Genomic DNA, 57,671 nt, shown 5'->3' with positions numbered 1-57,671 from the left:
CCACTGGACTCGCCGTACTGCTGATGGGAACAATGTTCCCCATTATGCTGGGATTAGGGCTTTCCGCTGCCTCTGCTGCCGGGGTAATTGCCACCTCGCTTGGTGTGGCGTACACCCCAACGGCAATCGATGCTATCAGGGGATCGAAAGCGGTCAATATGGATGTGGTGGAATACGTTGTCTACCACCAGGGACCGGCAGCTCTGGCTACCGTTTTGGTCGTGGGAGTCTGCCATTTTTTCTGGCAGCGCTATTGCGACCGTAAAGCGGGGACCTTACCACGGGAAATCGGTAGCACTGAAGTGACTGACTCAGGGAAAGCGCCTGCTTTTTATGCGCTGCTTCCCATGCTTCCGATACTGATGGCAGTGGGATCCTCCGAAATGTTCGTCAGCGGTATTAACCTGAATATCATTACCATTGTGCTTATTTCAATGGCTATTTGTATGTTGATTGAATGGCTACGGGTGCGAGATTTAAAGGCGGTGTGCGAAGGGTTTAGCCATTTTCTGAAAGGAATGGGTACTGCCTTTACCGGTGTAGTAGGACTACTGGTAGCGGCGGGTGTTTTTGCTCATGGTATTAAAGTCATAGGTGCGATTGATCAATTAATCCTGATGGCCGAACATGTGGGATTACCGCCATTCGCCATGGCGGTGGTGTTTGCGCTGGTGACGCTTGCGGCGGCTATCATTATGGGATCGGGTAACGCGCCATTTCTGGCATTCGTTGAGCTTATCCCGCAAATCGCTGCCAGTATGGGGGCGAACGCTGTTGCCATGATTCTGCCGATGCAGCAGGCATCGCATATGGGACGGGCCATTTCACCGGTATCTGGCGTGGTGATCGCCGTTTCCAGCGGGGCAAAAATAACCCCATTCGATGTGGTTAAACGCACCGCCGTACCGTTGATTGTCGGCTTTGTTACCCATACGCTAATCATCGGTATTTTCTACTAACAATTGCAGGCACAGACAAACCTCTGGTTCATTGAATCTGGAGGTTTTCTGGTTTGATACGTTAGTGTATTGATTACGGGGGATAATTATTAGTTTTCATCTTTATCGAGCTATTCTTATTATTTGTGGTCAATCTTGTTAACTATAAATGGTTAATAAAAATAATGTGTTTCATGGCTCTTTTTTTACATTGAGATAAATTAATCTGGATCATATTATGCTGATTTTAGTTGTAGTAGGTTTTTAAATTGAGTAGTAACAAATTAAATACAATAATGATTTTTTCTGGGTGGGTTTTAAGTGGTAAAAAATTTAGGAAAAGTGAGTAAATCGAGGCATCATTATCAGGATGAGCTGGAAGCGTTTACCTGGAGCGCGTTAGTGGCAATTGGTATCGCAATACAGGATCACAAGATCCACTCTAAAATGTCAGAGCATATTTTTATTATGCATTGGTTGGCTATCGCAAAAAAAAGAAAACTCTTCTCACGAAGTGTTGCCAATGAGCTTCAATGGTTAATTGATGAAGGCAAGAAAAAAAACATTAATGCACAACTAAAATTTAAAATTGAATACTTGTACGCCACCTCAAGTGGTGATGTGACAATGCAAAATGATTATTTTAAATTCACCCACACGATTGAAATATTGAGAAATAATGGATGGCAGAACTTTCTACTCACACCAGAGAAGTGGCGTAACCTGCATGATAAGATTAAAGTGAGAAAGGGTAACTTTATTTTCATGGATGATACCCGACTCCAGGAGTGCTTTGGTGCTCAGGGCGAGATAGTCAAGCCTTTCTGTATCCGGGTGTATGGTGATGTTGAGTTTGCAAAATTAACCTTCATCAAACACCACCTGCCGGTAGAGTTTGTGAAGGATATTTCAAATGAATTTCATCACTTCCAGTTTCTTACTGATAAGTAATGATTAGTACAAGTTATGAACAGAGAATTGTTAAAGCAAAAGTTAGAGATCGCGACCGAATGGATTAGGTTGTCTGATGCCGCTGACAATTTATCTATAACTTTTCGGGGCATTCTCGAGATTGGCGAAAGTTCTTCTGCGCCAGATGACAGCACGCCGCTACTTCGGTTAGAAAATGAAATGGCGACAATTGCTGTTGATTCAATGTCATGGGTAAGGGTGCCGGCAGATCTTCAGGAAAAAGTTACCGTCTATATTCTCTGACGTTTGGCTGCTGCTTTGTTCGTTTTATGCCGGTCAGATACGGCTATCGTGCCCATTCTCAGTGGCGCATGATGTTTAATATAACTGTTTTTTTTCATCCATAAATAATATTAATGTTGGTTTTTTTATAGTGTGATTGTTCCCGGTAATAAAACGGCGATTTGCCGCCATGTATACGACGGTGTACGTAATTTATTATGCTATGTTGAGCCGGGAAACTTTCTCATAATTAACCATTTTTAGGTTAAGGTATTACGTGGCGTGTCGATAACAATTTAGTCAGAGATGATTGTCTAATTGTTATGGAGATGTTCAAATGTTAAAGAATATGAAGGTTAAAACCAGTCTGTTATTATTGCTTTTGGTATTTACCTTTATGCAGTTCCTTTCTAATGGGTTTGAGTTAGTCGATCTCAAAGGAAATCAAAAAAGTACCCTTCTACTGCATAATATAGTAAAGGAACAGGATTCGCTGCATAACGTCGTTGGGGCTGTTTATAAAGTAAGAAGCGTTCTTGATAATATTCAACTGCAAGATATGGCTGCTACCCAACAAACATTGCGACAGGTGCAGGATGAGATCGCTTATGCCAGAAAGCAGTTCGCTATTTTTTGGGATATACCTGGACTGACAGCGGATGATCCCCAGATTGGTAAAATCGTCAGAACTGCTTTTGAGCAACAAATGAATGCTGAACAAAAGTATGTTGATAAATTAAATGAGGCTATTTCTAACGGTAGTCTTGTCGGTACACAAGCAAATGCCAACACTGAGTTGCTGGCTTTGCGAAAAAAGTTTGATAAGGAGATTGAGAACTACTACAAATCAACCATGTTGGTCGGTAAAAATATCGTAGAGCAGACACACGTTCAGTTTAATGCCTCAATACTTAAAATATCCTTACTGCTGGCCGTTACAGTTCTTATCTTTATTCTCTGTAATATCTGGATAAACCGAACAATCATTCGGCCATTAAATATCGTTTCTGAGCATTTTTCACGGATTGGTAAAGGCGATCTGAGTCATCCCGTTAAGGTGCCGGGTAACAATGAAATTGGCTTACTGTGTTTAAATTTACAACACATGCAAAACGGCCTGCGGGAGACTGTCAGTACAATTCGCGATGGCGTTGAGTCTATTAATATCGGAATGCAGGAAATTGCTTCGGGTAATTCAGACTTATCAACCCGAACGGAGCAACAGGCTGCGGCAGTGGTTGAAACGGCGGCCAGTATGGAACAGATTTCCGTAACAACCAAAAATAACACCGATAAATCACATCAGGCTTCTGCCATGACGAGTGAAAGCACGGAAATGGCATTGCGTGGCGAGCGCTTAATGAGCGACATGGTTGAGAAAATTCACCTGATCAGCCGCAACGCGCAAAGCGTGAATGAAATCTCTCATGTGATTGATAGTATTGCTTTCCAGACCAACATTCTCGCTTTAAACGCCGCGGTAGAAGCGGCGCGCGCTGGCGAATCCGGGCGTGGATTTGCCGTTGTAGCGAGTGAAGTCAGAACCCTTGCCCAACGTAGCGCCTCCTCAGCGAAAGAAATTAGCGAACTGGTTGCCAAAGCGGCAATCAGCGTCAAGGAAGGGGTGGAGATAGCTGAAAGCAGTGGGGCTATGATGGCGGACATTGCTAAGGCAATACGCAATATCAATATACTCATGGAAGATATATCCGGCGCATCGGGGGAACAGAGTAGCGGCATTGAGCAGATCCGCGTTGCTGTCACGCAAATGGAGCAAGTCACTCAACAAAACGCGTCTCTGGTTGAGGAAATCGCCGCCACGACAGGCAGTGTGGAAGAGCAGTCGGCAATGCTTTCCCAGGCCGTGGCTGTGTTTCAGGTTGATGAAAAGCCGCAGGAGGGTACGCAGGACAAGCAGTAGAACATGCCATCTCATCAGCTGTAAATTCAGTCTGATGAGATGGCTGGCTGTCAGGAAAAGCGCCTTAATCATATTGATAATAATTCTCATTATTATTGTTGTGTTGCGCAGGGAATGGTAATGTTGCTCCTGGCCATAAACTGTTAATCCCATTTTCTGTGCAGAAGACAGCATGAACAACACCACTCTGAATGCGTCCAGACGCGTAGCCCGTACTTTTTCCGTCAGCGAGTTTATGGATTTTGGTGAACGTTACGGGATCGACTATCGCTTTCCCCAACTGGCACAAAAGCCGGACTTGCCGTCTGCTAGCCCTGTGCTGCAAGGTGAAATTGAGGAGATGACGCTCCCCTGCGGGATGTGCGTGACGCACTCTGATGTACAGGTATTGCAACCCTACGAAACCACCTCCCGCCACAGCAGTCCCCTGTATATGTTGGTGGTACTGGAAGGCTGTGTGGTCCTCTCGCTTAACGGTCAGGAACACGTGGTGCGTTCCGGCATGGCGTTTAGCTCACGCCTGAGCGAGCACCAGACGATGCGCGCCCGCCATCATGCCGACTGCAAACTGCGAACCTTATCTCTCGGTCTGTATCCCGACGGCGCGTGGCGCACGGGGCTACTCGAATCGTTGATGCGTGAGTGGGAAAGATGCCAAACGCCGACGCTTATCTGGCAGGTGCCGGGATTTTTACTCAGTGGCCTGGAGTATGCGCAGCAGATCACGCTCAGCAATGTTTCTCGCCAGTTGATGTTGGAAGGGCTGATATTGCAACTGTTCGGCCATGGCCTCAGCGTGTGCCAGGTCGAGAGCGGCAAACGCCTCGCCGCCAGCGGTGAACAGCAGCGGCTGGAAGTCGTTCGTCACCTGTTGGAACAGAATCCTGAGAATGACCACACGCTCAATGAACTGGCGCAACGCGCGGCAATGAGTCCCAGTAGTCTGCGTAGCAAGTTTCGCGCAGCCTATGGCTGTTCGGTCTTTGATTACCTGCGCGATTGCCGCCTGGAACGCGCTCGCGGTTATTTACTGGAAGGATACAGCGTACAGCAGGCAGCCTGGATGTCGGGATACCAGCACGCCACCAACTTCTCTACCGCCTTTCGTCGTCGTTACGGTTTTTCGCCAGGCGATATGCTCAAGCTTTGCTAATCCATTTTTGCGTTTTGCGCACGTTGCTGGCAGACAATTTGGCACTGCGCATAGGTAATCTGGCATCCGGCATAGCTATCTCCGTCAGCAAAAAGGTAATAATTCTCACTTACAATTAGAAATGCCTTTGGAGATACTCATGTTCGCGAAGACTCGGTTGGCGCTGCTGGTAGGATGGGTGACCGGCAGCGCGGCTTTTCCTCTGCTGGCGCAGGAAACAACAAAAAACGATACGGTCGTTGTCACCTCGCAAATGCAGAGCGGGGCTACTAAGCTTGCCACGCCGGATATTGAAACCCCGCAATCGGTATCCATCATTACCCGCGAACAGTTTGAAGAGCAGGGCGCAACCAGCGTGCGTCAGGCCGTTAGCTATACGCCGGGGGTATACAGCAACCAGATTGGCGCCTCCAACCGCTTTGACTACATTGTGCTGCGCGGCTTCTCCGATGGCAGCCTGGACAACGTCTATCTCGATGGTCTGAAGATGATGGGCGACACCAACTCACACAGCTCGCTGGTGGTCGATCCGTGGTTTCTTGAAGATATCGAAGTGGTGCGCGGCCCGGCTTCCGTGCTGTATGGCCGTTCCTCTCCGGGCGGTATTGTGGCGCTGACGTCGCGTAAGCCGTCGTTTGACGCGGGTGGGGAAGTGAAGCTGTTTGCCGGCAACAATAACCAGCGCGGGGCGGCGTTTGACGTCACCGGGGCGCTGGATGATAACGATCGTGTGGCGGCGCGCCTGAGCGGGATGACGCGTTACGCGGACTCACAGTTTGGCCCATTGAAAGAAGAGCGTTACGCGCTGATGCCCAGTCTGACCTGGCGGATCACCGACCAGACGCGTCTGGATCTGATGGCCTATCTGCATCGCGACCCGGAAGGCGGTAGCCACTCCGGTCTGCCTTATGACGGCACCGTTGTTCCGCATTACGGGCAAAAGATCTCCAACACCTTTTACGAAGGTGAGGATGATTACGACAAATACGATCGCCGTGAAAACATGGTGGGCTACAATATTGAGCACATGTTTGATAGCGGCTGGTCGGTGCGGCAAAAGCTGCGCTATCTGCATACCGACGTTGAACTGAACCAGGTGTATGCGGCGGGCTGGTTGAACGAAACCGAGCTTAATCGCGGCTATTCCGGCTCTGATGAAAAAATGTCGGCGATTACGCTGGATAACCAGCTCGACGGCAGCTTTGATACCTGGCAGGTCAACCATCGTCTGCTGGTGGGCATTGATTATCAGGATCGCAGCAACAATACCACCGGCTACTACGGCGCATTCCCGCCGATCGACGCTTTTAACCCGGTGTATGGCGCGAAGCCGGATTATATCGACATGTATGCGCGTGAGAAGCACAAGCTGCGCCAGACGGGCTATTATTTGCAGGATCAGATGTCATGGGATCGTTGGCGTATTACGCTCGGCGGTCGCTACGATCAAGTCAGCGTGTCTAATATTGATAAGATCAACGATATCCGCAGCGATCTGGATAAAAACAACTTTAGTACTCGCGCCGCATTGCTCTACTTGTTCGATAATGGCTTTGCGCCGTACGTGAGTTATTCCACCGCCTTTACGCCAACCAGCTTTGCCGATGAGAACGGCAATCTGCTGGATCCGATGAAAGGCAAGCAGTGGGAAGCGGGGCTGAAATATGAGCCGGAAGGACTTAACAGTCAGTTCAGCGCGTCGGTGTTCCGCATTAATCAAACCAATATCGCCACCAAAGAAGAGCCGACCGATCCGTACCGCTCGATTGGGGAAATTGAATCTGAAGGGGTGGAGCTGGAGGCGATTAGTCAACTTACGGACAGCTTCCGTCTGCAGGCGGCATATACCTACACCGACATCCGCTACAAGAAAAGCAGTCCGGAGGAGCAGGGCAAGCGTGCCGTGTATGCACCACGGAATCAGGCCAGCACCTGGCTGAGCTACGATGTGAAAAGCGGCCTGCTGGATGGTCTGACGCTCGGCTCGGGCGTGCGATATGTCAATGGGATCACCAGCGATCGTCTGAATACGCATACCCTGCCATCCTATACGTTGGTGGATATGGCAATTGGCTACGATTTAACGAATATCGGTATTAAAGGACTGAGTGCCCAGTTGAACGTCAACAACCTGACCGATAAACGCTACGTTGCGGCCTGTAATTCGCTCTCATACTGCTACTTCGGCGCTGAGCGCAGCATTGTCGGCAGCGTATCCTGGAAATTCTGATGCTTTAGCCGGATGCGGCGTTGACGCCTTATCCGGCCTACAACAGAGTGCAAATTGTATGCCTGATAAGCGCATCAGGCATAGTGGATTGCGGCTATTGCGTAAAACCGTTTTGCATACAAATCTGCGCGCTGGTTCTCAGAGTGAAGGCGACTTTGTCTGGGTACTGGCTGTAATAGTTATGCTCTTCTTCCAGCCCTTTCGCCTGCGCCAGACGTACCGTTTCCAGCGAGCAGGTACGGTAGATCAGATCTTTATTCATATTGATCTGCTTCTCGCGCTGTTTGTCCGCAGACAGCGCCAGCCATTTCTCTGACAGCGAGTAATCGTAGACCACCCGATTTCCTTTCGCCTGCACGTTCTCAATGGTAATGAATTCGTCGATTTTCAGTCTCGGTTGCCCACGCATTTTTTTCTTATCTTCTGCGGCGGCATATTGGGCCAAGGTATTAATATCCATGCTGGCTATCTTCTGTTTATAAGTCTCGACATAGGCGGCGGGTTGCTGATAATGCTGAGCGTAAGCGTTTCTTAATTCCCCGTCGCTCATCGTACAACCCGCCAGAAACAGAGGTAATAGCAGTGCCAGTTTTATTTTAGTCATAATGCTGTCCCGTTTATTATTGGATGCAGTCGCCCATAACATAATAAAAAATGAATGATCACAGGTGATAGTTAAGGTTGTATAAACCGGGGCGCGAAGGCACAAGTTCAATAGTCTTAAAATGGCGGAACCGGCGGGAAACCCTGCCAGAATTGGCAGGGTTATTAAAAATTAATGGCCGATCATTTTCGCCTTCGGGATCAGCTGGAAATACATGTGATCGGGCACCGGCGTATCCCAGACATTGGCATAAACCGCATAGCCAATGGTAGCAAAAAGGATACCCAGCACCAGGATAGTCATGACAACGCCTGACAATGCCGTTTGCCGCCATAACGATTTGCCGTTTCCTTGTTCCCCCGCAGGGGTGTGCAGTGAAAAGCTCAGCGTAGAGGCCACCGGGCAGGATTCAACGCAGGTCATACAGCCAGTACATTCCACGGTACGCACCTGAATCAGTCGATCAACCGGGATAGTAGACGGGCAGTTTTTCGCACATTTCCCGCAGTCAATGCAACTGTCCGGATTACGCCGGATTTTAAACGGCGAGAGCAGTGAAAACAGGCCAAGCAGTGCGCCATAAGGGCACAGATAACGGCACCAGGCATTGCGAATAAACAGGCTCAGAACGCTAATAACTACCACGAAAATAAGCGTGGCGGAGCCGATATGACGAAAAAAATCGAGCATCTTCACGTCAATGATCATGCCGTAGGCCGACATCAGAAAGTACTGGATTCCCTGGGCGGGCATCGACAGAGCGATATACAGGAAGAAACCCAACAGCAGATACTTCAGACTGAGCAGTGGGATGTCCAGCCAGCGCGGCAGCGTGAAATTGCGACCCAATACTTTTTTTCCCAGAGTACCAAGCAGTTCGGAAAGCGTACCAACCGGGCATAGCCACGAACAGAAGGCTTTTTTTAACAACAAGCTAATCAGGATAAACGCAACTAACAGCAGCATGGAGGCGGCATGGATGGGCGGGAGAAAACCGGTCTCCAGCGTGTAGCGTATATTCATCAAACCCGCGATCGGCAGCCACCCCTCAATACCGCCGGGTCTTGGAATATAAACGCTGGTACCGGCAGTTTCAAAATAGCGGACCCAATAATAAAACGTCACGCCAATATAGATATTGCTGGCCAGCAGGAGAAACTGGGTGGCTTTTCGCCAGGTGCTGGCGTTACGCCAGTCATTCCACGGCAGTTTGCCTCCGGTCGTGCCTGGGCGGCGCTGCCAGCGTGTTCTCTTTTTCCCGTTCATGGTTTTACACTATCCCTCATATTTCCCCTCCCGCATTCAGAAGGCGTCATCACCGGGATATGCTAGCGCTATTCAGATTTGGTGTATTTGATTTGCATCTTATTAAGCGGCTGTTATTTTTATGGCACGTATATGCCTGAATAAAAATAACAGCCCGATACTTATCGCAGGTCAGATAAATACCCTTAACGGGGTATTTATTTCTCCGTGGGAAAATAGGTTATTCCTGAAATATCTCTACGCGGTCACGGCCATTACTTTTCGCCAGGTACAGTGCCCGATCGGCTTTATCAACCAACTGCTTGTAGTCAGGATGGTAGTCATATTCGGCGATGCCAATGCTGACGGTGACAGAAAACACTTCTGTTGCTGAGGCCGCCATACGCATCTCGGCAATTTTCATGCGTAGCGTTTCGAGAATAATACTGGCCTGAGACTGATCTGACTCGACAAGCAGAATCATAAATTCTTCACCGCCGTAGCGGAAAACGTAATCGCTGCTGCGAATATGATCATAAATAACCGCCGCGACGTTTTTGAGCGTCATATCACCGGTGTTATGCCCATAGTTGTCGTTAATTTGCTTAAAGTAGTCGATATCCAGCATCGCCAGGGTAAAGGGCTTCCGGGTATGTAACGCCAGCGAGATCTCACGCCGCATAATGGTCGGGATAAAGCGTCGGTTAAGCAATTGAGTCAATGAGTCTTTACCATTTTCCTGCTTCACCAGCGCGTCGAACATTGAGGCGAGCAGGAAATGGATTTTTGCCGAGAGCTGGCGTACATCCTGCAACAAGCTCATCCGTTCAGGTTCTGTCGCCTGATGCTGATGCGACAGCGTGGTTGTCAGGCGGTTGTCGATTTCCGCAATCAGCGACTCCATTTCTTTCAGCAGATTGCTGTTGCCCAGAATGTATTTTCCCTTGTGTGCGAACCACATACCAAAATCAGAATTCGCCAAAAGGACCAGCTCACCGAAAGGCATTCCGGTGGCGATGTTATAGATAAACTGGTTTTCCCAGTCGGTAAATGAACGTATTTGCCGCTCGCGTTCGACGTTGACGTCATCGTAAATGGTCTGCAGGCGATACTGTTCCTGGGTATGCAGTGAGTTTTGATAGCTGGGGGAATAGGAGACGGTCATGGCCTCCAGGGCGGTATCCATTGCCAGACTGCTGAAACAGATGGCATCGCTCAGCAGGGCGGGCGAGTATTCCGCTTTCTTTTTCAGGACCCGATACAATTCATCTTTCAGCTTGCGTGCGCCGCGATTAACCAGATCGATAGGCAGCCCGATGCGGGCATGCACCACGCCAATTTTGCGCTGTTTTGCCAGCAGTTGTGAGAGATCTTCGTTCGCGCTACCAAGTACGCTGCGTAGCCAGTCAAACATACTGCCGCTGAGGCGGGTGCTGACCTGTTCTGTATTGAGGAACAATGCGCTCTCCGCATGGGAGAGCATATAGTCATAAAAAACGCTCACTAAATGGCGGATCTCTTCGTCGCTTAATGATGTCAGGATCGTATGAACTTCAGGGGATGTTTGACGTAACAACGCCTGCCATTCTGTAAGGAGTAATGTGTCGTTTACCGGAGCAACCTGTTCCATCTCACTGCCACTCAAAATGCGATTTAAAAATTCAGGCGGTATTACGGACAATTACGTCACAATGGTCAAGTTAAACTCGCTTAACGATGGCTGACACCTTCATAAATCAGCCTGAGCGCGAAGACGCCGATAATGGCGCCTATCACCCGGCTGGCAACCCTCTGGATTCGACCATACGCACGGCGTACAGCGGGCAAAGAAAACGCCTGACTGAGAAAAATCCGCCAGATAACGGAAGACAACACAATACCTGCCCAGGCCATGAGCCTCGCCCACGTAGGCGTTTCTGCGCTGAGGGTGACGGAGAAGATACTAATAAAAAACAGAACGGTTTGCGGATTAGACAAATCTGTTAATAACCCGCGGCGGAAAAATACATACCAGGGGGCGGAAATCGGCTGCTGTAACGTTGGCATTTGCGGTGTAGCCTGATGGCGAACACTGTTCCAGGCAAACCACAGCAAATAGGCGCCGCCGACAATTTTAATCAGTGAAAATATCTCTTCACATTGGGTAATGAGCGTCGCCATGCCAAAGAGCCCGAGGCCGGAGTAGAACGCATCGCCTAAGGCCACACCCAGACCGGTCATCACCCCTGCGCGTCGTCCTGACGCCAGACTGGTTTGCACCACCACGAACAGGTTCGCGCCAGGATTAAAAAAGGTTAAAACAAACAGGCTGATGGTGAGTACGACGGCGTGTAAAGGTTCCATAGACAACGATTCCATTAGTGAGAGCGGGCCAGGGGCATGCTTAGACTGCTAACACTATAATTTTAGCGCGCTCGTCATTCTGCGTATTTACTCACACTGTATTGTGAAATGAGCTCAAATTTGCAAATAGCGTCTACGCCTGGTTTCTGCAACCCAGCTGCGCCGGATAATGCTGCGGCGTGGGATCTTCTGTTATACACGATGCGCAAAATATCTTTATATTTCCGCCAGCTCTGGATCTTTTTAGCGGCCTGAACTACTTATTAATCATCCTTGACTCGCATGGCGAATGTTCAGGGGGCGATGATGGCATATATAACAAAACCTGGAGCTTTTATATGAAAACTGGAATTAAAGTACTTATTGGTGCGTTAGCTTTTGTTGTGTCCAACGCGTATGCCGCGGAATTTATGACAAAACTTGAGTTTGAAAAGGTTGAGTCGCAGTACACAAAAATCGGTGATATTTCAACGAGTAACGAAGTTTCTGTTGCAGACGCTAAAGAAGAACTGCTGAAGAAAGCCGAAGAGAAAGGTGCCGATGTGGTGGTATTAACCTCCGGCCAAACGGACAATAAAATCCACGGTACAGCCAATATTTACAAGAAAAAATAATGCGCAGTACTGAAAGATAACATACCCGCCAGTCATTGCACTGGCGGGTTTTCTTTTAGCCTACGCCAGAATGTAGTTCTGCTGATACCGAGATATTGCGCCGCCGCGGTTTTATCGCCATTGAATTGCGCCAGCACCTGCTGCGGCGTCAGTGATGAAGTGACCTGCGGCGGGGCAGCAACCGCGGCCAGTTCAGGTAACAGCTGCTGTAGAAATTGTTCGTTCAGCTCCGGCTGTGGTTCGACGCTTAAAAACAGCGCCAGACGCTCCATCATATTGCGCAACTCGCGGATATTTCCCGGCCAGCCATAATTGAGCAACGTATGCTGGCTCAGGGCTAATCCCTTACGCACCGCGTCAGAAAACGGCGCGTCCAGTTCCGCCAGCGACTGTTTTAAAAAGCCTTCCGCCAGCGGCAGAATATCGGGCAGCCGCTCGCGTAGCGGCGGCAGTTTGAGGCGCAGAATGCTCAGGCGGTAAAACAGATCGGTACGAAATTCTCCCTGTTTCATCTCTTGTTCCAGGTTGCAGTGCGTGGCGCTAATCACCCGTACATCGACAGGAATCGGCTGATGTCCCCCGACCCGGGTGACCTCTTTTTCTTCCAGCACGCGCAATAACCGGGTTTGTAACGGTAGCGGCATTTCGCCTATCTCATCAAGAAACAGCGTCCCGCCGTGGGCAATTTCGAACAGGCCCGCGCGTCCTCCCCGGCGGGAGCCGGTAAACGCGCCATCTTCATAGCCGAACAGCTCCGCTTCCAGCAATGATTCGGTGATTGCTCCGCAGTTGACGGCAACAAACGGTGGCGAAGGTTTTCCGCGCCGATTCTCCTGACGCGTAAAATACTCACGATGAATAGCCTGCGCCGCCAGCTCTTTACCTGTGCCGGTTTCCCCCTGAATCAGCACCGGCGCACGCGAACGGGCGTAGAGCATAATGGTGTGCCGCACCTGTTCCATTTGCGCAGAGTGACCGCGCATATCTCCCAGCGCATAGCGGGTGCGCAGCGTGTCGCCGGAGGCGTATTGCCCGTTTCTGCGCAGCGTCAGACGGGTCATATCCAGTGCGTCGACAAACGCCTGGCGCACGGTGGCCGCCGAATAGATAAAAATGCCGGTCATACCCGCTTCTTCCGCCAGGTCGGTAATCAACCCCGCGCCGACCACCGCCTGGGTACCGTTGGCCTTCAGCTCATTGATTTGTCCACGGGCATCTTCTTCGGTGATATAGCTGCGCTGTTCGAGCTGCAAATTGAAGGTCTTTTGAAAGGCGATTAGCGCGGGGATGGTTTCCTGATAGGTAATGACGCCAATCGACGAGGTCAGTTTTCCCGCTTTCGCCAGCGCCTGTAGTACGTCAAACCCGCTGGGTTTAATCAGGATCACTGGGATCGATAAACGGCTTTTCAGATACGCGCCGTTGGAGCCTGCCGCAATGATGGCATCGCAACGCTCAGTGGCCAGCTTCTTACGGATATAAGCCACCGCTTTTTCGAAACCCAGCTGAATAGGGGTGATGGTCGCCAGGTGGTCGAACTCCAGACTGATGTCGCGAAACAGTTCGAACAGGCGCGTGACCGAAACCGTCCAGATAACTGGTTTGTCGTCGTTCACCCGCGGCGGAAGATGCGTATCAGCCATAAGTAACCCAAAAAGTAAGGAACCGAGTATAAGGGTTTAGTTGTGTTTCATAAATGTTGCAATGAAACGTTCAAGTCGGTTTCATGAAACGATAGCTGACACGCTTTTGTGCAATAAAAATACAGGTTCTAAATATAATCATCTGTTTTAAAAAGTAAAAATGGAATTTGAATAAAAGTTTTGGTCTTTGGCATACCCCTTGCTTTAGGTAAATCAACGAATGATAACAAGTTGATAACAAGAGGACGGGATATGTCTCTACACTCTCCAGGGCTGGCGTTTCGCGCCGCGCTCAGCAAAGAAAACCCATTACAAATCGTCGGCACCATCAACGCCAATCACGCTCTGCTGGCTCAGCGTGCCGGGTATCAGGCGATTTATCTCTCTGGCGGCGGCGTTGCGGCGGGGTCGTTGGGTCTGCCGGATCTCGGTATTTCTACCCTTGATGATGTACTGACCGATATTCGTCGTATCACTGATGTTTGCCCGCTGCCATTGCTGGTGGATGCGGATATTGGTTTTGGATCGTCGGCGTTCAACGTGGCGCGTACCGTGAAGTCGATGATTAAAGCCGGTGCCGCCGCGCTGCATATTGAAGATCAGATCGGCGCCAAGCGTTGCGGGCATCGTCCGAACAAGGCGATCGTCTCAAAAGAAGAGATGGTCGACAGGATCCGCGCCGCCGTGGATGCGCGTACCGATCCCAACTTTGTGATTATGGCGCGCACCGATGCGTTGGCGGTGGAGGGGTTAGAAGCGGCCATCGATCGTGCCCAGGCATACGTTGAAGCGGGGGCCGACATGCTGTTCCCGGAAGCCATTACCGAGCTGGCGATGTACCGCCAGTTTGCCGATGCGGTGCAGGTACCGATCCTCGCTAACATTACCGAATTTGGCGCCACGCCGCTGTTTACTACCGATGAACTGCGTAGCGCGAACGTCGCCATGGCCCTGTATCCGCTGTCTGCCTTCCGCGCCATGAACCGTGCTGCTGAACGGGTCTACAACGTGCTGCGCCAGGAAGGTACGCAAAAGAGCGTGATCGACATTATGCAGACGCGCAACGAACTGTACGAAAGCATCAATTACTACCAGTTCGAAGAGAAACTCGACGCGCTGTACACAAAAAAGTAACCGTCGTAGGCCGGATAAGGCGAAGCCGCCATCCGGCAATAAATTTGTACCCTACATATTATAAAAATGACGAGGACAACATGAGCGACACAACAATCCTGCAAAACAACACGCATGTCATTAAACCTAAAAAATCGGTTGCGCTGTCAGGCATCGCCGCCGGAAATACCGCGTTATGCACCGTGGGTAAAAGCGGTAACGACCTGCATTATCGCGGCTACGATATTCTCGACTTGGCGCAACAGTGCGAATTTGAAGAAGTCGCGCACCTGCTGATCCACGGGAAATTACCTACCCGCGACGAACTCACCGCCTATAAAAGCAAACTCAAAGCGCTGCGCGGCTTACCCGCAAACGTGCGTACCGTGCTGGAAGCGCTGCCTGCCGCATCCCACCCGATGGATGTGATGCGCACCGGCGTCTCCGCGCTGGGGTGTACATTGCCGGAAAAAGAGGGGCATACCGTTTCCGGCGCGCGCGATATTGCAGACAAGCTGCTGGCGTCCCTCAGCTCGATCCTCTTGTACTGGTATCACTACAGCCATAACGGCGAGCGCATTCAGCCGGAAACGGACGATGATTCCATTGGCGGTCACTTCCTGCATCTGCTGCATGGCGAAAAACCGTCGCAAAGCTGGGAAAAGGCGATGCATATTTCGCTGGTGCTGTATGCCGAGCACGAATTTAACGCATCCACTTTCACCAGTCGTGTGATTGCGGGAACCGGCTCCGATATGTATTCCGCGATTATCGGCGCGATTGGCGCGCTGCGTGGGCCGAAACATGGCGGGGCGAATGAAGTGTCGCTGGAGATCCAGCAGCGTTATGAAACGCCGGATGAAGCCGAAGCGGATATCCGCAAACGCGTGGAAAACAAAGAAGTGGTGATTGGCTTTGGTCATCCGGTTTACACCATTGCCGACCCGCGTCATCAGGTGATTAAACGCGTGGCGAAGCAGCTTTCTCAGGAAGGCGGTTCGCTGAAAATGTACAACATCGCCGACCGTCTGGAAGAGGTGATGTGGGAAACGAAAAAGATGTTCCCCAACCTCGACTGGTTCTCGGCGGTCTCCTACAACATGATGGGCGTCCCGACCGAAATGTTCACTCCGCTGTTTGTTATCGCCCGCGTTACCGGCTGGGCGGCGCACATCATCGAACAGCGCCAGGACAACAAAATTATCCGTCCTTCCGCCAACTACACCGGCCCGGAAGATCGCGTATTTGTGCCGATCGAAAAGCGTTGCTAATTAAAACCTCTAAATATAAAAACAGGAGTTGTACCCTATGTCCGCACATATTTCGAACGTTCGCCCAGACTTTGACCGTGAAATCGTTGATATCGTTGATTACGTTATGAATTACGAGATCACCTCAAAGGTGGCGTACGACACCGCGCATTATTGCCTGCTCGACACCCTTGGCTGTGGTCTGGAAGCGCTGGAATATCCGGCCTGTAAAAAACTGTTAGGACCGGTGGTGCCGGGGACCGTAGTGCCGAACGGCGTTCGCGTACCGGGCACCCAGTTCCAGCTTGACCCGGTGCAGGCGGCGTTTAACATCGGCGCGATGATCCGCTGGCTGGACTTCAACGACACCTGGCTGGCCGCGGAATGGGGCCATCCTTCCGATAACCTCGGCGGTATTTTGGCGACGGCTGACTGGCTGTCACGCAACGCGGTGGCGGCGGGGAAAGCGCCGTTGACCATGAAAAAAGTGCTGACCGGGATGATCAAAGCCCATGAAATTCAGGGCTGTATCGCGCTGGAAAACTCCTTTAACCGCGTTGGTTTGGATCACGTTCTGTTGGTAAAAGTCGCCTCCACGGCGGTGGTCGCGGAGATGCTTGGGCTGAGCCGGGATGAAATCCTCAACGCCGTTTCGCTGGCGTGGGTCGACGGCCAGTCGCTGCGTACCTATCGTCATGCGCCAAATACCGGCACGCGTAAATCCTGGGCGGCAGGCGATGCGACCTCCCGCGCAGTACGTCTGGCGTTGATGGCAAAAACGGGCGAGATGGGATATCCGTCCGCGCTGACGGCGAAAACCTGGGGCTTTTATGACGTCTCCTTCAAAGGGGAATCGTTCCGCTTCCAGCGTCCGTACGGCTCTTACGTGATGGAAAACGTGCTGTTTAAAATCTCCTTCCCGGCCGAGTTCCACTCGCAGACCGCGGTAGAAGCGGCAATGACGCTGTATGAACAACTGCAGGCCGCGGGTAAAACGGCGGCTGATATCGAAAAAGTGACCATTCGCACCCACGAAGCCTGTATCCGCATCATCGATAAAAAAGGCCCGTTGGATAACCCGGCGGATCGCGATCACTGCATCCAGTATATGGTCGCCATTCCGCTGCTGTTTGGGCGTTTAACCGCGGCAGATTACGAAGACGGCGTGGCGCAGGACAAACGTATTGATGCCCTGCGCGAGAAGATCACCTGCTTCGAAGATCCGGCCTTTACTGCCGATTATCACGACCCGGAAAAACGTGCCATTGCTAACGCCATCACTCTCGAGTTCACCGATGGTTCACGTTTTGAAGAAGTGGTGGTGGAGTACCCAATCGGTCATGCGCGCCGTCGTCACGACGGTATGCCGAAGCTGGTCGAGAAGTTCAAAATCAACCTGGCGCGTCAGTTCCCGACCCGTCAGCAGCAGCGCATTCTGGATGTCTCCCTGGACAGAGCCCGCCTGGAGCAGATGCCGGTCAATGAGTATATGGACCTTTATGTAATCTAAACCTGCGTGCGGCAAGGCGTAAGTTCAACAGGAGAGCATTATGTCTTATAGCGAGTTTTATCAACGTTCGATTACGCAACCGGAGTCATTCTGGGCCGAGCAGGCCCAGCGTATTGACTGGCAGCAGCCGTATACGCAGGTGCTGGATCACAGCAACCCGCCGTTTGCCCGCTGGTTTTGCGGCGGCAAGACCAATTTGTGTCATAACGCCATCGACCGCTGGGTGGAGAAACAGCCTGAGGCGCTGGCGCTGATTGCGGTGTCATCGGAAACCGAAGAAGAGCGTACCTTTACCTTTCGTCAGCTGTACGACGAAGTGAATGTGGCGGCGGCAATGTTGCTGTCTCTGGGCGTACAGCGCGGCGACAGGGTATTGGTTTATATGCCGATGATCGCCGAGGCGCACATTACGCTGCTGGCCTGCGCGCGCATTGGGGCGATCCATTCGGTGGTGTTCGGTGGCTTTGCCTCGCACAGCGTGGCGGCACGCATCGACGACGCCCAACCGGTGATTATCGTTTCGGCGGATGCCGGCGCGCGCGGGGGCAAGATCCTGCCGTATAAAAAGCTGCTCGATGATGCAATCAGTCAGGCGCAGCACCAGCCGCGTCATGTGGTATTGGTCGATCGTGGTTTGGCGAAAATGGCGCGGGTAGAGGGGCGCGACCTCGACTTTGCCGCGCTGCGCCAACAGCATCTTGGCGCGCGGGTGCCGGTGACGTGGCTGGAATCGAATGAAACCTCCTGCATTCTCTATACCTCCGGGACAACCGGTAAACCGAAGGGCGTCCAGCGCGACGTTGGCGGCTATGCGGTCGCGCTGGCAACCACGATGGACACCATTTTCGGCGGTAAAGCGGGCGGCGTGTTCTTCTGCGCGTCGGACATCGGCTGGGTGGTTGGGCATTCGTATATCGTGTATGCCCCGCTGCTGGCGGGGATGGCGACGGTGGTGTACGAAGGGCTGCCAACGTACCCGGACTGCGGCGTGTGGTGGAAGATTGTTGAGAAGTATCAGGTTAGCCGGATGTTCTCCGCGCCAACGGCGATACGCGTACTGAAGAAATTCCCGACCGCGCAGATCCGCAATCACGATCTCTCCTCGCTGGAGGTGCTGTATCTGGCCGGGGAACCGCTGGACGAACCGACCGCCAGTTGGGTAACGGAAACGCTGGGCGTCCCGGTTATCGACAACTACTGGCAGACCGAATCCGGCTGGCCAATTATGGCGATCGCGCGTGGGCTGGACGACAGGCCTTCGCGGTTGGGCAGCCCTGGCGTGCCGATGTACGGCTATAACGTGCAGTTGCTCAATGAGGTGACCGGTGAACCCTGTGCAGCGAATGAGAAGGGGATGCTGGTCATTGAAGGGCCGCTGCCGCCAGGGTGTATTCAGACCATCTGGGGCGATGACGCGCGGTTCGTAAATACCTACTGGTCGCTGTTTTCTCGTCAGGTATACGCCACTTTTGACTGGGGCATTCGCGATGCCGACGGCTACTACTTCATCCTCGGCCGTACGGATGACGTTATTAACGTTGCCGGACACCGACTGGGTACGCGTGAGATAGAGGAGAGTATTTCCAGCTATCCAAACGTCGCAGAAGTGGCGGTGGTCGGCGTGAAAGATGCTTTGAAAGGGCAGGTGGCGGTTGCATTTGTTATTCCGAAACAGAGCGACAGCCTTGAAGATCGCGACATCGCGCATTCGGAAGAGAAGGCGATTATGGCGCTGGTGGACAGTCAGATTGGTAACTTTGGCCGTCCGGCACACGTCTGGTTTGTGTCACAGTTGCCAAAAACGCGCTCCGGTAAAATGCTCAGGCGGACGATTCAGGCAATCTGTGAAGGCCGCGATCCCGGCGATCTGACGACCATTGACGATCCGGCGTCGCTGCAGCAAATTCGCCAGGCGATCGAGGAGTAGCCGTTATTAATTGGCCCGGTGGCGCGATGCTTACCGGGCCTGGTTTCTAATCGACTTTCTTATACGGTCCGTGATAGTAATCAAACGGCGCATAGACCGTATCTGCCACAAAAGACAGTGGTACATCGATAAATAACAGCGCTAAATCGAAATAGTTATAATCATAAGCGCCTGGATTTTTTAGTTTATCAATGTCGTGGTGCGTACCCACATAATAGGTATTCGAATCCTCGCCTTCCGTGCGTGCATTAATGCTGCCACATCCTGAAAGTAATGCGCTGACCAACAACGTCACTACCGCAACCGTCTTTCTGCTCATCCTGTGACCTGGGTTTTACCGTCTCGTTTACCATAGCAGGTTAAAAGCGGCTTTTTGTCCGCAGAACTTAAACCCCCAGGTCAGGACTCATAGAGTGAGGATTGCACGTTGTAGGCCGGATAAACCACGTGAGTGGTGCATCCGGCAAAGAGGCTTTTACAGCGCGACGCTTTCGCGACGACGCAGCAGGAAAAATAAGGGCAGGTCATAACCTGCCCATTATTATTATGTTTAACCCCAGATAACCTGGTAGTGATAACGTCCGGCACTCAGCAAAAACTCCGGAGACACGGAAGGACTCCATGAATCATCGCCGCCGACACCCATATGGAAGCCATCAATATTGAGCCAGGTACCCGCCTCCGGTTGCAGCAGATGACGGTGGCTGGTTTCCATTAGTTGCTGTTGGCTAAAGCGGCTGATGTTGAACAGGAAGTCGCCACGCCATTGATGCGTGCCGTAGTGCAGTTCGCGCGTGCCGCAGCGCAGACCGTTTTCGCTCGGGAAAACATACGGGGTGTACATCTCATCGAGTGACAGATCCCAACGGTCAAAACAGGCGGCGCTCAGGCGATCCGGGTAGTTCTCATGTGGACCGAGACCTAACCAATTCACTCGCTCGGCGACCTGCGACAGCTGGCAGCTCAGGCCAATACGCGCCGGATGCGGCGTGCCGCTGGCGACGTCGACATCCACCGTTATCTGCATCTCGCCATGACCGTCGATACGATACGATTTACGGCTGATAAACAGTGTTTCATCCTGATACTGCCAGGCATGCGCGGTGGTGATCAGTACTGCGTTGCTGAGCGCGTCGGCAGCACAGTGCAGTAACGTTGCTGCAACCTGATAATGACCGGCGGCCTTCCAGCGTTCAACCCAGGCATTCGGGTCAATGCGGGTTGACTCGCTGACGCCGATATCGTTGTCCAGCGGCGCGCGGGTGAACTGGTCGGTCAGTGGGGATAACAACTGGGCGGTATCATCAAGCCAGTATTGTGTCAGCAGGCCAGACCGACGGTCGAATTGCCAACGCTTGTTGTCGTTCTCAGCAGTAAAGCTGTTTTCGCTAACGTTGAGCTGTGGTGCGTTGCGGACAGTTGGCTGCCGCACCATGCTGAGTTTCTCTTCCAGCTTCCACTGCTGCCAGGCGCTGATATGTCCGGCGTCTGACCAGGCGGTGGCGCGAGGCTGTTCCACGCGCACCGTCAGCCACAGTTGGCCTGCGGTTTCCGGCATCGGGCAATTTGGCAGGGTAATCACCTGGCGGCCCTGCGGGGCAATATCCAGAACGATTTGTCCGGCGGCCAGCAGGTTGCCGTCCTGGGCAATCGACCAGTGCAGAACTTCGTTATCGCTGCGGCGGAACAGATATTCGCTGGTCACTTCAATCTGGCGTTCAGCGCCCGGCAGTAACGTAAACTGGAAAAACTGCTGTTCATGTTTGGCCTCGTATAACGCCGGATGCGGGGTGCGATCGGCGAACACCAGTCCGTTCATGCAGAACTGACGATCGTTAGGCGTGTCGCCAAAGTCGCCACCGTAGGCTGACCATGCCTTACCGTTCTCATCATATTTAATCAGCGACTGATCCACCCAGTCCCAGACAAACCCGCCCTGCAGGCGCGGATACTGACGAAATGCCTGCCAGTATTTGGCGAAGCCGCCGAAACTATTGCCCATCGCATGGGCATATTCACAGAGAATGAGTGGACGCTGCTCACCGGGCATCGACAGCCACTTTTTAATCGACCATTTAGGTACCGCCGGGAAGGGCTGATCCTGATCGACGCGGGCGTACATCGGGCAAATAATGTCGGTCGCCGCGGTATTCGCGCCGCCGCCTTCGTACTGTACCGGGCGTGACGGGTCTTCTGATTTTATCCAGCGATACAGCGCGTCGTGATTGACGCCATGACCGGATTCATTGCCCAGCGACCAGATGATAATGCTCGGATGGTTGCGATCGCGCAGCACCATGCGCGTCACGCGCTGGCTCATGGCAGGCAACCATGTGGGATCGTCGCTCAGGCGATTCATTGGCACCATGCCGTGGGTTTCGATATTGGCTTCGTCGACCACGTACAGGCCGTAGCGATCGCACAAGGTGTACCACAACGGATGGTTCGGGTAATGGGAGCAACGCACGGCGTTAAAGTTGTTCTGCTTCATCAGCAGAATATCCTGCACCATCGTCGCCTCATCCATCACCTGACCGTTGACCGGATGGTGCTCATGACGGTTGGTGCCGCGAATCAATAGCGGTTTACCGTTTAACAGTAGCAGGCCGTTTTTGATATCAATCTGACGAAAGCCGACGTCACAGGCTTCTGCTTCAATCAGCACCCCATCCGCGGTATGTAACTGCACAACGGCACGGTACAGATTGGGCGTTTCGGCACTCCACAGCGCTGGCTTTTCGACGTTCAACCGCAGGGTAACCCGGTCATGATAAGCGCCGCGCTCATCAATAATCTCGCTGCCGAGTGGGGAGGTCGTTTCGTCAGTGAGCGTTTCACCTCCCCACAATTGCAGGGAAACGCGTAAATCTTCGCTCGCGTTGCCTGCCACTTTGACTTCCGCTTCCAGCACGGCGCGGCTGAAGTCATCGTTAAAACGGGTGTTAATGCGCAGGTCGCTGATTTGCGTGGTGGGCTTATGCAGCAAAGATACGTCGCGAAAGATCCCGCTCATGCGCCACATATCCTGGTCTTCCAGATAGCTGCCGTCGCTCCATCGCAGCACCATCACGGCCAGGCGGTTTTCGCCGCGCAGCAGATAATCGCTCAGATCGAATTCAGAGGGCAGACGGCTGTCCTGACCGTAGCCGACCCAGCGACCGTTGCACCACAGATGAAAGGCGGAATTGACGCCGTCAAAAATAATGCGCGTCTGACCTTCATCTAACCACGCGTCTTCGATATTAAATGTGAGCGAGTAACATCCCGTTGGGTTCTGTGCCGGAACGTACGGCGGATTAACCGGAATCGGGTAGGTGACGTTGGTATAAATTGGCGCGTCGTAACCGTCCATCTGCCAGTTAGAGGGGACGTTGATAGTGTCAGCCTGTGGCAGATCGCTTGTCAGCCAGCTTTCCGGCACAGCCTCCGGCGCGGGAAACCACGCGAATTGCCACTGGCCATTCAGCGAACGTAACTGGGCTGAGCGCTGATTAGTTCGCGCATCATCTGCTGAGCGCCAGCTACAGAAAGGTGGGTGCGCCTCCAGGCGGTTGAGCTGCGTGACACCGGGATTTTCCCAGTCGCGGCGGGCCAGAACAGCGGAGAGTGAATCTGGGTTCAGGTTCATAACGGTATCCTGTTTGAATTTGTTATTCGCTCACAATTTCAATCAAAATACGGATAAGCGTTCCCAACTGTAAAGGATGGGGCGTGTAATGAGTGAACTGACTCACACAATTGTTATGCGTTCACATTTTAGGTGTGAGCTGAGAGACTTGCCTCGCCAACTGGATGAGTGAATCCGCCAGCGCCTGGGGAGAGGTGGTTTGCGTATCGGGAGGCAGAACCGTTTTGCGCTTAACCAGAGTTACGGGCAGCAGTTGGTTGCCCACAGTTGATTCGCCATGGGGAAGTTGCAGCAGCCTGTCGACGCTGGTTTCGCCTAATAACGGAAAATCCTGCCTGATGGTAGTCAGCGGTGGAATGTAGCAGGCGCTGTCTTCGGTGTCATCGTAGCCGATCACCGAGATATCCATCGCCACCCGCAGGCCGAACTCGCTGATTGCCCGCATCGCGCCCAGCGCCATTTGATCGTTAGCAACCAGCATAGCGGTGGGGAGATTACCGCTATTGAGCATATGCAGTGTTTGTTGAAAACCGGACATGGCGCTCCAGTCGCCTTCCAGCTCCGCGACGGGTTGCAACTGATAGTACGCCAGATATTTATGCCATCCCGCATGGCGAAGCCTTGCCGAAACCGAAGTGCGCGGCCCGCTCAGCAGGGCGATACGCTGATGTCTGTGCTGTACCAGATGTTCAACGCCAAGGCGTGCGCCGTCATCATGGGAGAAAATCACGCTGTTAATTGGCGTCTGGTCAGAGACATCGAGAAACAGCACCGGCACCGTACCGCAGGCGGCAGCTACGGCAATGGCGTCTTCTTCATCCAGCGGATAGTTAATGATAAGCCCGGTTACGCGTTGGGAAAGCAGGTTGTGGACCGCGGCTTTGCATGCTTCAACGCCGCTGCGCTCGACCATGGCGATCACCACGCTGGCACCGGACTGATCGGCGCGGGATTTTATGGCGGCAACGATTTGTGAAGGGGCGTGCAGGGCAAGGTTCGCCGTCACGACGCCAATCAGCGACGTCTGTTTACCTGCCAGCTGCTGTGCGACGCGGTTAGGGATGTAGTTGAGTTCCGCCATCGCGGCCTCAACTTTCTGTCGGGTTTTTGCAGAAACGTGGCTGGCCTGATTTACGACGCGCGAGACGGTCTGGTAAGAGACTCCTGCATGGTCTGCCACATCGTATAGCGTTACCGGTTTCACGTTTATCACCCCTGTCATGATGTTTTCTACGCGCTATGATGCCACAGCGGGACGGTTTTGGGGGATTTGCGCATTGGTTCTGCGAGGCACATTCCAGGGGGGCGTCTCTGGCGCCGGAGGATTTATCGTCGTGATTATTAACAGAATAAAAAAGTGAGGACATGGTGAGCGACGTTGCGGCAAATAACATTCTGTCCATCTACAGGCGTCATGCGGATGCCTTTGCCAGCCAGCGCTCTCGTGCACTGTTTGAAAAAAGCTGGCTGGACAAATTCATCTCGGTTATGGGCGGGCAGGGCAGCATTGTGGATATTGGCTGCGGGAACGGTCAGCCGATTGCCGGGTATTTTATCCAGCAAGGTTTTCAGCTCACAGGGATTGATGGTTCCGCAGCGATGTTGGCGCGGGCCCGGCAATCCTTTCCCGCGCAGCGCTGGCTGGAGCAGGATATGCGTGAACTGGCACTCGACGAAACCTTTGCCGGCCTGATTGCGTGGGACAGTTTTTTCCATTTAACCCAGCAAGACCAACGAAAGATGTTCCCAATTTTTGACCGGCTTAGCCATCCCGGCAGCGCGCTGATGTTTACCAGCGGTACCGGGAATGGCATTGCTATGGGGCAATTTGAAGGCGAGCCGCTATTTCACGCCAGCCTTGCACCTGATGAATATCGCGCATTGCTCTCAGCGCATGGCTTTGCGGTGGTCGAGATGGTGATGGAAGATCCGGAATGCGCAGGGCACACGGTGTGGCTGGCGAAAAAAAGCTAAATGCCGCGAAAGGTTTTGCGCCATTCGGCGGGGCTGACGCCGAAATGAGATTTAAAATGCTGACGCCAGGTGACAGGCGACTGAAAACCGACCTGTTCGGCGATGCGTTCAACGGGCAACTGACTGGACTCCAGTAGCGCCTGGCTGCGGCGAAGACGCTCGACAATCAACCACTCTGCCACGCTCGACCCGGTGGCTTTCATAAAGTGACGGGTTAACGTGCGACGGCTCATCATCAGCCGCTGCGCCAGCGCATCGATACTATGCTGCTCGTGGATATGCAGGCGTAAATAATCAAGCAGGGCATTGATGCGCTGATCCTGGGTATTTTTCGCCACCGGCTGTTCGATAAATTGTGCCTGACCACCTTCGCGATGCGGCGGCACAATCATCCGCCGCGCAATCTGATTCGCTGCCGTGCTGCCAAAACGTTGGCGGATCACGTACAAACAGCAATCCAGCGCGGCGGCAGTGCCTGCTGAGGTAATAATACCGTCGTCATCCACATACAGAGCGTTGATATCCAGACGCGCCGCCGGGAAGCGGGCCTGGAAATCCTGCTCGAACTCCCAGTGCGTGGCCGCCCGTTTGCCATCCAGCAGACCGGCATAGCCGAGGACAAATGCGCCCAGACACAGCCCGACCATTTGCGCGCCGTTTTGCCGCGCACGGTTGAGCGCATCAAGCAACCCCTGCGGCGGGCGATGTGCGGTCGTGCCCCAGTAAGGGATCACCACGATGTCGGCTGCCTCCAACGCTTCATAGCCATAAGCTGCGTTAATCGAGAAACCGTCCTGCGAGGAAACGATACCGGGCTGTTCGGCGCACAATTGCACGTCGAAGCGCTTTTTCGCCGCCACTTTGTCACTGAAAATGATGCACGGCACCGAGAAGTGAAACGGGCTGAAATCTTCCACGGCGACAATAGCGACGGTAAGCGGCTGCATACGATTCCTCTGCGGATATTAAAACGTCAGGGTTTCACCATCTTCCGGCACGTTGACGCATTGCGCAATCTGGTTGTCGCTGGCGTATGCTTTCAGCGCGGCGCGGGTCAACAAACAGTGGTTTATCGCCTCCATATGCGTGGCCACAATTTGTGCATTGGGAAGCGTGAAGTGGGTTTTTAGTACATCTTCCGCGCCCATAATAATTGGGCCAAAACCGATGACGTGGGCAAAACCTGCGTTCAAAATCACCACACCCGGCTGGAAAGTCAGCATGTTGGCTTCCACTTCGTCACGCCAGATAGTGTCCCCAACAAGATACAGCGTTTTTTCCGCCTGATGCTGAAAGATAACCCCGCAGGCATCGCCTAAACGTTCCGCCATTTGCGGGATGGCGTAAGCGCGATCTGAGCCATGCTGACCGCCGGTTTTACGTAAGGTAATGTCGCCCAGCGTGGTATTGTGTGTCAGTACATTAAGTTGGGTGAAACCCTGATCTCGCAGCACCTGCGCATCCTGCTCATTTTGCACGTAAATCGGTTTGTCTTTCGGCACGACCCGTGCTGCAACCTTATCCCAGTGATCTTCATGCAGATGCGTCACGATCAGGGCATCGACGTTAAGCAGATTATCAATATTAACAGGCAGATCGACGGTCGGATTGCGGATCTCCACACGTGCCGTTCCGGCAAAGCCCGGATAAGCACCTTTTGCCGCCAGCATTGGATCGATTAGAAAGGTTTTGCCACCAAAGGTGATGCACTGCGTGGCGTTGCGGATTTGCGTGATGTTCATGGTGATTGCTCCACGTGTTGGGTCAGTGGTGTCATCGTAGAGTGTTGTGCATAAGTTGAATGTGGGCAAATGGGCGAGTAGCGATGGGATCGGGCCAATTACAGAGGCCGATAATGTAATTAGATTTAAGGTAATTGAATATTTACTTTATAGCTCTCGGGTTAATTCGTTGCTATTGTACCGACCTGAATAAAAATACAGATATATAAATAAAGATTAATTAAATGCGAAGCGGCTTCAGAAAGTATATTGGTTAAATGCAATATATTGCAGCCAATAAAACAGATCGCGAACTATGAAATAAGAATGCTATCATTCACATCAGACGCGGCAGACAACTGCTGGCACAGACATTCACCCCGGAGCACCTCATGAACAACGACATTCCGCTAAAATATTATGATATCGCCGACGAGTACGCGACCGAAGCCGCAAAGCCGGTAAGCGATGCCGAACGCGACGCGCTGGCGCACTACTTTCAGCAACTGATCACCCGTTTAATGAACAATGAAGAAATTAGCGAAGAAGCGCAGCAGGAGATGGCAACCGTGGCCGGTGTCGACGCGCAGCGTATCGACGATATCGCAGAGTTCCTCAATCGCTGGGGTAACGAGTAGCCAAAGACGTGGTCTGTGTTTTACACTGCGCGCAAATTCAGTAGATATACTCTGCGAGTATTAGATTTAATCAGGTGGAAACAGCAATGAACGGAACAATCACAACGTGGTTTAAAGATAAAGGCTTTGGATTTATCAAAGATGAAAATGGCGAAAACCGCTATTTTCATGTGATTAAGGTTGCTAATCCTGAGCTGATCAAGAAAGACGCGGCGGTAACCTTTGAACCGACCACCAACAACAAAGGTCTGTCTGCCTATGCGGTGAAGGTCATACCAGACAGTAAATACATCTATATCGCTGGCGAACGTCTGAAGCTCACGGCGATCAAGTCGTACCTGGTATACAGCGAAGAAGTCCCTGTCGAGACCCGTATTGATAAAGAAAATGCGGTGCTGTCTGTCGGCGTGCTGATGAACAGTATCCGGCCGAAATCAGAGGTGAAGCCAGGTGAAATGCGTAAACTGAAAAAACTGGCTATCACCACTTTCCAGGGCACGACGCTGATTTTCTCCGAAGATGAAATCGACATCGAGGCGACAGTGAAACTGCTTAAGGTCTGAAGCTCTTCAGACTGATAAGTGCCGCAACTCTGCTATCCATTGCCCCATGCGGATGTTGTTGCTCTGAGCGCTGAGGATGTTAGAAACCGCTCGCTCAGAGCAGAAAACGTTATTCAATTGCTGAAGCCGTTGCTGGCTCCGCGTCCTTATTATTGCTGAGGTCCAATTAGTTAGGATAAAAACAAAAGAAGCATGACGGAGTCTGGTAATAATCTATTCATAATGTTAATTATTGATTAAATAAAAGTAGCATCTCATGAAGTTGGGGTATTTTTATTTCTCATAGACGAGAATTTACACATCATGATATAATATGGTGGAGAAAACTCGCGGTTTATTAATCTGCGCGTAATGTAAATAAATTTTCGGGGAGTGCATTCCAGTGGGACGTAAATGGGCCAATATTGTTGGTAAAAAAACGGCTAAAGACGGTGCAACGTCTAAAGTATATTCAAAATTCGGTGTGGAAATCTATGCTGCTGCTAAACAAGGTGATCCAGACCCAGAATTAAACACTGCTTTAAAATTCGTTATTGAACGTGCGAAACAAGCCCAGGTTCCCAAGCACGTTATTGATAAAGCGATTGATAAAGCCAAAGGTGGCAGCGACGAAACGTTCATGCAAGGGCGTTATGAAGGCTTTGGTCCAAGTGGTTCCATGATTATCGCTGAAACCCTGACTTCAAACGTTAACCGCACAATTGCTAATATTCGTTCAATCTTCAATAAAAAAGGTGGGAATATCGGGGCGGCAGGTTCTGTCAGCTACATGTTTGACAATACTGGTGTGATCGTATTTAAAGGCACTGATCCTGACCACATTTTTGAAACTTTGCTTGAAGCTGAAGTCGATGTTCGTGATGTCACCGAAGATGAAGGCAATATCATTATTTATACTGAGTCTACCGACCTTCATAAAGGCATTGCAGCGTTAAAAGCAGCGGGAATTACAGAGTTCTCAACAACAGAATTAGAAATGATTGCTCAATCAGAAATTGAACTGTCGGCAGAAGATTTAGAAATCTTTGCAGGGCTTGTTGATGCCCTTGAAGATGACGATGATGTTCAAAAAGTATATCATAACGTTGCAAATCTCTAATTCTAAATTAAAGAAATCTGTCATTGTGGCAGATTTTTTTAACGAATAGATTTGTTATAAAAAGTATATCTGGCCAGACAGTACGGCAGAAAAAAGTAAATATCTGCTGGCTCAATTTTGGCTCTGTCTCGCCAGCCACTGACCGACGATAGGCCATAATTTCTCCGCACTTCGCGTCCGAAAAAAGCCCATGTGTCCCACGGAAGAAAGACCAAAATCTGCGTGCCGAATTTCGCGATGTTCGATTTTTGCGTTTTGCACTGGCTCCATCAGGGATGCAATGGCTTCAGGGTTAGCCCACGGATCGTCATCAAAACCCATCACCAGTAAAGGTAAGGTTATCTTACTTGCCCGTTGGCGTGCATCCCAGTCTGGATCGTCGTAGAAATAACCCGGCATTGCGCTCCAGCGTCCCCACTGAAGCATCACGGGAGCAGGCAAATCTTCGCCCAGTCCAAGGCGCCTGGCAGGCATATACCCGAAGATACGGCAAAGAACCGGGGCCAGAACACGCAGCAAGCACCAGACCCGCACCTTCTCTGCCGTCTGTTTTATTGTGCTCGTCACCCCGGCATGGGAGGCCACAATGACGGCCGCGTGCAGGGCGGAGGTGGCCGTGGAAAGCAGAACAGCATGTCCGCCGACACTGTGTCCTACCGCCAGCAGGTTAAGTCCGGGGAAATGCGTTTTAGCCCAGGCAGTAATGCAGCCTACATCCTGCTCGATCCAGTCTGACATCGAGATGCTGTAGCTACGGAGCTTCCCGGATTTTGAGCGGCCCGTTCCACGGTAATCGTAAGTGATGACACTGAATCCCTGATTAAAAAGGTACTCTGCGAATCCCTTATAAAACGCCTGTACCACCGCCGTGGCTGGGTGGAGAATAACGATCGCTTTGGCATCGCTTCTTTCCCAGATCGTGGCAGACAGAAATCCGCCTTCATTGACGGGTATTAATATTGAATTCATTCGTAGAGCCTTATCTTTGTGGTCATACCAGTGAGTTCTGAATTCAATGTAGCTTTAACTACCAAATTTAGCGATTTTTTTTGTTCTGTATCCCGGCCTCGTTAAAGGAGACCGTGAATAGTGTAAGGCTATTTTAGCTTTCCTCTCAGCGCTTCATAGACCTCAAGCGCTTTCTGCACATTCGTCTCATTCAACGATATCTCCGAGATGTCGATAAACCAGGTTCCTGAGCTATTGGGGAACTATCTAAAATCTAATAATCAGGATAATCCTGTTAATTTTACAGAATATGTAGTTATATTATGTAAATGCGCTTCGTTAATCGCCAAATGATTCCAAATAACTCCAAATATTAACCATATTTAGTAGCCATCCATAGCCACTTGAATACAACAAACTGTTGTAAAAAAATAATAGTAAAGTAACATATGACTAATCAAAGAGGATGATCATGTCTGTTACTCTGCAGTGGAAAAATACAAGCATTCATCCATCAAAACTATAATGCCGGGATGAATAAATAAAAATGGGTAGAAATAATAAACGAAAGGCTCCGCAATCTAATCCGTCAAAAAAAAAGCCAAAGGATAAGAATGTGCCTAAACCTTTTCTCAAAAAATTTAGTAGTTTTATTTTATGGCTCTCCGCTACTGGTGGACTTACATTTGCTGTTACCTATGTTTTCGATTTTTTGACTGGAGATGTAGAGGTCAGGTACGTTAAATCTTCTGGAAGAAGTTATGAATTTAACTTGACGAATAAAAGTTCTACCGACCAGATTATTGAGACTTTCAGAATAGTTCCTGATTTTGAACAAAAGGTAATATATAAAATAACAAAAGATATCACCGGTGTTTTTACTAAGGATGGTGTGTCAATCCTTGGTGGAAATATATCTTCTATGCCTGCGTATGAGTATAAAGAGATGAATGGCTATGTATTAGCAGCGAAGTCTGATGTGAATTTCTTTGTTCCACCTTTGGTTGCGAGGAATTATGTAGAGCCGGAGTATGTTGTAGTATTTGCTGAATATAGAACGAAGTCAAATAATAAATACATGGCAAAACTTGAATCTGCGTTAATAAAACTAAAGCTTAGAGATGGTGTTAAACGTCAAAAATATTTAATTGTTAATAATTTCTGGACTCCAATAAGCAATAGCAATTTTATCGATGCAGTAAAAATCGCTTGCCGAGATGATGACGTCTTTGCAAAAACGGAAGAATGTAAAAAATATATTAATAATTGATTTTTTGTGAGAAGGGTTTGGTGTTTATCATTCTGAACTTCTGTTCTTTGTATATTATATGTATGTATTAAAGTGACATCAAAAAATAGGAAGTTTTTAAGCCTGGAGGTAAGATGCAAAATTTAATATTTATTGTAGATGAAGATCTTCAAGATGAACCCTCGACCGAAGAAATAATCACGACGCTAATTTCTGATGGCGAAGAAATACCTCTCGAAAATACAGTAAAAAAAGGAAAGCCATTTGCCTCTTCTAAAGGAAACTGCGAGACAGAAAATAGTGATCGTAAAATGATAAATCCTTTAGTGGCCAATATTGCGCTTGAAATGGCTGCGAGATTGTTACCATTACCTGTCGCAGTTCTTGTGAACGCAGCACCTGCCGCTTATTCTTTATATCAATTGTTTTCAAAGAAAAATGAAGAAGATGTTTCTGTTGCCAGCTTGAAGCAATCTGCAAGTTCTTTTGATAAATATTTAAAGCGTATAAGTATGACTATCGATATGACCTCAAAGGAAAATTACCGTTTTCAACCTGGTCATCCTCAGATAAATCAAGCTTACATCAGACACCCTCTGTCAGAGGAAAATGACTCTAAAAAGGATCTTTATATTCTCAGTGACAGCTTAGATGATATCCTGCTTCAGGAACGAGAGGCTGAGATGATAAGAGTATTTGTAAGTTTGGGGGCGACGAAAATAGAATTTCGCAAAGAAAATAAATCGAATTTATTAAGTGATGCCAAAGTAGAAATTGATGCTGCATTACCTGTTAGTTCAGCTGAGACTAGCATGAAATTAAATTCAGCGACCACGGATATCGGTAGCGCTAAACGAGTTATTACTTTAGCTGGTTGTGAATGGAAAAAAGGTAGGGAACTTGATAGGTCAGCATTTAGTTGGTTACCGTATGAACCATCATGGGAAAGCATTGTATTTGCAAGGGAAAAGGGTGGTTGCCTTAGTGCAGAACTGGAATTAAAAAAGAAGAGCGTATTCTCATCGACTAAAGAGGGACGCTTAGGATTTGGCATGAATGCGTTCACAGGTTCAGTAGGCGCAAGCGTGGATCTCAATCGAGAGCAAGATGAGAACTATACTGTTTATGTTGAGTTTAATCAGCCAGTGTAATATGCCATTTTAATTTCAATCTTGTTGGCAATTGTCGATTGCTTAATCGATGATTGCCATTTATGTGCGACAATATAGTGTAAACTAACCTAAATGACATGAAGTCGCTATTTGCCCCTGCCATCCTCAAGCCTGACGCTCCGATACCTAACAAATGTGATCTACTTCACCTCCCGGCAACCAAAATTTCCTGTGACTCAACGCCGTCCTCTATCTGTTTCGCCACTTTTTGTAAGGCCGGAAGATGCTTTTCCGCTGCCTGTTCAATGGTCATGGCGCTGGCTATATACACCAGGTTCAGACAACCGATAACCCGCTGTTCGCTGCGGATGGGAACGGCGATGGAGGCGATTTTTTCTTCCTGATCCCACCCGCGATAGTTCTGTCCAAAGCCGTCTTTACGTGCGCGGGCCAGAATAGCGTCGAGTTTCAGCGGTTCGCGGGCTAACTGGAACTCTTCTCCCGGTCTTGAGGCCAGCATTTCAATCAGTTGCTGACGTTCATTCTCCGGGCAAAATGCCAGCCAGGTCAGGCCGGAGGCGGTTTTCAGCAGCGGTAATCGACGTCCGACCATCGCCCGGTGAAATGACAGACGGCTGAAGCGGTGGGTGGTTTCACGTACTACCATCGCGTCAACGTCCAGTGTGGACACGTCGGTCGGCCAGATGACTTCGCGCAGCAAATCCCCCAACAGCGGGGCGGCGAGCGCAGAAATCCACTGCTCGTCACGAAATCCCTCGCTGAGCTGACGGACTTTAATGGTTAAGCGAAAGCTGTCATCGGACAGGCTGCGCCGGACGTACCCCTCATCCTGCAACGTTTCCAGCAGACGTCTGACCGTGGTGCGGTGCAGGCCGCTTAGCTCGGCAAGCAGGGCAACGCTGGCCCCACCGTCAAGTCGATTTAACATATTTAATAACATTAACCCGCGCGTTAATCCGCGCACGGTTTTGTATTCAGTACCGTCGTCACTTTTCATATTCATTGACAAATCTACAGATAAAACAACGTTGTGCACTTAGTGAACATCCAGGCATGTTTTGATTGTAGCGCAAAAACTCACTTCTATACTGACCGCACAATAAAAATTATTCACATATTTTTAACAAAACAAATTGCGCCTCACCAGGGCCTGCAATTGCGTTTTGTCCGAGTAGTGAGGTTCTGAAATGACAACTATAAATCCTGATATCCAACCCGCAGTGCAGCACACCGTGCAGGTAGCGATTGCTGGAGCCGGCCCGGTAGGGCTGATGATGGCGAATTATCTTGGTCAGATGGGTATTGAGGTGCTGGTGGTAGAGAAGCTCGACACGCTGATCGACTATCCCCGCGCCATCGGTATTGACGATGAAGCGCTGCGCACCATGCAGTCCGTTGGTCTGGTCGAGAACGTTTTGCCACACACCACGCCGTGGCACGCGATGCGCTTTCTTACCCCGAAAGGCCGCTGCTTTGCCGATATCCAGCCGATGACCGACGAATTTGGCTGGTCGCGCCGCAATGCGTTCATTCAGCCGCAGGTAGATGCGGTGATGCTGGAAGGGCTGTCGCGTTTCCCCAACGTGCGTTGCCTGTTTTCTCGCGAACTGGAAGCCTTCAGCCAGCAAAATGGCGAAGTGACGCTGAATCTGAAAGCGCCGGACGGTCAGCGGGAAACGGTGAAGGCCCAGTGGCTGGTGGCCTGCGACGGTGGCGCCAGCAACGTCAGGCGCTCGCTGAATGTGCCATTTGAAGGTAAAACCGCACCGAATCAGTGGATTGTAGTGGATATCGCCAACGATCCGCTGAGTACGCCGCATGTGTACCTGTGTTGCGATCCGGTGCGCCCGTATGTTTCTGCCGCGCTGCCGCATGCGGTGCGCCGCTTTGAATTTATGGTGATGCCGGGAGAAACCGAAGCCCAGCTTAGCGAGCCGCAGAATATGCGCCAACTCTTGAGCAAAGTGCTGCCGAACCCGGATAACGTAGAGCTGATCCGCCAGCGCGTGTACACCCATAACGCCCGGCTGGCCGAACGCTTTCGTATTGACCGTGTGCTGCTGGCGGGCGACGCGGCGCACATTATGCCGGTCTGGCAGGGACAGGGGTACAACAGCGGTATGCGCGATGCCTTCAATCTGGCGTGGAAACTGGCGCTGGTGATTAATGGCAAAGCCGGTGATGCGTTGCTGGATACCTACCAGCAGGAGCGCCGCGATCACGCCAAAGCGATGATTGATTTGTCGGTTACCGCAGGCAACGTGCTGGCGCCGCCAAAACGCTGGCACGGCGCGGTACGCGACGGAGTTTCCTGGCTGCTGAACTACATCCCACCGGTCAAACGTTACTTCCTTGAAATGCGTTTTAAGCCGATGCCGCAGTACCACATTGGGGCGTTGGTGCGTGAAGGTGACGCGAAAACCTCGCCAGTCGGCAAGATGTTTATCCAGCCGAAGGTCACGCTGGAAACCGGCGAAGTGACGTTGCTCGACAACGTCATCGGCCCGAATTTCGCGGTGATTGGCTGGGGCTGTAATCCGCTGTGGGGCATGAGTGAAGTGCAGATCCAACAGTGGCAGGCGCTGGGGACGCGGTTTATCCAGGTGGTGCCGGATACGCAGATACATACCGATCAGGATAACCATGACGGTGTTATCCGCATTGGCGATACGCAAAACCGTCTGCGCGCGTGGTTTGCTCAACACAATGCCGCACTGGTGGTGATGCGCCCGGACCGCTTTGTGGCCGCCATCGCTATTCCGCAAACCCTGGGCAACACCCTGAATAAACTGGCGTCGGTGATGACGCTCACCCGCGTAAATACCGATCTTCCTGTTGAAAAGGTAGCCTGATATGCACGCTTATCTTCACTGTCTTTCCCACTCGCCGCTGGTGGGCTATGTCGACCCGGCGCAGGCCGTGCTTGATGAAGTTAACGGCGTGATCGCCAGCGCCCGCGCACGTATTGCGGCGTTCGACCCTGAGCTGGTGGTGCTGTTTGCCCCCGATCACTACAACGGTTTTTTCTACGATGTGATGCCGCCGTTCTGTTTAGGCGTAGGGGCCACCGCAATCGGCGATTTCGGCAGCGCGGCCGGGGAACTGCCGGTGCCGACCGATCTCGCTGAAGCCTGCGCCCATGCGGTGATGAAAAGCGGTATCGATCTTGCCGTGTCCTACAACATGCAGGTCGATCACGGCTTTGCGCAGCCGCTGGAGTTTTTGCTCGGTGGCCTGGATAAGGTCCCGGTGTTACCGGTGTTTATTAACGGCGTCGCCACGCCGCTGCCGGGCTTTCAGCGTACCCGCATGCTCGGGGAAGCCATTGGCCGTTTTGCCAGTTCGCTGAATAAACGCGTGCTGTTTTTAGGTTCTGGTGGACTGTCGCATCAGCCACCGGTGCCGGAGCTGGCGAAGGCCGATGCCCATATGCGCGACCGTCTGCTCGGCAGCGGCAAACAGTTACCCGAGAACGAGCGTGAATTGCGCCAGCAGCGAGTGATCAGCGCCGCCGAAAAATTTGTGCAAGACCAGCACACACTGCATCCGCTTAACCCCGTCTGGGATAACCGCTTTATGACCCTGCTTGAGCAGGGACGTTTGCAGGAACTGGACACGGTCAGCAATGAAGAGCTATCCGCGATGGCGGGCAAATCAACGCACGAAGTGAAAACCTGGGTTGCCGCTTTCGCTGCCATTTCTGCCTTTGGCAACTGGCGCAGCGAAGGTCGTTACTATCGCCCGATCCCGGAGTGGATCGCCGGATTCGGCTCCCTGAGCGCCACCACACAGAACTGAAACAGAACTGAATATGCAGGAGAAAATCATGACTTACCAACCGCAAACCGAAGCCGCCACCAGCCGTTTTCTGGAGGTGCAGGAGGCAGGCGAAACCCTACGCGTACATTTCAATGACTGTGGGCAGGGCGAAGAGACCGTGGTGCTACTGCACGGCTCAGGTCCTGGCGCGACGGGCTGGGCGAACTTCAGCCGCAACATCGATCCGCTGGTTGAGGCCGGATACCGGGTGATCCTGCTGGATTGCCCTGGCTGGGGGAAAAGCGATGGGATCGTTAACCGTGGTTCGCGATCCGATCTCAACGCCCGCATTCTGAAAAGCGTAGTCGATCAGTTGGATATTCAGAAAATCCACTTGCTGGGCAACTCAATGGGTGGCCACAGTGCAGTGGCGTTTACTTTGAGCTGGCCGGAGCGCGTGGGCAAGTTGGTGCTGATGGGCGGTGGAACGGGCGGCATGAGCCTGTTTACCCCGATGCCGACCGAAGGCATCAAGCGTCTGAATCAGCTGTATCGTGAGCCGACCATCGAAAACCTGAAGCTGATGATGGAGATCTTTGTCTTCGACACCAGTGACCTGACTGAAGCGCTGTTTGAGGCGCGTCTGAATAACATGCTGTCGCGCCGCGATCACCTGGAAAACTTTGTCCAGAGCCTGGAAGCCAATCCGAAACAGTTCCCGGATTTCAGTCCGCGGCTGGGTGAAATCAAGGCGCAGACCCTGATTGTCTGGGGCCGCAACGACCGGTTCGTGCCGATGGACGCCGGTCTGCGCCTGCTCTCCGGGATTGCCGGTTCTGAACTGCACATCTACCGCGACTGCGGGCACTGGGCGCAATGGGAACATGCGGATGCATTTAACCAACTGGTGCTGAACTTCCTCGCACGCCCTTAAGGAACTGACATGACGAATCTTAATCTTGAGCAGTTAGCTGCTGATTTACGCCAGGCAGAGGAAAAAGGAGAAGCTATCGCCCCGCTGCGCGAATTGATTGGCGTGGACAATGCCGACGCGGCCTATGCCATTCAGCGCATCAACGTGCAGGACAGCGTGGCGCGCGGGCGGTGCGTGGTTGGGCGAAAAGTGGGGCTGACGCACCCGAAAGTACAACAGCAATTGGGGGTCGATCAGCCAGACTTCGGCACGCTGTTTGCCGACATGTGCTACGGCGATAACGACACCATTCCGTTTTCGCGTGTACTGCAACCGCGTATTGAAGCGGAAATTGCGCTGGTGCTGAACCGCGATCTGCCCAATGCCGACACCACTTTTGATGAGCTGTATAACGCCATCGAGTGGGTGCTGCCCGCGCTGGAAGTGGTTGGCAGCCGTATCCGCGACTGGTCAATAAAGTTTGTCGATACCGTGGCGGATAACGCCTCCTGCGGCGTGTATGTGGTCGGCGGCCCGGCGCAGCGTCCTGCAGGGTTAGATCTGAAAAACTGCGCGATGAAAATGACGCGCAATCACGAAGAGGTCTCCAGCGGGCGCGGTAGCGAATGTCTGGGGCATCCGATCAACGCCGCCGTCTGGCTGGCGCGCAAAATGGCCAGCCTCGGCGAGCCGCTGCGTGCGGGGGACATCATTCTCACCGGGGCGTTAGGCCCGATGGTAGCAGTGAACGCGGGCGATCGTTTTGAAGCCCATATCGACGGTATTGGTTCAGTTGCCGCCACTTTTTCAGCGGCGGTTACAAAAGGAAGTCAGTCATGAGTAAGCGTAAAGTTGCCATTATCGGCTCCGGTAACATCGGCACCGATTTGATGATTAAAATTCTGCGCCACGGCGTGCATCTGGAGATGGCGGTGATGGTGGGGATTGACCCGCAATCCGATGGTCTGGCGCGCGCCGGACGTATGGGCGTTGCCACCACCCATGAAGGGGTGACCGGGCTTATCGCCATGCCGGAATTTGCCGATATCGACATCGTGTTTGACGCCACCAGCGCGGGCGCACATGTGAAGAACGACGCCCTGCTTCGCGCCGTTAAACCGGGGATCCGCCTGATCGACCTGACGCCCGCGGCGATCGGTCCATACTGCGTGCCGGTGGTGAATCTGGAGGCTAACGTTGACCAGCAGAACGTCAATATGGTGACCTGCGGCGGGCAGGCGACCATCCCGATGGTGGCGGCAGTCTCTCGCGTGGCAAAAGTCCATTACGCCGAAATTATTGCCTCGATCGCCAGTAAATCTGCGGGGCCGGGCACTCGCGCCAATATTGATGAGTTCACCGAAACCACGTCAAAGGCGATTGAAGTGGTTGGCGGCGCCGAAAAAGGCAAAGCCATTATTGTGCTAAACCCGGCCGAACCGCCGCTGATGATGCGCGACACGGTGTATGTACTGAGTGAAGCGGCCTCCGAGATTGAAGTTGAGGCGTCTATCAACGAGATGGCGGCGGCGGTACAGGCCTATGTGCCGGGTTATCGCCTGAAACAGCGCGTGCAGTTTGAAGTCATTCCACAGGATAAACCGGTGAATCTGCCGGGTATCGGCCAGTTCTCCGGGCTGAAAACCGCAGTGTATCTGGAAGTCGAAGGTGCGGCGCACTACCTGCCAGCTTATGCGGGCAACCTCGACATTATGACCTCCAGCGCGCTGGCGACCGCTGAGAAGATGGCGCAGTCACTCACCCGTCAGGCAGGAGAAGCAGCATGAACGGTAAAAAACTCTATATCTCTGACGTGACCCTGCGTGACGGTATGCACGCCATTCGTCACCAGTATTCGCTGGAAAACGTGCGCCAGATTGCGAAAGCGCTGGACGATGCGCGGGTCGATTCTATTGAAGTGGCGCATGGCGACGGTTTACAAGGTTCCAGCTTTAACTACGGCTTTGGCGCGCACAGCGATCTCGAGTGGATTGAAGCGGCGGCGGACGTGGTGCAGCACGCTAAGATCGCCACGCTGTTGCTGCCGGGGATCGGTACTATTCACGACCTGAAAAATGCGTATCAGGCCGGGGCGCGGGTGGTTCGCGTGGCGACCCACTGCACCGAAGCGGACGTGTCGGCCCAGCATATTCAGTATGCGCGCGAACTGGGTATGGATACCGTCGGCTTTCTGATGATGAGCCACATGACCATGCCGGAAAATCTGGCGCAGCAGGCGAAGTTGATGGAAAACTACGGCGCGACTTGTATCTACGTGGTCGATTCCGGCGGGGCGATGAACATGAGCGATATTCGCGCCCGCTTCCGCGCCCTGAAAGCGGTACTGAAGCCGGAGACGGAAACCGGAATGCATGCGCACCACAACCTCAGTCTCGGTGTGGCGAACTCGATTGCTGCGGTGGAAGAGGGCTGCGATCGTATCGACGCCAGCCTGGCGGGGATGGGCGCAGGCGCGGGCAATGCGCCGCTGGAAGTGTTTATCGCTGCTGCGGATAAGCTCGGTTGGCAGCACGGCACCGATCTGTATGCGCTGATGGATGCTGCCGACGATCTGGTGCGTCCACTGCAGGACCGCCCGGTGCGGGTGGATCGCGAAACGCTGGCGCTGGGCTACGCCGGGGTGTACTCCAGCTTCCTGCGTCATTGCGAAGTGGCGGCGGCGCGTTATGGCCTGAGCGCGGTCGATATTCTGGTTGAACTGGGCAAGCGCCGAATGGTGGGCGGCCAGGAAGATATGATCGTCGACGTGGCGCTGGATCTGCGTAACAGCAAATAAAAATGATTACGCGGCTGGCAATGTATCAGCCGCGATTCACCTGCATCGTGACCTCAGAGGTACATCTTATGACTACCCGTACCCCCGCATCCTGGCGCCTGACATTGACCGTCGGGCTGTGTTTTTTAGTCGCCCTGATGGAAGGGCTGGATCTCCAGGCCGCCGGGATCGCTGCCGTCGGTATCGCTCATGCGTTTGCGCTGGATAAAATGCAGATGGGCTGGATCTTCAGTGCGGGCATTCTCGGCCTGCTGCCCGGCGCGTTGGTCGGCGGTATACTGGCCGATCGCTATGGCCGCAAGCGTATTCTCATTGCCTCCGTGGCGCTGTTCGGCCTGTTCTCGCTGGCGACGGCGATTTCCTGGGATTTCTCGTCGCTGGTAGTTGCCCGTCTGATGACCGGCGTGGGGCTGGGCGCGGCATTGCCGAATCTGATCGCGCTGACCTCCGAAGCGGCGGGTCCACGTTTTCGCGGCACGGCGGTGAGCCTGATGTATTGCGGCGTACCGATTGGCGCGGCGCTGGCGGCGGCGCTTGGGTTTAGCGGGCTCGCCTCTGCCTGGCAAACGGTGTTCTGGGTTGGTGGGGTGATCCCGCTGCTGCTGGTTCCGTTGTTGATGCGCTGGCTGCCGGAATCGCAGGTTTATACCCAACAAACGCAGGTGGCTGCCGCGCCGTTGCGCGCCCTGTTTGCGCCAGCGACGGCGAGCGCTACGCTGCTGCTTTGGCTGTGCTATTTCTTCACCCTGCTGGTGGTGTATATGCTGATCAACTGGCTACCGATGCTGCTGGTGGAGCAGGGATTTCAGCCCTCGCAGGCAGCTGGCGTGATGTTTGCTCTGCAAATCGGCGCGGCCAGCGGGACGTTAATTCTCGGGGCGTTGATGGACAAACTGAGTCCGGTGGTGATGTCGCTGCTGATCTACACCGGGATGTTGGCTTCGCTACTGGCGCTGGGGACGGTGTCGACATTCAGCGGCATGCTGATGGCGGGATTTGTCGCGGGGATGTTTGCCACTGGTGGGCAAAGCGTGCTGTATGCGCTGGCGCCGCTGTTTTACAACACACAAATCCGCGCCACCGGCGTGGGCACCGCCGTCGCTGTCGGACGTTTGGGTGCGATGAGCGGCCCGCTGCTGGCCGGGAAAATGTTAGCGCTGGGCACCGGAACGGTGGGCGTGATGGCGGCGTCTGCGCCGGGGATTTTGCTGGCGGGCCTGGCGGTATTTATTCTGATGAGCCGTAAATCGCAGATGCCGATCCCGGCTAACGGTGCTTAAGCGATCGTCCGGAGTGGAGTGCCCGACGCGGGCATCTGTGTCTGGAGCAGGGTAGACACATCGCCATAATTGCGGGTGAGCGCGGAGCCTTGCGGGTATGTCTGTGATAGTGTGAGGGCTTATTTCCGTCAAAACAGGAGCCAGAACATGTCGCAGAATAATCCGTTAAGCGCCATCCTCGACAAACAGGATTTCCTGTTACTGGATGGTGCGATGGCGACGGAGCTGGAAGCGCGCGGTTGTGATTTAGCTGACAGCCTGTGGTCAGCCAAAGTGCTGGTCGAAAACCCGCAGCTTATCCGCGAAGTACATCTTGATTATTACCGGGCGGGGGCGCAATGCGCGATCACCGCCAGCTATCAGGCCACGCCAGCAGGTTTTGCCGCGCGCGGCCTGGATGAAGCGCAGTCGAAAGCGCTGATTGGCAAAAGCGTGGAGTTGGCACGTAAAGCGCGTGAAGCCTGGCTGGCTGAGAACCCGCAGGCGGGTACGCTGCTGGTGGCAGGATCCGTCGGGCCTTATGGCGCGTATCTGGCGGATGGATCAGAGTATCGTGGCGATTACCAACGTAGCGTTGAGGAATTTCAGGCATTTCACCGTCCGCGCGTGGAAGCGTTGCTGGATGCCGGGGCCGATCTGCTGGCCTGTGAAACCCTGCCGAATTTTACCGAGATTGGTGCGCTGGCTGAGCTGTTGACCGCGTATCCGCGGGCTCGCGCGTGGTTCTCCTTTACCCTGCTCGACAGCGAACACCTGAGCGACGGTACCCCGCTACGCGACGTGGTGGCGTTGCTGGCGGGTTATCCGCAGGTAGTGGCGTTAGGCATTAACTGTATTGCGCTGGAAAAGACCACTGCCGCATTGCAGCATCTGCACGGCTTAACGGCGCTGCCGCTGGTGGTGTATCCAAACTCAGGCGAGCATTATGATGCGGCAAGCAAAACCTGGCATCATCACGGTAAACATTGTGCACAGTTGGCGGATTATTTGCCGCAGTGGCAGGCCGCTGGCGCACGGTTAATCGGCGGGTGCTGTCGCACCACGCCGAAGGATATTGCTGAGCTGAACGCGCAGCGCTGAGAGTTTATCGGGTCTACATCGTTCACTGTAGGCCTGATAAGCTCAGCGCATCAGGCATTGCCGAATGGCGGTACAAGCGCCTTATCCGGCCTACAAAGCAACAAAGCGTTATGCCGCATCCGCCAGAACAAACATGCCGTACGGGTGGATTTCGAGGTAATACTGCTCGCCGATGTCTGGCTGCAGGCGGGTGGCGTTGACCTGCAATAAAATCTCCTGCCCGTGCCACTCCACCGTGACCTCATACTGCGGCCCCATATAGGCGACGTGGCGGATCGCGCAGCGCTGGCTCTCCTCGCCGCGATCGCTGAGCGTGATCGCTTCGGGACGTACGCCGACCATCCCTTCCCCATGATCGTTAAAGTGCGGCGGGCGCGGCAAACGATAGCCGTAGATATCAACGTATCCTGCGCTGAAGGTGGCTGGGAACAGGTTGGTATCGCCCATAAAGCTCGCCATAAAACGTGAGGCCGGCTGACGATAAAGATCCTGTGGCGTACCGATCTGCATGATGTGTCCTTTATTCATCACCAGGACGGTATCGGAAACCGCAAAGGCTTCGCTCTGATCGTGGGTAACGTACAGCGAGGTGATATCAAACTGCTTTTGTAGCTCGCGGATCTTGTCGCGCATGCTGCGACGCAGGTTGGCATCCAGGTTGCTCAGCGGCTCATCAAACAGCAGCACCTTCGGTTTGAGGATCAACGCGCGGGCCAGCGCCACGCGCTGCTGCTGACCGCCGGAGATCTGATCGACATAGCGATCTTCGAAACCCTCCAGATCCACCATCGCCAGCGCTTCTTTCACCCGTGCCTTCACTTCGCTGCGCGACACGCCAAGCATCTTCAGGCCATAGCCGACGTTCTCCCCCAGCGACATGTGCGGAAACAGAGCATACGACTGAAACACCATGCAGATATCGCGCTGCTGAATGGAACGATGGGTGACGTCTTCGCCATCAATAAAAATCTGGCCTTCACTCGGTTTTTCCAGCCCGGCGACCAGGCGCAAAATGGTGGTTTTGCCACAGCCGGAGGGGCCGAGCAGCGTCACCATTTGCCCCTGCGGAATGGTGAGGTTAATGTTGTCGATAACTGTGTTGCTGCCAAATCGTTTAGTGACGTTGCGCAGTTCAACAAAATTTTTCTGAGTCATAGTGCGCTCCATTACGCCTGGTTTTTAGCTTTTGAACGGGAGGTACGTGATTCGCCGATCAGCCAGTCAAAGATGAAAATAATCGCCAGCATCACCACGATCAGAATCGAACCGTAGGCAATCGCCACCCCGTACTCACCGTCTTCCACGCGGTTGAGGATGTAGGCCGTTGCCACGCGGGTATCCGGCGTCACGAGGAACACAATGGCGCTGACGGTGGTAATGGCGCGCACAAAGCTGTAGATCAGCGCCGAGAGGATCGCCGGGCGCAGCAGCGGTAGCAGGATATGCGTAATGGTCCGCAGGGAACCGGCACGCAGGCTAAGCGAGGCTTCATCCAGCGATTTATCGATTTGGCCTAAGCCCGCGATGCCCGCCCGGATACCGACCGGTACGTTACGCATCACCATGGAGATAATCACGATGGCGGCGGTGCCGGTGAGGTAAACCGGGGCGCTGTTAAAGGCCAGAATGTACGACACGCCCGCTACGGTGCCGGGAACGGCAAAGCACAGCATGGTGGTGAACTCGATGGTTTTTTTACCTTTAAACTGCTGGCGTACCACAATCCACGCGATCAGCAGACCAAAGATCGCGGTGATCGGCGCGGCAATCCCGGCGTAGAGCAGAGTGTCGAGCAGTGAAGGCCACGCGCCGTCGCTCATCCCCTGACCGAACAGTTTGGTAAAGTTCGCCAGCGTCAGGGTGTAGTCCACGCCCCAGTTAACGGTGAAACTGCCGTAGAAAATGCTGCCGTAGAGCAGGGCGTTAAAGGCAATCCACACCGCCAGCAGCGCAACCACGCTCCACACCAGCGTCACTGGCAGCGGCTGGACGTCGCCCCGGTAGGATTTACCGGAGACCGTCACGTAGGAGCGCTTGCCGATCCACATGTACTGCACACAGAATACCAGCAGCGAGAACAGCAGCAGGAACGCGCCCAGCGTACTGGCGGCCTGATAATCGAGCTGCGAGCCGGTGATGTAGAAGTAAATTTGCGTTGCCAGCACGTCGAAGTTACCGCCTAGCACCAGCGGGTTACTGAAGTCGGCCAGCGACTGTACCACCACAATCAAAAAGGCGTTCGCCAGCGCCGGTTTCAGTAGCGGGACAAACACGCCGTTAAAGGTCTGCCAGCGGCTGGCGCGCAGGGTGTATGACGCTTCTTCCAAAGATGGATGAATGGTCTTGATCGCCCCGTCGAGGATCATAAACGCCATCGGCGTAAAGGCCAGCACCTGCGCCAGCCAGATGCCGGTAAAACCGTACAGCCAGTTGGTGTTGGTTAAGCCGAACCAGTCGACCATAAATTCGGTGATGTAACCGGAGCGACCCATCATCAGCGTAACGCCTAAACCGACGACAAACGGCGGGGTGACGATCGGCAGAATCGAGAAGATACGTCCGATGATGGCGCTACGTCTGGCGATACGGGTCGTGTAGATAGCCAGTACCAGGCCGAAGAAGGTACAGCCGACGCCGACGGCAATCGACAGCATAATCGAGTTGAGGATCACCTGAATGATATGCGCCTGTGACAGCACATTCATAAACGCCAGCGGAGCAAACTCCCCGGCGTCGTTGGTGAACATCGGAATGAAAATGGCGATGCTCGGCCAGACGATAAAAATACCGATCAGCGCGACAATCGCGGTCAGCGAGCCGATGACGAAACGGTCGCCACCCAGCCATTCCAGACGGGTAAGCGCCAGGGTCATAATTGCGCCCAGCGCCACAAAAAGCACGATGGTGGCATAGCCTAAGCCGCGATCTTCAAGTGTGGCGCTGGCGACGATAAAGGCCATGCAGAAGAATGCCCAGCCTGCGTCAAGATAATGGCGGCCGCGCTGTTCGCGTCTGGCTTCATGGAACGGGCGCACCAGCAGCAGGCTCGGTAGCAGATACCATAACCAACTGATATTGAATTGCGACCAGCCGTACGCAGCGAGAATTTCTTCGCCCGTCGACTCCAGCAGACCGTAGTCCAGGCTCCAGCTTGGCAGCAGGGCAAACGCCAGCCAGCCGAGCAAAACCCAAAGAAATATCGCATCCCTTTTTTTCACGGGATGGAGTGCAAGTGTGTGTGACATAGCGGTTCCGGTATTTCAGGCCGGGCGGGCGCTTACGCCGCGCCCGGCAAATGAACGCAACGTGGGCTTATTTACCCATCTTAACTTCGCTAACCCACTTATTGATCAGGGCCTTACGTACGTCGGTCGAGCCGTACTTATCCATGTCGTAGTTGATAAGCTTCAGGTCGTCGAGCTTCAGCGAGTTCGGCGAGGTCTCGGCGGTGGTGTTGGTCAGGATCTGATAGGATTTACCTTTCTTCCATGCCAGCTCCTGGGCGTCTTTCGACAGCACCCAGTCAACGAACAGTTTGGCGTTGTCGAGGTTACGCGCGCCTTTCAGGATGCTGACGCCGCCAATTTCATAGCCGGTGCCTTCGCACGGGGAGATCAGCTCCAGCGGGGCGCCCTGTTCTTTTTCCAGCGAGTAGTCGTGCAGGAAGCCAATGCCGATCGCCGTTTCGCCACGGGCGGCATTACGCGCCGGAGCAATGCCGGATTTGGTGTACTGGGAGACGTTGGCGTTGAGCTGTTTCAGGTAATCAAAAGCCTGATCCTCACCCCACAGCTGGGCGAAGGTCGCCAGCGCAGTGTAGGCGGTGCCTGAACTCTGTGGGTCAGCAATCTGGATTTCCCCTTTGTATTCTGGTTTGGTCAGATCCTTCCAGCATTTCGGCACCGGCAGGTTTTTCTCTTTCAGGCGCTGAGTATTAACGCCAAAGCCCAGAATACCGACATACACCGCCGAGGAGAGGTTACCTTTTACTTTTGCCGGATCGCGGAACTTCTCCATGATCTGCGCGAGGTTAGGTGATTTGTACGGCTGCAGCAGGCCCATTTCACCGGCCTGGGATTGTGGATCCAGCGTACCGCCGTACCACACATCCGCCTGCGGGTTTTTCTTCTCGGCATCGACCTTCGCCAGTGTGCTGCCGGAGCCGTTACGAATAAATGAGGTTTTCACATCATATTTGTCGCCGAAGGCTTTGGTTTCGGTTTCGCACATCTCGTTGGTGGCGCTGCAATACACCACCAGACGACCCTGGGCTTGTGCCGCATTGCTGAAGGCCGCCAGCGTCAGAGCAGAGGCAATCAGGGTAGAGGTAAGCGTCAGTTTCATTGTTTTATCCTTTGACTGAGAGAAGGGGTAACGCCGGCAATGAGCAACGGCATCAGCAATAAACCCATAAAGACAGCGGCAACCGAGAGCAAACTGAACATTCCCGACCAGCCGTAATGTTCTATGACCAGCGACAGCGGCCAACCCGCCAGCGCGGCCCCCAGATAGGCGAACAGCCCGAGAAAACCGGTGATTGAACCTGCCGCCGCTTTGTGTCCGCATTCGACAGCGGCCAGACCAATCAACATCTGCGGGCCAAATACAAAAAAGCCCACGGTAAAGAAACACACTGCCAATAGCGCGTAGTGGTGCACCGGGGCCAGCCACAGCGCGGCGACGGAGACCATCAGCCCCAGCGTGAACAGCAAAATCATCGGCGCACGCTGACCGCTAAACAGTAGATCCGATCCCCATCCGGCAAATAGCGCCCCCAGCAAGCCGCCGACTTCAAACAACATCACCGTGGCATTGGCGCTGAGCAGATTCACGCCGTGGCTTTCCGTCAGCCAGATGTTGCCCCAGTCGTTGAGCGCAATGCGGATCAAATAGACCAGTACATACGACACGCCAAGCAGCCAGATCATCGGGTTCTTCAGCATGGTGGTGCGTAACATTTGCCACAGCCCCATCGGCGGGCTTTGCTGCTCCTGACGCAGCTCCAGCGGGTCGTGACGCCACTCTCCAACCGTCGGTAATCCCTCTTCCTGGGGCGTGCCTTTCAGTTGCAGGGTGAGCCAGATGCCTAACGCCATGCTGATTATCCCTGGTGCCAGCATCGCTGCCTGCCAGCCCCACCAGAGGGCGGCAAAGGCGCTAATCAGCGGGATGATGGCCCCGCCGATGTTGATCGACATATTCCAGCAGCCCCACCAGAAGCCGCGTTCGTTGCGCGAGTACCAGTGGGTCAGCAGGCGGGCGCAGGGCGGCCAGCCCCAGCCCTGAAAAAATCCGTTCAGCGTCCAGACCGCCAGCAGCAGCGTCAGCGATTCACCAAAGGCGAACACCACGTTCAAAACACCAGTGGCAAACAGGCCGATCCCCATGAATGCACGCTGCCCATGGCTGTCGTGCCACAATCCGGCGGCGAATTTCGACAGGCCGTAGGTCAGATAAAACAGCGATCCCAGCAGACCGATATCGCCTTTATCCAGCCCCAGATCTGTTTGCAGCGCCGGGAGTACATAGTTGACGCTTTTGCGCGTCAGATAAAACGCGGCGTAGCCAATCACCATACACATCAGCAGGCGGGGACGTAGCGTCCGGTATTGTTGGTCTGTTTCGCGTGCGTGCATGGCGGTCTCCGTTTGTGCTGACTATAGGAAAGTGAAAGCAAAAGGGGATGAGAGAAAGTCCGCAGTGACTAAGACTTTTTCCTGGTTAGCGGCTGGTTTGTTGCAAATTTGTGGGCAGGTTAACAATTACCCGCGTGCCGTGGTTCGATTCCAGCGTGAGTTCGCCACCGAGGGCGCTTACCCGCTCACGCATCCCCTGGATACCGAAACCGGGAATTTTTTCCGGGAGGATACCCACGCCGTTGTCATCGACCTCCAGAGACAGGCGGTGTTCCCGCTGGCGTAGCGTAATCGATACCTCGCTGGCATCGGCATGCTTACAGACGTTATTGAGCAGTTCCTGCATCAGGCGATACAGCGTGAAGCGCACCGTTTCATTTTCTGGCGTATTTTCCAGATGGTAATTAAATCGGCAGCGGATTCCCCGTTCGGCAAAGGCAAATTCATTCACCAGATGATGCAGCGCATCTTTGAAAGACAGTTCATCGAGCGCGGGCGGGCGCAGCTGGCGCAGAAGCTGACGGGTGGAGTGGTGAATGCGCCGGGCAAGATCGTTGATCTGATTCGCCGCCTCAAGCGTTTGCTCGCGACCTGGCGCGCGTTTGACCAGTTGCGTCTGAATCTGGATGGCGGTGATGTTCTGGCCTATTTCGTCATGTAGTTCGCGCGCTAAACTTTTTCGCGTGTCTTCCTCGGTACGAATCAGTTGTTCGGTCAGCGCACGGCGTGCCGTCAGTTCGGCTTCCAGACGCTGGCGATAATGGTGCAAGTTTTGCGCCAGATGCTGCTGGCGGCTGATGGCGATCCCCAGCCCTATACCCAGCAACGCTTGCGTGGCGAGGAAAATCTCCAGTTCAAGCAGATTGCTGAACCCCACGCCTATCTGCCGGGCGATGGTGATCATCATACTGCCGAGCAATCCGGACAACACGCCGCCCTGCCAGCCAAATTTCCATGCCATTACCACGTTCGGTAAAAACACCACGATCAGCAGCAGGCGCTCGATATCCGGCGACAGCACCATCTGTGTGCCAATGCCAATAATAAAAAACAGGCTGCACCAGATGATAAGCGAGGTGCGCAGTGGGGGATTGGTGGTATCCAACCCGAGCAAATGATAACGGTGCTGCTGGCGCAGAAATTCATAGATCAGATAGACAAACGGCGTCAGCAGCACGCCGCCGGTAAACGACGCCAGGCCAATTAACGTTGCCGGGCTTGCGATAAACGGTGACAGCAGGGCGGTATTAAGCAATGACGTGACGGTGACGGCGGTCAGCAACAGCGTCAAGCGCTGCCAGTACAGGGGGAAGCGGTGCCAGTATGACTGGCCGATGCTCGCCGGAAGAAGGCTAATGAATGGGGCCACAAGCAGGATATAGCCATTCAGTAATTGCTCGCTATGCAGCCAGAACAGCATCAGTACCGGCGGCAGCACCAACGCGGGCCAGTAGCGGCGGGAAAGCAGAATCAACAGTGCAAGATAGACCCCGTGCGGCAGGAATAATGCCGCCTGTTGACCGTTGTGGGTCAGGTAAAATCCCAGCGTCCACAGCATCAGCCAGCCCGATCCCCAGGCCAGCAGAATAAACAGGGAGATGACCCAATGACGAAGGTTACGCGACATTAATGCCCCGTCAGTAGCTGGTGGTCGAGGGCAAAATGCACCAGATCGATAGTGCTGTGGCATTGCAGTTTGCCCAGCACGTTCGCGCGGTGGACGTGTACTGTTTTGTGGCTAAGGTCGAGCTTAAAGGCAATTTCTTTCACGCTGTCGCCTTTGACCAATAGATCAAACACTTCGCGCTCGCGCGGGGTCAGTACCTCCAGGACCTGCGCGGGCTGTTCGCCGCCGCGTAAGGCTCGCAGCGCATCGGCGCACAGATAATGCCCGCCCATACCTACCGAACGTACCGCCTGCACCAGTTCTTCCGGTCCGCAGCGCTTGGTCAGATAGCCGCTGGCGCCAGCATCCAGTGCGCTTTGTACAAACGTTGGCGAGTCATAAATGCTAAGAATAATGGCGCGAAAACCGGGCTTCTGCGCCCGCAGTCGTTTTAGCAGGCTCAGGCCATTTTCATCCGGCATGGCGATGTCCATCACCGCAACGCTGACGTCGTCATGCAGTAATGCAGGCCAGGCCTGGGCCGCGCTGCTGAACTGGCCGATGACGTTGAGATCATCTTCGAGACTGAGTAATTGCGCAAAGCCGGAACGCACCACCACATGGTCATCCACCAGCACAACATGAATCATGATATTGCTCTCTTGCCTGACAATAGCGTCTATGATGCCTGCCAGCGGAGCGCTGGCAATAATCCAGGCGCAGTTATGTAACGAATGTAACAAAATCGCAATACACTTCATCCTTCAAGCTGCCTCTTTGTTGGCTGCACTCAGAAACCCCAGTCATATAGTTATCTATGCTCCTGGGGATTTCTTCCCTTGCCGCCTCGACGCATCTTGAATGATTTTGTGTATAAGCATTGCCGCTTTTTTTCTAAAAACGCTTTGTTCTTAGCCAGAATTTTTAATTCCTTTATCAAAGTGTGCCGCAACGAAATACTGCCCCCATAACAAGACTGGGGAGCAGACAATCATGGCTATTTCATCGCGTAACGCACTTCTTGCCGCACTGGCATTCATCACCTTTCAGGCGCAGGCGGTGAACGTCACCGTTGCGTATCAAACTTCCGCCGAACCCGCCAAAGTGGCGCAGGCAGATAACACTTTTGCTAAAGAGAGCGGAGCCACTGTTGACTGGCGTAAGTTTGACAGCGGCGCGAGCATCGTCCGCGCGTTAGCATCCGGCGACGTACAAATAGGTAACCTCGGCTCCAGTCCGCTGGCGGTAGCGGCCAGCCAGCAGGTGCCGATTGAGGTTTTCCTGCTGGCGTCAAAACTTGGCAATTCTGAAGCGCTGGTGGTGAAGAAAAACATCAGTAAACCGGAAGATTTGATTGGTAAGCGCATTGCCGTGCCGTTTATTTCCACCACTCATTACAGCCTGCTGGCAGCGCTGAAACATTGGGGGATTAAACCCGGCCAGGTAGAGATTGTGAACCTTCAGCCGCCGGCGATTATTGCCGCCTGGCAGCGCGGAGATATTGACGGCGCGTACGTCTGGGCGCCTGCAGTCAATGCGCTGGAAAAAGACGGCAAGGTACTGACTGACTCGGAAAAAGTCGGTGAATGGGGGGCGCCAACGCTGGACGTGTGGGTGGTACGCAAAGATTTTGCCGAGAAATACCCTGAGGTAGTGAAAGCATTTGCGAAAAGCGCCATCGATGCGCAGCAGCCCTATATCGCCAACCCGGATGCCTGGCTCAAACAACCGGAGAATATCAGCAAGCTGGCGCGCTTAAGCGGTGTGCCAGAGGCGGATGTGCCGGGGCTGGTGAAAGGTAACACCTATCTGACTCCGCAGCAGCAAACTGCTGAGTTAACCGGGCCGGTGAACAAAGCGATTATCGACACCGCGCAGTTTCTCAAAGAGCAGGGCAAAGTGCCCGCCGTCGCGACGGATTACAGCCAGTACGTGACCGATCGTTTCGTGCAATAAAGGGGACGCTGATGCTGCAAATCTCTCATCTTAATGCCAGTTATGGCGGCAAACCGGTGCTTGAAGATATCAACCTGACGCTCGATAGCGGTGAACTGCTGGTGGTGCTGGGACCTTCCGGCTGTGGGAAAACCACATTGTTAAATCTGATTGCCGGATTTGTGCCGTATCAACACGGCAGCATTATGCTGGCGGGCAGTAAGGTCGAAGGACCTGGCGCAGAACGTGGAGTGGTGTTTCAGAATGAAGGTCTGTTGCCCTGGCGCAACGTGCAGGACAACGTCACCTTCGGTCTGCAACTGGCGGGCATGCAGAAGCCTCAGCGTCAGCGTATTGCTCAGGAAATGTTGCAGAAAGTGGGGCTGGAGGGCGCGGAAAAACGCTTTATCTGGCAGCTTTCTGGGGGGCAGCGTCAGCGCGTCGGCATTGCCCGGGCGCTGGCGGCCAACCCGCAGTTGTTGCTACTGGATGAGCCGTTTGGTGCACTCGACGCCTTTACCCGCGAGCAGATGCAAACCCTGCTGTTGAAGCTGTGGTATGAGACCGGGAAACAGGTGTTGTTGATTACCCATGATATCGAAGAAGCGGTGTTTATGGCCACTGAACTGGTATTGCTGTCGCCAGGTCCTGGTCGGGTGCTGGAACGACTGCCGCTTAATTTCGCCCGGCGTTTTGTGGCTGGAGAGGCGAGCCGCAGCATTAAGTCCGATCCACAGTTTATCGCCATGCGCGAGTATGTGTTAAGTCGTGTCTTTGAACAACGAGAGGCCTTCTCATGAGCGTGGTGATTAATGACAAACCCCGCCGCCCGCGGGCACTGAACTGGCGCTGGCCGTTCTCGCGCCAGATGACTTTAAGCCTCGGTACGCTGGCCGCCATTTTGGCGCTGTGGTGGACGGTGGCGGCGCTGCAGTTAATCAGCCCGTTGTTTCTGCCGCCGCCGGGCCAGGTTTTGCAAAAACTCATCAGTATTGCCGGGCCGCAGGGGTTTATGGATGCCACGCTGTGGCAGCATCTGGCGGCCAGTTTGACGCGTATTGTTATCGCGCTGCTGGCGGCGGTGCTGTTGGGGATTCCGGTCGGTATCGCCATGGGGCTGAGTCCGACGATTCGCGGCATTCTCGATCCAATCATTGAATTGTATCGTCCGGTTCCGCCATTGGCCTATTTGCCGCTGATGGTTATCTGGTTTGGTATTGGTGAAACCTCCAAGATCCTGCTGATTTACCTGGCGATTTTCGCCCCTGTGGCGATGTCGGCGCTGGCGGGCGTAAAAAGTGCGCAGCAGGTGAGAATCCGGGCCGCGCAGTCGCTGGGGGCCAGCCGTGCGCAGGTGCTGTGGTTTGTGATTTTACCAGGTGCCTTGCCGGAGATTTTGACCGGACTGCGCATTGGACTGGGCGTGGGGTGGTCGACCCTGGTGGCGGCGGAGCTGATTGCCGCGACGCGAGGTTTAGGATTCATGGTGCAATCAGCCGGTGAGTTTCTGGCAACGGATGTGGTGCTGGCAGGGATCGCGGTGATTGCCGTTATCGCGTTTATTTTAGAGCTGGGTCTGCGCGCGCTTCAGCGCCGTCTGACACCCTGGCATGGAGAAGTACAATGAGTGAACGTTTGAGCATTACCCCGTTGGGGTCGTACATTGGCGCACAAATTACCGGCGCGGATTTAACGCGCCCATTAAGCGATAACCAGTTTGAACAGCTTTATCATGCTGTATTGCGCCATCAGGTGGTGTTCCTGCGCGAGCAGGTGATTACACCACAGCAGCAGCGCGCGCTGGCGCTACGTTTTGGCGACCTGCATATTCACCCGGTCTACCCACACGCCGAAGGGGTGGACGAAATAATCGTGCTGGATACGCACAACGATAATCCGCCCGATAACGACAATTGGCACACTGATGTGACGTTTATCGACACGCCGCCAGCGGGCGCGATTCTGGCGGCGAAAGAGCTGCCATCGACCGGGGGAGATACGCTGTGGACCAGTGGAATTGCTGCTTATGATGCTCTCTCACAGCCGTTTCGCCAGCTCCTGAGCGGCCTGCGTGCAGAGCATGATTTTCGTAAATCGTTTCAGGAATATAAATATCGCCAGACGCCAGAGGAGCATCAGCGCTGGCTGGAGGCGGTCGCCAAACATCCGCCGTTGCTGCACCCGGTGGTGCGTACCCATCCGGTAACGGGTAAGCAGGCGCTGTTTGTGAATGAAGGATTTACCACACGAATTGTCGATGTAACGGAAAAAGAGAGCGAGGCGCTGCTGGGATTCCTGTTTGCACACATCACCAAACCGGAGTTCCAGGTGCGCTGGCGCTGGCAGCCTAACGATGTGGCGATTTGGGATAATCGCGTGACGCAGCACTACGCCAATGCGGATTATCTGCCGCAGAGGCGCATTATGCACCGGGCGACGATTCTGGGGGACAAACCTTTTTATCGGGCGGGATAAATGGCGCTGGCGCTTCGCTGACCGGACCTACAGTAGAGCAGGCCCGATAAGGCGAAGCCGCCATCCGGCACAAGGTAAATTAACGCAGAATTTTTTTCTCAGCCAGATCCAGCGCAAAGTAGCTGAAGATCAGATCCGCGCCCGCGCGTTTGATCGACCCTAAGCTTTCCAGCACCACTTTCTCTTCATCTATTGCACCCGCCATCGCTGCGAACTTGATCATCGCGTATTCACCGCTGACCTGATAAGCGCCAATTGGCAGTTCGGTGCGTTCGCGGATATCGCGCAGAATATCGAGGTACGCGCCGGCCGGTTTCACCATCAGGCAGTCTGCGCCCTGGGCTTCATCCAGCAGTGATTCGCGAATCGCCTCGCGGCGGTTCATCGGGTTCATCTGATAGGTTTTACGATCGCCCTTCAGCGCCGTACCTGCGGCTTCACGGAACGGGCCATAGAAAGAAGAGGCAAACTTAGTGGAGTAGGACATGATCGCGGTATCGGTGAAGCCCGCAGCATCCAGCGCCTGGCGAATCGCCTGCACCTGACCGTCCATTGCGGCGGAAGGCGCGATAAAATCTGCACCCGCAGCGGCAGCAACGACTGCCTGTTTGCCGAGGTTGGCAAGGGTTAAATCATTATCAACGCCATGATCGCACAACACACCGCAGTGACCATGCGAGGTGTATTCACAGAAGCAAGTGTCGGACATGACGATCATTTCCGGTACGGTCTGCTTACAGATACGCGACATGCGCGCCACCAGACCATCTTCTTTCCATGCGTCGCTGCCGGTGTCGTCGGTGTGGTGGGAAATACCGAAAGTCATGACCGAACGGATACCTGCATTGGCAATGCGTTCAATCTCGCGGGCCAGGTGTTTCTCTGGAATGCGCATCACGCCTGGCATGGCGTCGATAGCTTTGTAATCGTCGAGTTCTTCTTCAACAAAGATCGGCAACACCAGGTCATTTAAGCTGAGTGTTGTCTCTTCAAACATAGCGCGTAGCGCAGGAGATTTGCGCAGGCGGCGAGGGCGTTGGATTAGGTCTGTCATGGTATGCCTGATGTTTGTGGAATCGAAGGCCGTAGTATACCCGAACCTGATGGCGGGTGGTTTACGAAAGTTGGCGTTATGTGGGGATGGTGGGCTCTCTTTGCTACCTCTTAACCTATCTATTATTTGCATTTTTGTGATTGTAATTATTTTTTATATTGATAACTTTCAACGTGGATTTAGTTTTATTTAATTTTATTTTAACTAAAAGGTATTGGTTAGCTATTTATTTCTCTCGTATCTGTTTTGTTTTTATTTATAATTAGAACGTATTTATTATGCGGTTTTATTAATGTTAATTGATTAAAAAATAAAGTGATTTTATAAATTACTGGCGTTTTTGTTTCGAAACTTTTATTGCCCGTCCGGATTCGGACTTAAGACAAAGAATAATTGAACCTTTCGGCTATGACATCGCATAATCCTCCCTGCGAAACATAAAATGTTTTCTATGCATTGATAATTGATGGATCAACTATATTACGTCCCTGAGGAGGGATGACAAATGCACACTTGGAAAAAGAAACTCGTAGTCTCACAATTAGCATTAGCCTGCACTTTGGCAATCACTTCTCAGGCGAATGCTTCAACTGATATCTCTGGGACCACCTATACCACTTTTACCCATTATAATGACGCCTCCTATTCTGATGGCGTTTACTACGATGGATATGTGGGTTGGAACAACTACGACACTGATAGTATTTATAACGGTGATATTTATCCGGTAATTAATAACGCCACTGTCAACGGCGTGATTTCAACTTATTATCTGGATGATGGACTCTCTACTAACACCAATAACAACAGCCTGACGATCAAAAACAGTACCATTCACGGTATGGTGACATCCGAGTGCATGACAACGGATTGTACTAACCGTACGGGTACAGACTATTACTACGATCGCCTGGCGATGAACGTTATTAATTCAACTATCGATGACAACTACGAGCATTATACCTACAACGGTACCTATAATGACGCAGCCGATACGCACGTTGTAGACGTTTATAACCTGGGCACTGCTATCACTCTGGATCAAGAAGTTGATCTGTCTATCTCCGCCAACTCTCACGTCGCTGGCATTACCCTGACGCAGGGTTACGAGTGGGCAGATATTGACGATAATACCGTCAGCACCGGCGTAAACAGCAGTGAAGTATTTAACAACACCATCGCTGTTACTGACTCTACTCTGACCTCTGGTTCATGGACTGACGAAGGCACTACCGGCTGGTTTGGTAACACCAGCAATGCAAGCGACTACAGCGGCACTTACACTGCAGACGATATTGCATTAGCAGCTATTGCAAATCCAAATGCAGATAACGCGATGCAGACCACCGCAACGTTTAACAATTCCACGCTGATGGGTGACGTGCTGTTCTCCAGCAACTTCGATGAGAACTTCTTCCCGAACGGTGCTGACTCTTATCGTGATACCGATGCCGATCTGGATACCAACGGTTGGGACGGTACTGACCGTCTGGATCTGACCCTGAACAATGGTAGTAAGTGGGTTGGTGCGGCAATGTCTGTGCATCAGGTTGACACCGATGGTGACGGTGTTTACGACAGCTACGCTGCGGGCACTGAAGCCACCGCAACGCTGATCGATATCGCCGCTAACAGCCTGTGGCCTGATTCAACCTACGGCATCGATAGCGACACGACCTCTTATGACGAAAATGGCCACGTAGTGGGTAATGCGGTCTATCAGAGCGGTCTGTTCAACGTCACGCTGAACGGCGCGTCACAGTGGGATACCACTAAAACGTCTCTGATTGATACCCTGAGCATCAACAGCGGTTCCGTCGTCAACGTGGGTGATTCTGAGCTGGTTGCTGACTCTATCTCTCTGACCGGTGCTTCTGCACTGAACATCAACGAAGATGGTCATGTTGCAACTGATACTCTGTCTATCGACAACAGTACTGTAACGATTGCTGACGACGTATCTGCTGGTTGGAATGTGCTGGATGCTGCGCTGTATGCAAACACCATTAACGTTACTAACAACGGTGTTCTGGATGTTGGCAACAGTACCGGTAATGCGCTGCAGGTTGATACCCTGAATCTGACCAGCTACACCGATGCATACAACAATGTTAATGCAGGCGTTTTCGACATCAACAGCAGCAACTATGTGCTGAATGCTGACCTGACTAACGACCGCACTAACGACAAAACCCAGGCTAACTACGGTTATGGCGTAATCGCAATGAACTCTGATGGTCACCTGACTATCAACGGTAATGGCGATGCTGACACCTCCGGCGATCAGTCTGAAGTTGACAACTATGGCGACCATGTAGCCGCAGCAACCGGTAACTATAAAGTTCGTATTGATAACGCCACTGGCGCAGGTTCTGTTGCTGATTACAAAGGCAACGAGCTGATCTACGTTAACGATACCAACAGCAATGCGACCTTCTCTGCAGCTAACAAAGCTGACCTCGGCGCATACACCTATCAGGCGCAGCAGCAGGGTAACA

49 protein-coding genes and 1 pseudogene (1 of these 50 running past the window's edge) are annotated in these 57,671 nt (G+C 53.0%); 31 read left to right on the top strand and 19 right to left on the bottom strand.

Translation table 11 applies throughout. The features are described 5' to 3' along the window. From dcuC to foxA, 7 genes and pseudogenes are all read left to right on the top strand, one after another. On the top strand, positions 1-959 hold the 3' portion of the coding sequence (dcuC, locus tag FDX14_RS04080) for a C4-dicarboxylate transporter DcuC (protein WP_061383026.1). The gene continues 403 nt to the left of window position 1, outside the view; 959 of the gene's 1,362 nt are visible here — the last part of the coding sequence; its start codon lies off the left edge, out of view; its stop codon occupies positions 957-959. A 300-nt stretch (positions 960-1,259) separates the two neighbouring features. Next, positions 1,260-1,889 carry a DUF2913 family protein gene (locus FDX14_RS04075; RefSeq protein WP_137349055.1) on the top strand — a complete coding sequence of 210 codons (630 nt, stop codon included), beginning with the start codon at positions 1,260-1,262 and terminating at the stop codon, positions 1,887-1,889. Between the two features lie 15 nt (positions 1,890-1,904). Then, positions 1,905-2,153: a hypothetical protein gene (locus FDX14_RS04070; RefSeq protein ID WP_061383023.1), complete on the top strand. Its 249-nt coding sequence runs from the start codon at positions 1,905-1,907 to the stop codon at positions 2,151-2,153. 316 nt (positions 2,154-2,469) lie between these two features. Then, a pseudogene (locus FDX14_RS25710) lies at positions 2,470-3,246 on the top strand (HAMP domain-containing protein); the annotation flags it as partial. After that, complete coding sequence (locus FDX14_RS25705; RefSeq protein WP_370607391.1) at positions 3,238-4,053, top strand: methyl-accepting chemotaxis protein; 816 nt, start codon at positions 3,238-3,240, stop codon at positions 4,051-4,053. The pseudogene FDX14_RS25710 and the gene FDX14_RS25705, both read left to right, overlap by 9 nt. A 172-nt stretch (positions 4,054-4,225) precedes the next feature. Next, entirely contained in the window at positions 4,226-5,206 is a 981-nt protein-coding gene (locus tag FDX14_RS04060) for a helix-turn-helix transcriptional regulator (RefSeq protein ID WP_137349053.1), read from the top strand. Positions 5,207-5,327: 121 nt separating this feature from the next. Beyond that, positions 5,328-7,436, top strand: a complete 2,109-nt coding sequence (foxA, locus tag FDX14_RS04055) for a ferrioxamine B receptor FoxA (protein WP_137349052.1) — start codon at positions 5,328-5,330, stop codon at positions 7,434-7,436. Between the two features lie 94 nt (positions 7,437-7,530). Here the strand turns inward: foxA and FDX14_RS04050 are convergent, their stop codons facing one another. The 4 genes from FDX14_RS04050 to FDX14_RS04035 form a co-directional block, all read right to left on the bottom strand. Next, positions 7,531-8,040, bottom strand: a complete 510-nt coding sequence (locus tag FDX14_RS04050; RefSeq protein WP_061383018.1) for a hypothetical protein — start codon at positions 8,038-8,040, stop codon at positions 7,531-7,533. A 171-nt stretch (positions 8,041-8,211) separates the two neighbouring features. Beyond that, positions 8,212-9,306: a 4Fe-4S binding protein gene (locus FDX14_RS04045; RefSeq protein ID WP_079225319.1), complete on the bottom strand. Its 1,095-nt coding sequence runs from the start codon at positions 9,304-9,306 to the stop codon at positions 8,212-8,214. A 220-nt stretch (positions 9,307-9,526) separates the two neighbouring features. Further along, positions 9,527-10,915 (bottom strand): diguanylate cyclase, encoded by a 1,389-nt coding sequence (locus tag FDX14_RS04040; protein WP_038637972.1) that lies wholly within the window; start codon positions 10,913-10,915, stop codon positions 9,527-9,529. Positions 10,916-10,995: 80 nt separating this feature from the next. Further along, positions 10,996-11,628, bottom strand: a complete 633-nt coding sequence (locus FDX14_RS04035; protein ID WP_042310278.1) for a LysE family transporter — start codon at positions 11,626-11,628, stop codon at positions 10,996-10,998. Between the two features lie 338 nt (positions 11,629-11,966). Here FDX14_RS04035 and yahO point away from each other — a divergent pair, with 338 nt between their 5' ends. Continuing rightward, positions 11,967-12,242 (top strand): DUF1471 family periplasmic protein YahO, encoded by a 276-nt coding sequence (gene yahO, locus FDX14_RS04030; RefSeq protein ID WP_042310520.1) that lies wholly within the window; start codon positions 11,967-11,969, stop codon positions 12,240-12,242. Between the two features lie 32 nt (positions 12,243-12,274). Here the strand turns inward: yahO and prpR are convergent, their stop codons facing one another. Continuing rightward, the gene (prpR, locus tag FDX14_RS04025; RefSeq protein ID WP_137349051.1) at positions 12,275-13,885 is read right to left on the bottom strand and encodes a propionate catabolism operon regulatory protein PrpR; all 1,611 of its coding nucleotides are present in this window, start codon (positions 13,883-13,885) and stop codon (positions 12,275-12,277) included. A gap of 252 nt (positions 13,886-14,137) precedes the next feature. Here prpR and prpB point away from each other — a divergent pair, with 252 nt between their 5' ends. From prpB to prpE, 4 genes are all read left to right on the top strand, one after another. Then, a complete protein-coding gene (gene prpB, locus FDX14_RS04020) occupies positions 14,138-15,019 on the top strand; it encodes a methylisocitrate lyase (RefSeq protein WP_038637980.1) in 882 nt (293 codons plus the stop codon). Positions 15,020-15,099: 80 nt separating this feature from the next. After that, positions 15,100-16,269 (top strand): bifunctional 2-methylcitrate synthase/citrate synthase, encoded by a 1,170-nt coding sequence (gene prpC, locus FDX14_RS04015; protein WP_042310274.1) that lies wholly within the window; start codon positions 15,100-15,102, stop codon positions 16,267-16,269. Between the two features lie 37 nt (positions 16,270-16,306). Next, positions 16,307-17,758, top strand: a complete 1,452-nt coding sequence (locus tag FDX14_RS04010) for a bifunctional 2-methylcitrate dehydratase/aconitate hydratase (protein ID WP_042310272.1) — start codon at positions 16,307-16,309, stop codon at positions 17,756-17,758. A gap of 40 nt (positions 17,759-17,798) precedes the next feature. Next, complete coding sequence (prpE, locus tag FDX14_RS04005; RefSeq protein ID WP_079225313.1) at positions 17,799-19,685, top strand: propionate--CoA ligase; 1,887 nt, start codon at positions 17,799-17,801, stop codon at positions 19,683-19,685. A gap of 46 nt (positions 19,686-19,731) precedes the next feature. On the opposite strand, the gene FDX14_RS04000 is transcribed toward prpE, so the two are convergent. From FDX14_RS04000 to FDX14_RS03990, 3 genes are all read right to left on the bottom strand, one after another. Then, positions 19,732-20,004, bottom strand: a complete 273-nt coding sequence (locus FDX14_RS04000; protein ID WP_042310268.1) for a YceK/YidQ family lipoprotein — start codon at positions 20,002-20,004, stop codon at positions 19,732-19,734. A gap of 231 nt (positions 20,005-20,235) precedes the next feature. Beyond that, positions 20,236-23,313 (bottom strand): beta-galactosidase, encoded by a 3,078-nt coding sequence (locus tag FDX14_RS03995; RefSeq protein WP_137349050.1) that lies wholly within the window; start codon positions 23,311-23,313, stop codon positions 20,236-20,238. 121 nt (positions 23,314-23,434) lie between these two features. Then, a complete protein-coding gene (locus FDX14_RS03990) occupies positions 23,435-24,526 on the bottom strand; it encodes a LacI family DNA-binding transcriptional regulator (protein WP_137349069.1) in 1,092 nt (363 codons plus the stop codon). Positions 24,527-24,678: 152 nt separating this feature from the next. On the opposite strand from FDX14_RS03990, the gene FDX14_RS03985 reads away from it, so the two are divergent. Beyond that, a complete protein-coding gene (locus FDX14_RS03985; RefSeq protein WP_137349049.1) occupies positions 24,679-25,287 on the top strand; it encodes a class I SAM-dependent DNA methyltransferase in 609 nt (202 codons plus the stop codon). Here the strand turns inward: FDX14_RS03985 and FDX14_RS03980 are convergent. Further along, complete coding sequence (locus FDX14_RS03980; RefSeq protein ID WP_137349048.1) at positions 25,284-26,234, bottom strand: GlxA family transcriptional regulator; 951 nt, start codon at positions 26,232-26,234, stop codon at positions 25,284-25,286. The two genes, FDX14_RS03985 and FDX14_RS03980, sit on opposite strands and share 4 nt — an antisense overlap. An 18-nt stretch (positions 26,235-26,252) precedes the next feature. Beyond that, positions 26,253-27,029, bottom strand: coding sequence for an MBL fold metallo-hydrolase (locus FDX14_RS03975; RefSeq protein WP_137349047.1), 777 nt, complete (start codon positions 27,027-27,029; stop codon positions 26,253-26,255). A 371-nt stretch (positions 27,030-27,400) separates the two neighbouring features. Between FDX14_RS03975 and FDX14_RS03970 the strand changes: the two genes are divergently transcribed. The 3 genes from FDX14_RS03970 to FDX14_RS03960 all read left to right on the top strand — a co-directional run bounded on the left by FDX14_RS03970 (position 27,401) and on the right by FDX14_RS03960 (position 29,308). Next, on the top strand, positions 27,401-27,646 hold the full coding sequence (locus FDX14_RS03970) for a YmjA family protein (RefSeq protein ID WP_042310259.1): 246 nt from the start codon (positions 27,401-27,403) through the stop codon (positions 27,644-27,646). 86 nt (positions 27,647-27,732) lie between these two features. Then, positions 27,733-28,209: a cold-shock protein gene (locus FDX14_RS03965; RefSeq protein ID WP_042310257.1), complete on the top strand. Its 477-nt coding sequence runs from the start codon at positions 27,733-27,735 to the stop codon at positions 28,207-28,209. Between the two features lie 382 nt (positions 28,210-28,591). Continuing rightward, positions 28,592-29,308 (top strand): YebC/PmpR family DNA-binding transcriptional regulator, encoded by a 717-nt coding sequence (locus tag FDX14_RS03960; RefSeq protein WP_042310255.1) that lies wholly within the window; start codon positions 28,592-28,594, stop codon positions 29,306-29,308. Between the two features lie 111 nt (positions 29,309-29,419). Here FDX14_RS03960 and FDX14_RS03955 read toward each other — a convergent pair whose 3' ends face one another. Beyond that, complete coding sequence (locus tag FDX14_RS03955; RefSeq protein WP_137349046.1) at positions 29,420-30,277, bottom strand: alpha/beta hydrolase family protein; 858 nt, start codon at positions 30,275-30,277, stop codon at positions 29,420-29,422. 526 nt (positions 30,278-30,803) lie between these two features. Here FDX14_RS03955 and FDX14_RS03950 point away from each other — a divergent pair. Together FDX14_RS03950 and FDX14_RS03945 are read left to right on the top strand one after the other, a co-directional pair. Next, positions 30,804-31,526 carry a hypothetical protein gene (locus FDX14_RS03950; protein WP_137349045.1) on the top strand — a complete coding sequence of 241 codons (723 nt, stop codon included), beginning with the start codon at positions 30,804-30,806 and terminating at the stop codon, positions 31,524-31,526. Between the two features lie 113 nt (positions 31,527-31,639). Next, positions 31,640-32,656: a hypothetical protein gene (locus FDX14_RS03945; protein ID WP_137349044.1), complete on the top strand. Its 1,017-nt coding sequence runs from the start codon at positions 31,640-31,642 to the stop codon at positions 32,654-32,656. 166 nt (positions 32,657-32,822) lie between these two features. Here FDX14_RS03945 and FDX14_RS03940 read toward each other — a convergent pair whose 3' ends face one another. Beyond that, positions 32,823-33,635, bottom strand: coding sequence for a DNA-binding transcriptional regulator (locus FDX14_RS03940; RefSeq protein WP_042310517.1), 813 nt, complete (start codon positions 33,633-33,635; stop codon positions 32,823-32,825). 190 nt (positions 33,636-33,825) lie between these two features. On the opposite strand from FDX14_RS03940, the gene FDX14_RS03935 reads away from it, so the two are divergent. The 8 genes from FDX14_RS03935 (at position 33,826) to mmuM (ending at position 42,467) form a co-directional block, all read left to right on the top strand. Beyond that, positions 33,826-35,490, top strand: coding sequence for a bifunctional 3-(3-hydroxy-phenyl)propionate/3-hydroxycinnamic acid hydroxylase (locus tag FDX14_RS03935; protein WP_137349043.1), 1,665 nt, complete (start codon positions 33,826-33,828; stop codon positions 35,488-35,490). 1 nt (position 35,491) lies between these two features. After that, entirely contained in the window at positions 35,492-36,436 is a 945-nt protein-coding gene (gene mhpB, locus FDX14_RS03930) for a 2,3-dihydroxyphenylpropionate/2,3-dihydroxicinnamic acid 1,2-dioxygenase (RefSeq protein ID WP_079225290.1), read from the top strand. A 28-nt stretch (positions 36,437-36,464) separates the two neighbouring features. Further along, entirely contained in the window at positions 36,465-37,331 is an 867-nt protein-coding gene (gene mhpC, locus FDX14_RS03925) for a 2-hydroxy-6-oxonona-2,4-dienedioate hydrolase (protein ID WP_137349042.1), read from the top strand. A 9-nt stretch (positions 37,332-37,340) separates the two neighbouring features. Continuing rightward, positions 37,341-38,150, top strand: coding sequence for a 2-keto-4-pentenoate hydratase (gene mhpD, locus FDX14_RS03920; RefSeq protein WP_137349041.1), 810 nt, complete (start codon positions 37,341-37,343; stop codon positions 38,148-38,150). Further along, positions 38,147-39,097 carry an acetaldehyde dehydrogenase gene (mhpF, locus tag FDX14_RS03915; protein WP_137349040.1) on the top strand — a complete coding sequence of 317 codons (951 nt, stop codon included), beginning with the start codon at positions 38,147-38,149 and terminating at the stop codon, positions 39,095-39,097. Before mhpD ends, mhpF begins: the two co-directional genes overlap by 4 nt. Continuing rightward, positions 39,094-40,107 carry a 4-hydroxy-2-oxovalerate aldolase gene (mhpE, locus tag FDX14_RS03910; RefSeq protein ID WP_137349039.1) on the top strand — a complete coding sequence of 338 codons (1,014 nt, stop codon included), beginning with the start codon at positions 39,094-39,096 and terminating at the stop codon, positions 40,105-40,107. Before mhpF ends, mhpE begins: the two co-directional genes overlap by 4 nt. Positions 40,108-40,175: 68 nt before the next feature. Then, a complete protein-coding gene (gene mhpT / locus FDX14_RS03905) occupies positions 40,176-41,387 on the top strand; it encodes a 3-(3-hydroxy-phenyl)propionate transporter MhpT (RefSeq protein ID WP_137349038.1) in 1,212 nt (403 codons plus the stop codon). 147 nt (positions 41,388-41,534) lie between these two features. Further along, positions 41,535-42,467, top strand: a complete 933-nt coding sequence (gene mmuM / locus FDX14_RS03900; protein WP_137349037.1) for a homocysteine S-methyltransferase — start codon at positions 41,535-41,537, stop codon at positions 42,465-42,467. 108 nt (positions 42,468-42,575) lie between these two features. On the opposite strand, the gene fbpC is transcribed toward mmuM, so the two are convergent. The 6 genes from fbpC to FDX14_RS03870 form a co-directional block, all read right to left on the bottom strand. Then, on the bottom strand, positions 42,576-43,622 hold the full coding sequence (gene fbpC / locus FDX14_RS03895) for a ferric ABC transporter ATP-binding protein (protein ID WP_137349036.1): 1,047 nt from the start codon (positions 43,620-43,622) through the stop codon (positions 42,576-42,578). 11 nt (positions 43,623-43,633) lie between these two features. Next, positions 43,634-45,712: an ABC transporter permease gene (locus tag FDX14_RS03890; protein WP_137349035.1), complete on the bottom strand. Its 2,079-nt coding sequence runs from the start codon at positions 45,710-45,712 to the stop codon at positions 43,634-43,636. A gap of 67 nt (positions 45,713-45,779) precedes the next feature. Then, positions 45,780-46,811 carry an ABC transporter substrate-binding protein gene (locus FDX14_RS03885; protein WP_079225275.1) on the bottom strand — a complete coding sequence of 344 codons (1,032 nt, stop codon included), beginning with the start codon at positions 46,809-46,811 and terminating at the stop codon, positions 45,780-45,782. Next, the gene (gene uhpC / locus FDX14_RS03880) at positions 46,808-48,103 is read right to left on the bottom strand and encodes an MFS transporter family glucose-6-phosphate receptor UhpC (RefSeq protein ID WP_137349034.1); all 1,296 of its coding nucleotides are present in this window, start codon (positions 48,101-48,103) and stop codon (positions 46,808-46,810) included. The genes FDX14_RS03885 and uhpC overlap by 4 nt, the downstream gene beginning before the upstream one ends. 85 nt (positions 48,104-48,188) lie before the next feature. Next, the gene (locus FDX14_RS03875; RefSeq protein WP_137349033.1) at positions 48,189-49,730 is read right to left on the bottom strand and encodes an MASE1 domain-containing sensor histidine kinase; all 1,542 of its coding nucleotides are present in this window, start codon (positions 49,728-49,730) and stop codon (positions 48,189-48,191) included. Continuing rightward, on the bottom strand, positions 49,730-50,359 hold the full coding sequence (locus FDX14_RS03870; protein ID WP_079225273.1) for a response regulator transcription factor: 630 nt from the start codon (positions 50,357-50,359) through the stop codon (positions 49,730-49,732). The genes FDX14_RS03875 and FDX14_RS03870 overlap by 1 nt, the downstream gene beginning before the upstream one ends. Before the next feature lie 343 nt (positions 50,360-50,702). Between FDX14_RS03870 and tauA the strand changes: the two genes are divergently transcribed. Genes tauA through tauD form a run of 4 tightly spaced genes read left to right on the top strand, consistent with a single transcriptional unit; the run spans position 50,703 to position 54,119 of the window. Then, positions 50,703-51,665, top strand: a complete 963-nt coding sequence (tauA, locus tag FDX14_RS03865; RefSeq protein WP_137349032.1) for a taurine ABC transporter substrate-binding protein — start codon at positions 50,703-50,705, stop codon at positions 51,663-51,665. Between the two features lie 11 nt (positions 51,666-51,676). Then, positions 51,677-52,444 carry a taurine ABC transporter ATP-binding subunit gene (gene tauB / locus FDX14_RS03860; RefSeq protein ID WP_137349031.1) on the top strand — a complete coding sequence of 256 codons (768 nt, stop codon included), beginning with the start codon at positions 51,677-51,679 and terminating at the stop codon, positions 52,442-52,444. Then, on the top strand, positions 52,441-53,271 hold the full coding sequence (tauC, locus tag FDX14_RS03855) for a taurine ABC transporter permease TauC (protein ID WP_042310221.1): 831 nt from the start codon (positions 52,441-52,443) through the stop codon (positions 53,269-53,271). The genes tauB and tauC overlap by 4 nt, the downstream gene beginning before the upstream one ends. Continuing rightward, positions 53,268-54,119: a taurine dioxygenase gene (tauD, locus tag FDX14_RS03850; protein WP_137349030.1), complete on the top strand. Its 852-nt coding sequence runs from the start codon at positions 53,268-53,270 to the stop codon at positions 54,117-54,119. The genes tauC and tauD overlap by 4 nt, the downstream gene beginning before the upstream one ends. Positions 54,120-54,198: 79 nt before the next feature. Here tauD and hemB read toward each other — a convergent pair whose 3' ends face one another. Continuing rightward, the gene (gene hemB, locus FDX14_RS03845; protein WP_042310217.1) at positions 54,199-55,173 is read right to left on the bottom strand and encodes a porphobilinogen synthase; all 975 of its coding nucleotides are present in this window, start codon (positions 55,171-55,173) and stop codon (positions 54,199-54,201) included. A gap of 505 nt (positions 55,174-55,678) precedes the next feature. Between hemB and FDX14_RS03840 the strand changes: the two genes are divergently transcribed. Next, positions 55,679-57,671 (top strand): autotransporter YaiT-related protein (locus FDX14_RS03840; protein WP_137349029.1); only part of this gene is annotated, 1,993 nt, incomplete at its 3' end.

Origin of the sequence: Citrobacter sp. wls710, assembly GCF_005281115.1 — a bacterium.
Lineage (GTDB): Bacteria > Pseudomonadota > Gammaproteobacteria > Enterobacterales > Enterobacteriaceae > Citrobacter > Citrobacter werkmanii.
Note: the sequence above shows the minus strand (reverse complement) of the source record. Positions and strands in the feature narration are given on the sequence as shown.

What these genes read in the sequence shown, in the direction of transcription:
- FDX14_RS04070 (WP_061383023.1), top strand. Translation starts at nt 1,905, where the DNA reads ATGAACAGAGAATTGTTAAAGCAAAAGTTAGAGATCGCGACCGAATGG.
- FDX14_RS25705 (WP_370607391.1), top strand. Translation starts at nt 3,238, where the DNA reads ATGCAAAACGGCCTGCGGGAGACTGTCAGTACAATTCGCGATGGCGTT.
- FDX14_RS04060 (WP_137349053.1), top strand. Translation starts at nt 4,226, where the DNA reads ATGAACAACACCACTCTGAATGCGTCCAGACGCGTAGCCCGTACTTTT.
- foxA (WP_137349052.1), top strand. Translation starts at nt 5,328, where the DNA reads ATGCCTTTGGAGATACTCATGTTCGCGAAGACTCGGTTGGCGCTGCTG.
- FDX14_RS04050 (WP_061383018.1), bottom strand. Translation starts at nt 8,040, where the DNA reads ATGACTAAAATAAAACTGGCACTGCTATTACCTCTGTTTCTGGCGGGT.
- FDX14_RS04045 (WP_079225319.1), bottom strand. Translation starts at nt 9,306, where the DNA reads ATGAACGGGAAAAAGAGAACACGCTGGCAGCGCCGCCCAGGCACGACC.
- FDX14_RS04040 (WP_038637972.1), bottom strand. Translation starts at nt 10,915, where the DNA reads ATGGAACAGGTTGCTCCGGTAAACGACACATTACTCCTTACAGAATGG.
- FDX14_RS04035 (WP_042310278.1), bottom strand. Translation starts at nt 11,628, where the DNA reads ATGGAACCTTTACACGCCGTCGTACTCACCATCAGCCTGTTTGTTTTA.
- yahO (WP_042310520.1), top strand. Translation starts at nt 11,967, where the DNA reads ATGAAAACTGGAATTAAAGTACTTATTGGTGCGTTAGCTTTTGTTGTG.
- prpR (WP_137349051.1), bottom strand. Translation starts at nt 13,885, where the DNA reads ATGGCTGATACGCATCTTCCGCCGCGGGTGAACGACGACAAACCAGTT.
- prpB (WP_038637980.1), top strand. Translation starts at nt 14,138, where the DNA reads ATGTCTCTACACTCTCCAGGGCTGGCGTTTCGCGCCGCGCTCAGCAAA.
- prpC (WP_042310274.1), top strand. Translation starts at nt 15,100, where the DNA reads ATGAGCGACACAACAATCCTGCAAAACAACACGCATGTCATTAAACCT.
- FDX14_RS04010 (WP_042310272.1), top strand. Translation starts at nt 16,307, where the DNA reads ATGTCCGCACATATTTCGAACGTTCGCCCAGACTTTGACCGTGAAATC.
- prpE (WP_079225313.1), top strand. Translation starts at nt 17,799, where the DNA reads ATGTCTTATAGCGAGTTTTATCAACGTTCGATTACGCAACCGGAGTCA.
- FDX14_RS04000 (WP_042310268.1), bottom strand. Translation starts at nt 20,004, where the DNA reads ATGAGCAGAAAGACGGTTGCGGTAGTGACGTTGTTGGTCAGCGCATTA.
- FDX14_RS03995 (WP_137349050.1), bottom strand. Translation starts at nt 23,313, where the DNA reads ATGAACCTGAACCCAGATTCACTCTCCGCTGTTCTGGCCCGCCGCGAC.
- FDX14_RS03985 (WP_137349049.1), top strand. Translation starts at nt 24,679, where the DNA reads ATGGTGAGCGACGTTGCGGCAAATAACATTCTGTCCATCTACAGGCGT.
- FDX14_RS03980 (WP_137349048.1), bottom strand. Translation starts at nt 26,234, where the DNA reads ATGCAGCCGCTTACCGTCGCTATTGTCGCCGTGGAAGATTTCAGCCCG.
- FDX14_RS03975 (WP_137349047.1), bottom strand. Translation starts at nt 27,029, where the DNA reads ATGAACATCACGCAAATCCGCAACGCCACGCAGTGCATCACCTTTGGT.
- FDX14_RS03970 (WP_042310259.1), top strand. Translation starts at nt 27,401, where the DNA reads ATGAACAACGACATTCCGCTAAAATATTATGATATCGCCGACGAGTAC.
- FDX14_RS03965 (WP_042310257.1), top strand. Translation starts at nt 27,733, where the DNA reads ATGAACGGAACAATCACAACGTGGTTTAAAGATAAAGGCTTTGGATTT.
- FDX14_RS03955 (WP_137349046.1), bottom strand. Translation starts at nt 30,277, where the DNA reads ATGAATTCAATATTAATACCCGTCAATGAAGGCGGATTTCTGTCTGCC.
- FDX14_RS03950 (WP_137349045.1), top strand. Translation starts at nt 30,804, where the DNA reads ATGGGTAGAAATAATAAACGAAAGGCTCCGCAATCTAATCCGTCAAAA.
- FDX14_RS03945 (WP_137349044.1), top strand. Translation starts at nt 31,640, where the DNA reads ATGCAAAATTTAATATTTATTGTAGATGAAGATCTTCAAGATGAACCC.
- FDX14_RS03940 (WP_042310517.1), bottom strand. Translation starts at nt 33,635, where the DNA reads ATGAAAAGTGACGACGGTACTGAATACAAAACCGTGCGCGGATTAACG.
- FDX14_RS03935 (WP_137349043.1), top strand. Translation starts at nt 33,826, where the DNA reads ATGACAACTATAAATCCTGATATCCAACCCGCAGTGCAGCACACCGTG.
- mhpB (WP_079225290.1), top strand. Translation starts at nt 35,492, where the DNA reads ATGCACGCTTATCTTCACTGTCTTTCCCACTCGCCGCTGGTGGGCTAT.
- mhpC (WP_137349042.1), top strand. Translation starts at nt 36,465, where the DNA reads ATGACTTACCAACCGCAAACCGAAGCCGCCACCAGCCGTTTTCTGGAG.
- mhpD (WP_137349041.1), top strand. Translation starts at nt 37,341, where the DNA reads ATGACGAATCTTAATCTTGAGCAGTTAGCTGCTGATTTACGCCAGGCA.
- mhpF (WP_137349040.1), top strand. Translation starts at nt 38,147, where the DNA reads ATGAGTAAGCGTAAAGTTGCCATTATCGGCTCCGGTAACATCGGCACC.
- mhpE (WP_137349039.1), top strand. Translation starts at nt 39,094, where the DNA reads ATGAACGGTAAAAAACTCTATATCTCTGACGTGACCCTGCGTGACGGT.
- mhpT (WP_137349038.1), top strand. Translation starts at nt 40,176, where the DNA reads ATGACTACCCGTACCCCCGCATCCTGGCGCCTGACATTGACCGTCGGG.
- mmuM (WP_137349037.1), top strand. Translation starts at nt 41,535, where the DNA reads ATGTCGCAGAATAATCCGTTAAGCGCCATCCTCGACAAACAGGATTTC.
- fbpC (WP_137349036.1), bottom strand. Translation starts at nt 43,622, where the DNA reads ATGACTCAGAAAAATTTTGTTGAACTGCGCAACGTCACTAAACGATTT.
- FDX14_RS03890 (WP_137349035.1), bottom strand. Translation starts at nt 45,712, where the DNA reads ATGTCACACACACTTGCACTCCATCCCGTGAAAAAAAGGGATGCGATA.
- FDX14_RS03885 (WP_079225275.1), bottom strand. Translation starts at nt 46,811, where the DNA reads ATGAAACTGACGCTTACCTCTACCCTGATTGCCTCTGCTCTGACGCTG.
- uhpC (WP_137349034.1), bottom strand. Translation starts at nt 48,103, where the DNA reads ATGCACGCACGCGAAACAGACCAACAATACCGGACGCTACGTCCCCGC.
- FDX14_RS03875 (WP_137349033.1), bottom strand. Translation starts at nt 49,730, where the DNA reads ATGTCGCGTAACCTTCGTCATTGGGTCATCTCCCTGTTTATTCTGCTG.
- FDX14_RS03870 (WP_079225273.1), bottom strand. Translation starts at nt 50,359, where the DNA reads ATGATTCATGTTGTGCTGGTGGATGACCATGTGGTGGTGCGTTCCGGC.
- tauA (WP_137349032.1), top strand. Translation starts at nt 50,703, where the DNA reads ATGGCTATTTCATCGCGTAACGCACTTCTTGCCGCACTGGCATTCATC.
- tauB (WP_137349031.1), top strand. Translation starts at nt 51,677, where the DNA reads ATGCTGCAAATCTCTCATCTTAATGCCAGTTATGGCGGCAAACCGGTG.
- tauC (WP_042310221.1), top strand. Translation starts at nt 52,441, where the DNA reads ATGAGCGTGGTGATTAATGACAAACCCCGCCGCCCGCGGGCACTGAAC.
- tauD (WP_137349030.1), top strand. Translation starts at nt 53,268, where the DNA reads ATGAGTGAACGTTTGAGCATTACCCCGTTGGGGTCGTACATTGGCGCA.
- hemB (WP_042310217.1), bottom strand. Translation starts at nt 55,173, where the DNA reads ATGACAGACCTAATCCAACGCCCTCGCCGCCTGCGCAAATCTCCTGCG.